Source organism: Geoanaerobacter pelophilus, assembly GCF_018476885.1.
Taxonomy (GTDB): Bacteria; Desulfobacterota; Desulfuromonadia; order Geobacterales; family DSM-12255; genus Geoanaerobacter; species Geoanaerobacter pelophilus.
Genome location: NZ_JAHCVJ010000011.1, coordinates 1 through 53,572 on the forward strand (window position 1 = coordinate 1; position 53,572 = coordinate 53,572).

Below are 53,572 nucleotides of genomic sequence, written 5' to 3' on the forward strand. Positions count from 1 at the left end.
CCAATAGCCATGGAAGCGTTTTCCATACTATTGGCAATGCTCTGCAGCTGTTCATACGACAGGCCGTCACGAGTTGAAGTTGTGGGGGCCCCAATAGATCCACCAACCGAACCACCAGCACCGGCAGAACCACCAGAGAAAGATCCGGCTGATACGCCACCGACTGACCCGCCACTGCCATAACTGGTAGAAGCAATCTTGGCAACCTGCATGGCACCGATCAATCCAACTGCCACTGCCCTGCCCCATGCGGCCGGAGTCCAGCCATCCGGCCCGGCAGTCTGAGCCATGATTGACGAAGCGGTGTTCATGATGGTGGCGCCAATGGCAAACGCTTTATTGGCCTCAAAACCTTGGCGGGACGACTGGTCGATCATGTCGCCCATTTGGCTAAGAACGCCGCCATAAAATCCGAGGCTTTGTTGCCACATGCCCCATTTGGCCTGTTCTGTCTCGCTGGTCTCTGCCTCTTCCAGTGCCCGGAGCCGTTTTATTGATTCACTCAAGAGCTTGAAGCGATCTTTTTCGCTCTGGCCGTTCATACCAAGCTGAGCTTTCAGATGATCGGATAGCTCTTTGCGTTGGTCGGCGTAGTGTTTCTTGATCCCGGCCAGCTGCTGCTCATACGGGTCTTGAATAGTAGTGATGCGTATATCAGCAGTGGCCGACACCATGTCGTCCAGCGATTTGCGGAGGTTTTCAGCGCGTTCGGCATCGAGCTGCCCAAGTGCCACGATCTTGGCATGCGCCAGGGCGATAATCTTCTCGTTATTGGCGGCATACTGGTCGAGTTCATCCTGGCTGGCTTCAGCGCCTAGCATGGCGATCTCGACATTGGCCCGCCGAGCCATTTCGATCCGGTCTTCATACGACTGGCGCAGTTTGGCTTTTTCGGTATCACCGCCGGATGATTCCAGGTTGAGCATGGAAGTCTCTTTCTGAATATCAGAGGTTTTCCATACGTCCTGGTAATGCTTTTTCATGGCTTCCAGGCCGGCGGCCCGACGGCGATCCGCTTCGGCGGCATCTTCCTGTGCGCGTCTGCCAAGCTCGAGGGCTTCTTTGTATTGCTGCTGAATTGTTATATTTTCGACGATCTGACCACGCAAACCGTTCAGTTCCCTGGCATGGGCCGGGTACTTGCGGATTACGTCATCAAAGCGATTATTTACCTTGTTGATCTCCTGGCTGAACTTATCAATGAACGGGGTTGAGTTATCGACTTCCGTCTGGAGATCTGCCAGGGTCTTACGCCATTCATTAATCTTTTTCTGTGCTTCATCTTTACCCGGGTTGGGATCGTATGCCGGAGGTTTACCAGGGGTATTCCCCTGCTCTTGTGCAATCCAGACCGCCTTGGCAGTTTCATAGTATTTCTGCTCATAGCGCTTGTTCCATTCCTTCATTTTTTCAGTGCCGGCAGCCAGAGAATCACCAAATTGACCTATAGTTAGAAACCGGGTCGTAATCTCTCCAACTTGCAGTGCTACGGCACCCAGAGCAGTCATAGTGCCGCCAAGCTTGTCAATATCCATGCTAACCAGACGTATTTCGCGAACAATGACCGCCATTATGTCGCGGAATGTTTCTATCCCTGCAAGGAACTCAGGGTTCCATTTGATTGTTTTGGTTTTTTCATCGATAGAGACCAATTGACCGGTGATCTGTACCAGCTCATATTTCACCGCTTCAAATATGGGCTGGAACGCCATCCCTCCAGCCTGGCCAACTATATCCGAGGTATTACTCCAGAGCCCTGCCCAGGTTTTCTGTGATTCCAGACCTGCTACTTTGTAGGCATCAAGTTTCTGCATCAGGAAATCAAACAGCGCCTGGGCATTCCCTTCATATTGGGCAATATCTTCATTGCGGAGTCCAAGGACCGTGGCGATCCTGGAGTTGCGTGGGTTAATATTACCGGTCAAGATGGAGCGCGTTTCCTCACCCATTTGCTCAAACGGTAATCCGATAGCGCCGGCGGCTTGCACCATCGCTAAGGTAAAATCCATGACCTGCTGTTTATTGAATCCTTTTGCCATTGCTACCGGCAAGGTTTCCTGGTAAGCCCGAACCAACTGATCAAGGGTTGCAATGGTCTGCATGTTTGCAACTTTCAGTTGTTCAATAATCTGCGCTGAATCAGCTTGTGCCGCCTTTAACGCAGATTGCCCCTGCAGCGCCTTGCCGGTTGTTTCATCAATATATTTACCGCCAGTCATGAAAGAAGTAGCGATCCCCAGGGTTGCAGTCTCCAGTTGCCCCAGATACTTCATCGATGCGCCGCCGGTAAAAGCAAACGCAGCAACAAGAACCCCGATCGCCATGGCTATATTCATAATTCGCATCTGAATATCCCACAGCCCTTTCTCGAAACCGGACATGCCACCCTGGGCACGTTTGCTGGCTTCGGCCATGCGGGACATGTTGTTTTCATGGGAGGCGGCCATCCGGCCCGACGCCATGGTTATGTCGCCAATGACAACCGAGACGTTGCCCATGCCGGAGGTCATACGGCCAGTGGCGGCAGCCATGCGACCGGAAGCCCCTTCCATCTCCTGGGCCATCCTGCCGGTGGCTGCCCCCATCTTATTGGTGGTCTGGGCGGTGCGATCGACGGCAGCATCAACTTGCTGGAGACCGTTGACGACAACCCGCTCGCCATCGATCTCCATAATCAGTTTTAATTTTGCCGATTCATTGCCCATTAAAAGTGCTCTTCTTCAGGGAGATCTATATCTACATCCCCTTCAAGTTCCACTGATACGTCAATTAACTCTAATTTAACGGTTGCAAGCTTGTCGTTGGCTTGGAGTTCCCAAGAAGCAGCTATGACGTTTTTCATTGGATTACCGGATTCATCCAGTATCCTTGTGCCCATCGGGGTGCCGTCGCTGATGATCTTGATTTTCATGGAGTTCCCGTTTCCTTCTCGGCCTTCTCGGCCTGCCAGGCAAAATACTCTGCATCGAGCATCTTGATTTGGGTTACTTCCCAGGGAGTCGGCCGGTTGCCGGTGAGGCGGGACCATGCCTCTATTTCCTGGTATGTGATCGGGGCGGGGCCGAAGCCGCCGCCCCTGGTTGCACTCAGCTCCTGGAACCATGTCCAGATGTGCTCAACTATAAATGGCAGCTCTGGTTTATCAGGGAGCAGCCGCTTACCGCGACTGCGCTTCTCCAGCGCCTCCAGTTCTTCAGCCGCCGTTACTCCGTTTTTTCCTGGAGTTTCGTATCTGAATTTATACGCGGCGAACTCTCTGAGGATTTCCGCGCAGGCGGCAAAAAATTGGTCACATTATCCATGCCCTGCTGCACCTGCTGCCGCAGCCAGAAAAAGCCACGGTTTGAGATGATCTTCTTGAAGTTATTTTTAGTAGCTTCCAGTTCCTCCCCTTTCTTCAGCTCAATGGTTGGCTTAAAAGCCGGATCCTGACCATCTTTGCCAGGCACCACCTCTTTCCATGAAACAAAACAGGCCGCCATTTTCTCTACCAGGGCAGCTTGACTCTGGTCATAATCCATCCCGGCCGTAAAGTCTCGGGTCCGCTTGGCCTTTTCTTTCTGGCGGTTGGTGATTTTACGTTCCGCCTCGATATATTCTTCTGAATCGGATCCAAGCATCCGGATGAAAATGCCAAGAGATTCGCCAGAACCGGGGTGGAAGATTTCGATATCGATACCCTGATCTGCAGTTTCTGCTGTACACAAGTCATCTAAAGCCATTTCAAGTCTCCTTAAAGTGTGGTTAGCCGATAAAATCGGCGGCAAGGGGGCTGGCCAGGCCCCCGGCCTCCAACAGGAGCGAACCGGAGGCCCCGCCATGCAAATCAGATTACGTTGCCGGGTAGCTGGGTACATTTGACGATGATCTTGAAGGCAGTCGCATCGGCGTTGTCGGTATAATCGCCGACAAAGTCGTAAGTGGCGGTTACGCCGCCCGGACCGGGTACGCCCGGCGCTTTCGGGGTGAAGATCAATTCAGGGGTAACGACCTGGATTGCTTCGTTGCCGGCAGTGCCATCGCCGGAACCTTTTTTAAAGGCGGCATCCAGTGAGGATTCAGTGGAGTTCTTGGCCTTCTCGTAAAGGGTCGTGTCGGTGAATATGGTGGTAACGCTGCCGGTGATCTGGTAGACGCCGGGATTGATCCCGCCACGGACTCCGCCGCCACCAACAACAAAGGTGTCGCCGTCCAGGGCGTTATCGAGATTGAAAGAGAGGTTCTTGATCAGGGCAATGGCGTCGCCCCCCTCTTTCATATCAGCGGCAGCCAGCATGGAACCGTCGAACGAGATCTTGGTGTTGTCGATCGGAGAGCCGGTATCAAAACTGGCAGCGCCGACTGTTTCCGTTGCCCCCATCCAGTCCGACGAGACCGCAACCACACCGGTCGGGTTGATGGTCATGCCGAACTTGGAGTTGGTCAGGCCGGTGTATTTGAAGTATTTGCCGATATCGGGGTAGCCGACCTCGGTAATATATGAGGGGAGTTTGCCGCCGGCCTTGTAGGTGTAGGTAAATACTCCGGCCGTGCATTTTTTGATGGTCGTGACGGTAATGGTGCTGGAACCGCCCATGGGCACCTTGATCTTGAATGCGGTGGTCGATGTGACATCAATGACCGGATAATAGAAGGTGCCGTTACAGACCGTTGGGGCTGTAGCCACCATCTCGATCGTATCGCCAATCACCAGGGAATGGGCAGCGCCACAGGTAACGGTGACGATCTGGTTGACCCAGTCATAGGCAAATGTGGGCGTGGTCAATGCGGCGCCGACGGTGGGAGCTGATGCGGTTATGCTGACGCTCCCCAGGGCCGCATAAAGCAGGGACATGGTTGCCTGCAGCTCGGTCGGGATGCTGCCGCCGACATCGGTAGTGCCGGCAGTGCCGCGGGTCGGATGCCTGGACGCCCCCCGGATGATCTTGGACTGCTCCAGGCCGCGGCTGTATGCCAGCGAGGCGGTTTCAAAATAGACCTTCTTTGATTTGCCGGCAAAAGCGCCGGTCGGGGCCGTATTGAATGCCGGCTCCATCAACATGAGTAACTGGGCCAAGGACCCTTGTGCTTGTGGTGACATCGTGGATCTCCTCTATTAAGGGTTATATTCCTGGGTGAGATACATACCGTAGCTGGCGACGCCATTCTGCACGCCGACCAGTTGGGCTTCGTCGGGCTGGATGTAGCCGTATCCGGTATTGAGCCGGAACAGCTTGATAGCGGTGGCCTCGATCAACGCCAGGCTTTCGACTGCCCCGTCTGATTTCGACCGCAGGTTTTTACTCATAATGATTAATGACCAGATAATTCCGGCCGGGGCGGTAGTGCAGCCGATTACATTCGGCTCACTGAAACCGCATTTGCTCAGGATCAGGTGCGCCGAAGGCAGCGTCTGCGGTTTATTGATCAACGATTCAACGTCGCCTTCCCAGATGTCGACAGTCTTGTACTCCGGCATTTCTTTAAGGGCAGTGATTAAGGTTGTCAGGCTTTCGGAGAGCATTTAATGTCCTTTTAATACCGGCTTAAATCTTCTTCAGTGAACAATCTGGTCGGGGCATTCATGAGCATGCCATCGTTTGCGGTTGCAGTTTCAGGAGACTGCACACCAGCAGCACCTAGCTTGATTTCACCCTTCTGGATGGAACCAAGAATTTTTAGGGCAACTGCGTGTTTGTCGTTGACTGTCTTAGGGGTTTCAAACTCCGACCTGCGGCCATAGAGGTTATAAGCCGAGATATCAACCGACAGAGTTTTGATCATGCCAGGCACAGTCGCCAGGGGGAGTTCATACCTCCCCCTGAGATAGCCGTCGATCACCTCGTCGGCATCGGCAATAATCCCGTCGACCACAGCGGTATCGATCTGTTCCAGAGCCTGGTCATCGGTTAACATGATCAGGGTCTGCTCGGGGATCCGCTTGCTCTTGATGTCGTCGACCGTGCAGTAAGGCATGGTTTATTGCCGCCTGGTGCAACTGGTCAGAGAGCGGCTAGCAGCGGAATATACCTTTTGCTTGGCCTTACCATAGGTGCTGCCCTGCGGGTTTGTGAATTCAAAGTCCGGCCCGCTGGCAACCTGGGTGCCATCCAGTTCCCATTTGACCGGTTCTGCTACGCCTGCAGCGGTGACCACCTCTGCACTGTAACCGAGATACCCATTGACTGAGCTGTGTTGCCCCTGGATATACCCCTTAGTTATCGCCTGCGTATTACATCCGGATGCAGCCTTGGCAGGTGCAAGGGCTTTCAGGTTCTGAATCGGGACGGCGGGCTTGCTCTGGTTGTCATAGAGGATCTTCTGGGTGGCAAAGGCAGAGACTGACGTCACGACCAGGAAGAGCAGTGTAAGTGAAAGCAATTTTTTCATGATTTCCTCCTGAAGATGTTGGTTTCCCGGTAGGAGCGGTTCGCGAACCGCCCCTACGGTTATTATTCTGGCGGAGTCAGTTCGGCGCGACGCTGTTCGATGGCTGCGATAACTGCCGAGCGCTTTTCATTGATGAGACATTTTTCAAGCGTTTCCAGATCCGGGATCCCAGCCGCAAGAATCACCGCAGTTTCTTCATCGATCTGGCTTTCGCGTTTTGCAATGGCATCAAGTACGCCTTTGCGCTCTTCCCCGTTCTTAAACTGCTGCAGCTCAGTAAGAGAACCGGCAGCCATGACCAGCTTGACGGTTTCAGCTACGTTAAGCTGAGGAGATGAAGGCGCTCCATTGTCAGTTAAAGATGTTTTCCCGGTAGCGGCTTTAACTACTTGCAGCCCGATCAGCCTGTTTGCCTCTTTGTCGTCCAGGTCAAACTGTTCCCCTGGAAAGAACGGTTCTTTACGGAGCTTGGTATCTACGTGGTAGCCTGGGTTGACTTCAACTCTCATAGATCAAGTTCCCCCTTAACAAACTGTCGCGTAGATGACGCACTCAGGCTGGAATAAAACTGGGAGCGGCCGGGATTCAACCTTGATCCACTTGCCGGAAGGATCTTTTTCATCCCAAGCTTTAGAGAAGAAGATGTTTGGCTCTTTACCGGAACCGACACCGGCCTCATCATCGAGATCAACTACCGGGGCGTAAAGTTCGGCAGCAGTATCGGCACCAATACCAACCAGGATGAAAGCATTGGCAGGGACCATTTCCTGGATATTGCCATCGGCATCTCGATATGTGCCGAAGTACTCGTCGATCTGAGTGCCGGCCAGGAAGGCAATGCGGCCTTCTTCGGCGATCTGTTTGCCTGCTGCCCACTTGAGCTTATCTCCCACCGCCTCGTTGCCGATCAAAGCGTCCATGGCGTCGGAGCCGCAGATAGCGACAAACTTGTCAACAGCAACTCTTTGGCTGATGTACTTTTTCCAGGCCCTGATATTGACGATGGGGTCGGTGCCACCTTCAGACCATTTCGAGCCGGCGGCAAGAACTGGCTTCTGAGCGGCCGGGAAGTTGTAGTCAACAATGACGGTGCCACTTTCATCAACTACCTGTCCGGAGAGACACTTTACCGCCATGAACTCGCGGGTACGGTCAACGTCACCACGCATATCAAACTGTTCATCTGCGACTTTTTCCTTCATCAGCTCCACGCCCTGTTCACCGGCTTTACGGGCGGCATCAAGTTTATCGGCGCCAATAAAGCGTTTTTCGGAAAAGCGCGGTGCTTCACAAGTGACGGTTTTGCGCTTAACGCCGTTGGTGACCTGAGCAGCATCAGTGACGCGGAGGTTTTTCAGTACCCGCTCGTTGGATGCCTTGATATCCCAGGCAAACATGCTGGAGAGCTGCCCCTTTTTGCGGCCAAAGACCAGGTCCAGAGCGCGGGTGGTAAATGGCCGCATCTTGTTGATGGCTATAACCAGGACGCGGGTTTTGAATATCTGGTCCATGGAAACGATGCCGGCGAAAAGAAGCGGCGCACCGGTTACTGTGTCCGGAACCCCGGCCATAGATGCGACCGGACAGACGATAATTGCCAGGAGCACAAGTCCCAGCCAGGTGAACATCGTGGAAAATCTCGGCATAATAATTACCTCCAGTAAAATTGTTGAATGGTGATTAAAGGAAATAGATTCCTTTTGCTTCCAGAGCGTCTTCTGCGGTTTCAGTCAGGCCGGTCATGTTGGCTTTGACATAAGCGCCGCCGCCAAGGCCGATTACTGCCTGAACATCAGCACTGCCTGCCGCAGCATCTTCAAGCAGCACAGCAACCGGAGTGCGGGAACCATCATCGGCATCAGCGGCCAAGGACCGCTTGAATTTGCGCCCCACGGTTATCCGGCCCATAATAGTGCCAGCGACGAGATCATTGCCGGCCGCGACGGTAACTGTTTTACGGACCACACCTTCCTTGGCAATAATGCCTTTTTGTAAAAGTTCGTATTCGGTCATCTTTTCTCCCCTTCTTGTTCGTAGTTGTTAACTATTGGCTACTTCTGCGGAGTCACATAAGAGGCCATCTCACTGGCCAGTTTCTCATCCTCGGCAAAATCGGCGCTTTTCTTCTCCTCCTCTTTTTCCGGTTTAACCATCTCCTTAAAGAGCGGATGCTCGCTGAAATCGGAGATGAACCCTTTAAACCAGTCAAGCGGGCTTTGCTTCTTCCCCTCGCAGAACTCATACTCTCCGGACTGTTCCTCCAGAGCGGTCATGAAATCGACAAGGCCCTTTTCCTTCCACGCCGGCAGAATCTTGCCATCTTTGATCCCAGCATCGACAAGACTGGTGATCTCTACCCGGCGCGATTTCTTCTGCTCCTCAGCAAAGTCCGCAATACTCTTGTCAGCCTGGGCCTTGAAGTCGTTGGACTGTTTTTGGAGCATTTCGTTTTGCTTCTTAGCCTCATCCAGTTCCTTCTGCAGCTGCTCTACTGTCTTCATGTGATCCTCCTGGGTTTCTTCGTTAAAGTCGTAATCTGAAAATTCTTCACCTTCACTGAACTCAATATCCTTCAACCCCTTGATGGCTGGGGGCATTGCTCCGAGAAAACCGATATGCGCCAGAGACCCGTCAGGGTTTACCCGGATTGAACGCTTCTTGAAAAGTCCGCTCTTTACCGCTTCCGCAAACTCGGGCACAACCTGACCCGGCAGCGCGAGCAGTTTGTCTCCAACTCGTTTGAGTTGCTGCGCCCAGCCAAATGCAGGATCATTGGTCTTTGGATGGCCGATAACCATCGGAGCCTCATGATCAGACGGGTTATACATGCTAACCATCTTGTCCAGATCAGCAGTAGTCCAGGTCCGTTCACGACCGCGGCTGTCACGGTGAGTGCCGGTTTTGAAAATTTCTATCCAGTCAGTCATAGTTCCCCCCTGTTGTCCGGTGCAGTGGCACCGTACAACAGGGGACCGGTCGATGTACGTTGAACCTCTTCAAAAACTCAGTTCAACCTCAAGATGGAACCGCGTTAAAACATTCTTTAAATTTTATTGAGCTGGCTTAAAAAGATTTTTACAGGGGGTAGTCAGGGGGCGGGGTGAGTTCGGCGCTTAAAATCAAAATTTGGCGTTTTCATGGTCCGACGACAAACTGCGCGGCAGCCGACTTGATGTTTTCCATGCCGGCAGGGCTGATTTTAAAGTATTCGCGCTGGGGCATATTGATTGTATAGCCGTTGTTGAAGCGGAACCGGGTGACGGTTCGTTTGTGGCTGGCCTTGGCAAACACTGCCAGGTTAGCTTTCAACCCTTCCGTGCCCTGGCGCAGCAGATTGCCTCTGGCATCGGTCCGCAGCCGGACGGTAGAGTAATGCGGGCCGCGCTTGATCTCGCCGCCGAAATTGTGAATGGCGGCGTATTCCTTGTTGGTGGAGAGCCCGGCAGCGTTGGCCGTGACAAACTGCTGGATAGAGTTGACCAGCTGCGCCGACTTGATCAGGGTCTGGCCGCCGCTCTTCTTGACCCGTTTCGATTCCGGCCACTTGGGATCCCGGCCGCCGGCCTCAAAATTCTGCTGGACCTCATCGTCCATAATCCCGGCGATCTGTCGCAGCAACGGCTGCGGATTTGCGCCGCGGGTAATCATGGCGTGCAGCCGTTGCCGCAGGGCTGCATCGCCCTGGAGTTGGACCTTGCTTATCGCGGCCATAGCGCCCTCACGTCGGCATCGTACCTGGTCAGATCCGGCTGCCACTTGGCCATGCCTGGGTTACTGCTCCAGCCGAGATCCGGGGAGATGGCAAACGACCGGCCAAGGGCATCGGCCCCGCGATATACCGCAACGGTGCCCATTTCGCCGCCGCTGTGCGAGATCTCTATTTGCTTGCTGCCCAGGCCATCCTCGGCAACCCATACCCCCTGCCCGTCTTTGACCATGGCCGTTGCCTGCTCCTGGGTAAGCGACCGGACCCGACAGCGGCAGCGCCAGCCGTTGGGCGGGTAGAAGTAGCGCCAGAACGGAGAATCGATCGGGGCAATGGTGCCGTGCAACGCCCGGTGCGCCGGACGGGTGCGGCTGTCCAGGACTGCGACATACATGAGGTATGGCCGGTCGGCCCGGTTCTCCCACTGGCTTTGCCAGCGGCCTGCCTGGTAGGCGCTCTGCAAATTGGCCTCGTAGATGGTGCGGAGGCGGTACGGGCTACCAAGCTGGGCAACCCGCAATTCGCCGGTCGCAGGATTGAGGATCTCTTCCTTGCCCCACCACCCCAGCGCCTGCAGTTTCGGCGTGAGCTGCTGCTGGAAAGTGCGGAAGCTCTCTCCTTTCTCCAGGGCCTGCACCAGGGCGGACTTGATGCTCTGCAGTACATCGAGATCCATGGCCTTGGCTACAGTGAATGCCTGGGCATGAGCGCTGTCGAGCAGCTCGTGCCAGTCAAAGGTGATTTTAAAGCCTTTGGTCTGCAGATACTCGATCGCCTTCTGCGGCGGCAGGGTGAACAGGTATGAGATGTCTATGGAGTCCATCTACTCCTCGTTATCGGCAGACAGCCGGCCGATCATGTCGGACAGGAACATCAGGTTGGCTAGATATCGCTCCAACTCTGTGCTTTTCATATCAGGGAAAGAGGCTATCAACCGTTGCATGGCTTCATCAGGGTTACCGGATTCCAGCAGCCCCTTAATCACCGGCGCCAGCACAGGCTGCATTTGACCCTGCATCCCTTCCGGAGTGGTCATATGGGTCATGGCATCAATTGCCGCCTGATCGGGAAAGGGGCTTGTCCCATGCTCTGAAAACTCCTTAACCCCTTTATCTACTGCCGGGTTGGAAGAAGCTCCCTCCAGCTCGAAATCATCTTCCTGGAAGCCATATTGCCGGACATAATAGCTCTTTTTAAACTTGACCCCGGTTTCCTTCAGAGTCTTATCCCGTTCAGCAGTCTCTTTCTTTGGGTCATCTTCTTCGTACCAAACAAACTTCGGGGTAGGAACTCCAGGAGCATTAACCAGGCCGTACAGCCAGGCAATCTCTTCCATGGTCTTTTTGACCAGGGTTTGATCTCCGTGACGGACATCCTCCAGGATGTCTTCATGCACCTGGCCCTGGGCACGGCTGCCGCCCTTGTCGCTAACCTCTGCTGTCAAGGTCTGGCACATGATAACTTTCGACATCTCGGAGTTCATTTCGTGCACCAGCCCCTGGTGAATATTGCCGTCACTCCCCCCCTTGCCGGTCTCCAGGATCTCTACAGCGCCACCCTGGGCAATAACAGCCACGGCATCGCGGACCATATTGGTCAGATTTGACAGCATTTCCTGTTTTTCGGCCAGAGTCGCACCGGGCCGATGCTTGCCGATCAGGAAAGGGATCCCGTATTTCTCTGCTAAAATTGACCAGAACTTAATGCCGCCCTTCTTGAACGCTACCGGCCAGAAGCAGCGAGACCCGAGCCGCAGACCGAAGGGATTGTCATAAGTAGGGAAATGGCGGCAGAATACAAACTTGCCGAATGGCAGCTCCAAGCCGTCCCACGAGTTTTGAATGGAGACAAAACGAGGCTCGTTATACTCGTTGAAAGAAAACCACCGGGTGGGCTTTACTTCCAGATCCTTGATTGCCAGCCGGTTATTGTCCGGAGCCGGCCGCCATTTGATTTCGACCGGAGTATTGCCATAAAACGGTGCGTCCAATAGACCGGAAACAAGATTGTAAAGATCGACGTTTTCTAAGTCTGAGTTTAAGCCGTCACTCAGTTGGGTAGCCCGGCGGGATGCCTTTGTTTCTCCCGGAGCCAATCCAGCCTCAAAGCGGTATTCTTTCTTAAGGGTGCCGAGCTTACGCTGCTGGATGACGGAAATCAGATGGCCGTCGGCAGTGAGGCTTTCCAGGATCTCGGAACCGTCGCCAAGTTTTCGGAGGATGGGATCCGGATCCGGAAGCAGCCCCATGAACCCTGACCAGTCCCACGCGGCCTGCCGGGTAGCAATATCTGTCATCAACTGCGATTCATCGGGAGTCTCGGAGAACTCGACGTATTCACTTGGCGATACCCACATTCCAGCCATTTCAGTACCCCTGTGCTGTTTTGTAACTCTCTCGGGGAGATCCGGAGAGGATTGATGTATCTTCTATCGGCGCTGATCGAGCATGAACTGCCAGCGCTTTAGCCCAAAAATGGTCAGCATGGCCAGTTGCTTCTTCCCGATCGGCGTCAAACCGGAAATTGCCGGTAGACGTTGCGACCTTTTTCACCGTGTGGAGGCTGTTACGAATCTGGGTATCAGCCGGGATCCGATCTTTACGGTCTTCTAAACTTTTACGGATGCCGGTTGCCAGCGCTTCCTTGTTTTTGGGCGTGAATGTAACCGCCTCGACCAGATTCTCGCCGAAAATCTCAACTGCCTTCTCGGCGAGGTCCATGCCGATCCCTGTTTCATCAATGCAGCATCGGCGCATCTGTGGCAGCCGCAGTAACGCGAAGAGAACCAGGCGCTGCACTCCGAACGGCTGCTTCTTGAGGTCGATGACAGCGCGGGATCGCGCCAGGTCTCCGATAAGTTCGTCAAGCCATATGATGGATAGGTCTCTTCTTCGGGCGACGTCAAAGCCGGCATACAGATCGCCAGGGAACAGGACTGAAGAAAGGATCTCCCGGCCCGCCGTGAATTCTGGAGGATTCTCATAGGACTTGAACTGCTCATGATGATCAATAGCCGCATTAACAAGCTCCTCAGCCCATAGTGGCATTGGGTCAAGCTGGATATCCTCTACTCCCTCAATAAGATCGTAGGGGAGCCAGGCTGTGGTTTCGTCGAGAAATTCGCACAGGTATTCCTGGTGCCAGGCTTCATCATCCGCCAAAGCCAGCCGAAGGTCTTCAGGCTCGATCTCTTCGCCGTTCTCGTCGACCAGCTTGAGCCCCATGGCCACGGCATCGTATATATCAACCTTGTGTTTGGACCAGCCGCCGCGCTCGCCTTTGAACTCATGCTCCAGACCGTCGAACATCTGCACGGTCTTGGCTGTCCAGAGTTCATAAAACTTGTTTTTCTTCCCCATCGGGGTGGAGATGATCCGGATCTTGTAGCCGCGGGTGACTGTGGGGAAGAGGGCTTTCCAGATGGCCCGGCTGTCCTTATGGAAGGCAAACTCGTCGAGCAGGATGTGTGCGGAATGACCACGGGCAGTTGCCGGGTTCGCAGGCAGGCCTATGATACGGGAGCCGTTGGGAAAGATGATCTCAAGCTGCTTGTACTCGGAGTCGCCTTCCTTGAAGGTTCCTTCAAGCTCGATTACTGCAAGGCCTATGGCTCGGGCATGCATGGCCGCAGTGGCCATCAATTCCTTGGATTGCCGCTCGCCTGCGGAAAGGAATACCCACTTGGTTTTATGCTCGAAACAATCGATAACTGCTTCAAGAGAGGTACTGAACGACTTGCCCCCTTGCCTGCTGACCATGCCGATCTTGAATCGGCTCTTGTCCTGGACCCAGCGGGATTGGTACAGGGTGAGAGGAATGATCGGGTCAAGGCCGGGCATTGTGGCGCATCTAGAATCTTCAGGGGTCGGGACATGTACCGGCACGGCATTCTGCTTTTCGGCGGCAAGCAGGTAATCCGGCTTAATAGCCCCCAGGGCAAAGAAAAAGACGATCGCAAACAGCGCCAAGCGCAGCGGGTTAAGATGCAAGGCCATAGATCACCTGTTTGATATAAGCGAGGGTTTCAGGCTTGATCTGCAGGGTATTTGCAGATTTCTCCACTTCGGCTGCGGCATCGGCCAGCGCAGTTTTACGGATATCGTTCTCCCTCTTGATATTGATCGTCGCCGACTGCTCCAGACGCTGGACAGCCAGGGCCAGAGCCTTGACCTGGTCAATGGTGGCGGACATATTCTCCGGATCTTCCAGGTCGACAGCCTGTAGCTTTAAAGAGAGTTCAAACGCCATTGATCGCAGCATCTCGTTGATCAGGAGGCCGGTTTGACCCTGGGGAGCTGCGCCGACGTGAGCGATATACATCTGCGCCACTTCCCGGCTTTGCCGGAGTTTTTCCCCAACCTCCTCCATCCGCTGGGCATAACGATTGACGCTGCTTTTCGTTACCCGATCGGGATAGCCTTCCTCCTCGAGAACCTTGTTGATTTTTGCCGTTGCATCCAGTTGAGTGCAACGGGGATCCTGGAGCAGCTGCTGCAACTGAGCCTTGATATCCGCCGGTAATCTGTCGATGCTCGATACCTGTGGCATGGTTATCCCCTTGGGTGCGGACGCTTGACGCCGGGCACGGTAGCGGAGCCATCGGCGATATCGACACCGCGGCCGGTAATGGTGGCCACATAGATATCGACCACAGTTTCCAGCGTAACCAGCCCCTGCTCTTCCAGCCAGGCCAGTTGGTTCTTAACTTGGTCGCGGCTGACTTTGTGGCCGAACTTGGCAAGAATCGCGTGGATGATCGACTCGTTGCAGCTGTAGCCGTTGGTTTCAGCAAGGGTGCGAAGGATGACCAGACGGATGTCCTGGGTTACAAGGTCACTGAAGCTCATCAGCTTTTCTCCTTTATGTGGTGTTCTTGTAGTAGATCCAATGTGTGGGACATCCCCTTGATTTCACCCTCGACACCGCTTACCAGCTTCACCAAGCCATCCAGCCTTTCATGAAGCCGCTCTATGCTCTTTTGATTCGGAAGGTTGCCGATGTTGATGCTCAACCCGGAATACATGTCCTTGAGCTTGTCGGTTTCAATCTTGTGCTGGCGGCAGCTTTCATCGCGGGCAACCTTGGCCGCTTTGAGATCATCCTTGGAAAGCCTTTCATTTACGGCATTCTCCAGGGTGGTAAACCGATCATTGGTGACCTTTTGTTTATTGCTCAGATAGACATAGATCCCGACGACCAGGTTGCCGCCCACCGACACCCAGAACTGCATTGCATTGTAATCAATTGCCATTAAAGGCCTCCCTTATCCTTGTTTAACTGCGGGTTTAATGCGTAGTAAAGCCCAGTTGGACTGAGCGTATGCGGCTTGATGTTTTGCGGCAGTATCCCGGCAACCTGGAGGGCAGCGGCGCAGATTTCAGAGCAGAACCATTTCTTGGGGCTCTCTTTAAAGCCAGGGAGGGCAAAGCGGATTACCCCGAACCAGTCGTAAGGGGAGCAGACTTCCTGGCAGAGAAAATCAATGACGGCATCGGGTTCGCAGTCGATGTAAATGACATCCCACTCAGCCGGATCCGGCTCGCCGTTGTGATCGCAATGGACCCCGATAGCGGCTATCGATGACGCCCACAGCAACGGGTCCGGGCCAAAAACCAGCTCACAATGGGAGTATGGTCCGGCAGAGACGGTACGGATAACCCGGTCCCAGAATCCGCGCCAGCCAGACCGCTTGCCTTTGTAGAATGCCACTCTGATCATGTGCTTTCTCCTTATAAGCCGCAGAACTGCTGAAATTGTGCAGGGGCTGCCATGATTTCCGGTATCGACTGAGATAGCGGGATAACGGCATAAGCCAGCCGAGTGTATTCGCCTTCAATGTCATAGAGCGGCGGCCCTACCCGGCGGTTCTCTTTGATGATGTAATCCGCAAATTGCGGCGCAGTCATGTTGAGGTTGGCAGCTAGACCGGTTAAATGGACCTCGGCGGTCATGCCGGCCTTGGTCAAGGATTCAGGCCGGCCAGCCTGGTATTCGACCGCTGCAAAGTAGTTCTCGGCGTAGATAGCCGAGACGCCGGGGCTCCGGGTAGCTTTGTCCAGGGCTACGGCCCGCAGCTGCTTGATCTTGTCGATAATCGCCACTTTCAGCGCCGGGCACTCAGCCAGCGCCGCTGCATCATTCAAAAGGCCTTGCGGGTCTTCCCACAGTTCGAGCCGCTTGGCCGGGTCGGCCTCGTAGATACCGGAGAGATCGCTCCAGATCAACGTGGCACCAGGCGACGGTGGAGGAATTATCGGCACGGGATTGAGCCGCTCGACTATCTTCCCTGGGCCGGGACGTTGCGTATATTTCGGGACTACTTGCTCACGGATGCGGATGGTGTAAGCCATTACGGTAACTCCTCCTGCCAGTACCAGGGCATACTTGACACCGAGTAAAAGGACTTGCTGGCACCTGGTGCGATAGTGAGTGATGACACGTTGTTGCCATTGATATCGCGGATCCAGGAGTTCGGCGCAATGTCGACAGCCACCGTTGCTGTTCCTGTTGCGCGATTGGTAATGCGGTAATTAAGGGTCGGCATATTCCAGCGCTGGGTCGGTAGCAGTACGTTACTGGTTGTGCCTGTCACATATATCTGGTGGGCGTCATAAGGTAACAGTCCGCCGGCTGTTGAATACGTCCGGTTAATTTCACCCGTCAGCGACAGCCGGATATTGCCGTCAGTAGTCGCAAATTGCGCCGGATCTATTACCGGTGCACCGGAGCCTTTATAGGCATAATTGCCGCTGGTGAAGATGCTGAGGAAATTTGTGTAATTTAGGTCGGAGACACAAACCAGCTTCCCCCAATCGCTGCCCATGCCATACGCCGCAAACTGATTACCGATCAAGTTGAGGATGTATTCGGAGTTGTTGCTAGGGGTATATTTGACAAGGCAGCCGGTATTATGCCCTGTGGTTGTACCATCTATGCGGAGCGACCCAGAGCCGCCTATGATATTGAAAATCGCCGGTGCAGCAGCAGAGGTCAGGTATTGGTAGAACAGATTACCGGAGAACTTGTTGCCCCAGCCGAACTGGATGTTGGTGAGTTTTACGACACCATCGGCGTCATGGTAGTTGTTGGTGCGGTTTCGCGACACATCCCAGAAGTTGACCTCTTCGCTGGCAACACCGGTGTGATAGAGCCAGCCGGCATGGTTTTCAGCCTCATTGTCTGTCAACTTCAGTCCGTTAATACTGAACCCGCCGGATGATGTAATGACAGGGCCTGAACCGCTGGACGGCTTATAGTGCATCATGAATTGATTGCTGTTTATCGTAGTCCCTTGGTGGGCCTTGTTTGTCGACTCTGCGATAGCGTCAAAGTACACGGGCCGCAGGGTGTCCCACGTTTTGTTGTTACTGAAAATCACGTCATTCGATGCATTCACTAGCCGGATACATGTCCCCATAAAATTGCAGAGGTTGTTTGTTAACGCTGCTGTAGACCAGCTGTTTATTTTGATTGCCGTGTAGATACCAAGTGATCCGGCTCCTCCGCCGCCAGGGTCCGCATAGTTCACACCCCGGCTCGGTTCCTCGAAAATCACGCCGTTAACCACCGGCCGGGTTAATGCCCGGTAGCCGCTATTGGTGACCTCTATCAATCCGGCTGTTGTTGAGAACGAGCCGTCCCGCGGCGTCAGTCGGCTGCTGCTGCGGTTGCCGCTAAAGGTGAATCGTAAAGATGAGATCGAGACAGGCCGCTCCAGATTATGATTAAGCCCGGACAGGAAAAATTCATAGCTGCCAAGGGCAACTGCTTTGTTGACGCCGTGCTGGATCGCGCTCCAGTCTATGCCGTAGTTGTCCAGGTCAACACTGGTCTGAATCAGATGCGTGCCGGCTAAAGTCCCGTCTGTAGTGAGATACGGCCAGCGCACCTGGGCACCCGGAACGGTATATCCTTGAGATGCCAGGCTATGCCAAGTGCCGTCGCCATAAGCGCCTTCGCGTTTCGATGTTATGGGCGCAATGGCCAGGTAATTGTCGATGGCGGCTTTATCTGCGGCGCTTTGAAAACCGGCTGTGCTGCTGGTGGCAGCGGCATGGCTGTGAACGGCCGGGGCCAATACGCCCTGGAGCCGTCCCTGAATATAGTCGCTCCACTGGCTCGGCTCGGTATAAAACTGACCAGGGGTATCGTAGAGGTCGATCGGGATGCAGACATTATCGTTAATCGCCGGCAGCGGTGTACCGCCACAGGCTCGCGTACCGATATACGGTTTTTGCGGTGGATCTTCGGCCCGCGCTACGCCTGCCAGGGCAACTATGATCAGCGCACAATTAAGCCAAAATCGCATGGTGTTGCTCCTATTACCAGCGGCTCGGTGACTACATACGGGCCGGTTACTCGTTTATAACCGCAGGCGATGGTGATGCCGCCTCCGGTGATGGTTAAGCTGCCTGTGGTTACAGTGATCGTTTCCGCTATGGTACTGGTCTGGTCGGTCGGTTGACTGTTCGGCGTGAAATCCGGCCAGCCGCCGCTGATGACCAGCGGGGTATCAATATTGCCTACAGTAAGGATCCCATTGGCGGTGCAGTCGATAGGATTTGAGGCGACTGCCGCCTTGACCGCGTTGTAGGCGGTCGGTAGATCGGCGAAATACAGATAATCGAGGCTGCCGCCCGGTGCGCGGCAGACGCCATCCTGGTAGTAACCGAGGGCCGCGATTACCGGATACGACCCGCGGTAGCGCCTGGCTGCGATATCGTCGAGCGTTACGGTGCATGGCCGTTGATTCTCGAATTGTGCGCACAACCCGCCCCAGCCGAGCAGATCGGCGTTGCTGGAGTCGCGAATGATATCGAAGGTGAGCACCTGCCCGGCTGCCGCCTCGAAAGTGCAGCGGGGCGCAGTGCTGCTGCAGGTAGTGCTGCCGGTAATGATGGCTGTGCCGGTACCGCGCTTCTCGACTGTGACTGTGATAGCGTGGGCAGAAGCTGCCAGCAGCAGCATGGTGATTGCGATAAGCCATTGATGCCCTCTGTTGCGCAAATCATTCTCCGAACGTAACCGGATTGCCGTTGCCGTGGGCCAAGGCGGTAGTGGCATTACCAAAAGCCCAGAGACCCCAGTCGCCATGACATGTTGAGCAGGTCGGGTTTACCCGGGTAATCGCCGTGAGCGGCAAATAGTTCATTACGGTCCCCTCCGGAGGCAGGTCCGGGCCTGTATAGCTGCTGCACGGCGTATAGCTTGGGTTACTCGGATTCCAGATCGGCTGATAAATGGAACCGTTATAATAGTTCCAAGTTGGCCCGGTAGAAGCGTTCAAGTAATTCCAGATTACGCCCTGGCGTGGTTTGGTTGATCGATCGCAACTGAATGCCAGTACTAGCCACCCCACAAAAAGACAAACAATTGGTATCGATATTCTCCACACTAAGAACCTCCTTGAACTTGCCAGGAATCAAGGGTACCGGGCAAACCCTCAACACCCACCGGTTAACCGATCCTTTACGCTAAATTGAGAAGAGTCCCGGCATTACGAACCGTCCCGGCAAGTTCATTGTATTTCCAGCCCGCCAATTACTATGGTTCTCACCCCAGCGGGCGGTGCGATCATGCTTGATACAATTGCGCTATAACCGCTTTCCAACCCGCTGCTATTAATTGCGGTAATGGCAATATAAGTGGGGTTTGACATCCCTTTAAGTACAGCAGTAGTGACATTGCCAACGCTGCTGTGATTAGCAAACGGTGGCACCGGCTGTTTATCCCAATGAATTTTATAGCCAGCCAGATCCGGCTCGCTGTTAGGCATCCATTTGACTCTGAAGTCAGCGCTACAGGCAATGCGGGCAAAAAGCGCCATAACTGCCAGCCACAGGATTACCAGCGCTATCAAGGTCTTTTTCATCATTTGATCACCATGGGACCGGTCAAGGTCAGAGTATTGGTAACAGGATCGAACATCAGGTTACTTTTGGCAGCCAGATAACCGTCACTGCCGCGGTACTGGACATAATTGAGGCTACCGGCAGCTGTGGCGACTACTCCGGTGGCGCAGTTCTCGAAAAAATAGGTGTTATTGATGCGCTTCTTTAAGCAAAGACCATCAACGGCAACTGCGCCTGGATCAACGATTGGCACCGCAGTGTTACTTAATGACCAGGCTGTGGTGCCATTGGAATTGTATGAGGTGATGGAGCCGTCATTCTTCATCCGGAGGCGCATCATATTGTTGTAGAGCAGCGCGATCAGTCCGTCGGTCTGGATGCGGGCAATAGGAAAGCCGTTGGCAGCCATAAAATTGAGATAACCAAGGCTATCAACCCAGGCGACGGTATTGCCGCTATAGTTCTGGAAATCAAGTAATGTCTGCAGCCCTGGCGTGGCCGGCCGCACAGTTACCGGGTTGTTGCTAGGTTGGGCAATCTTGGCAACGATTTCATCTCTGGTTAGCTGGGTGATATCGCCAGGGTCACCCTTTTGGCCGATAGGTCCGCGCTGGGTGAAGGCAAAGGTGTAGCTGGCCGAACAGTTGCGCTTGTAGGGATATCTGGAGCTGGTGATCCAGGCGAAGCCTTTGACCTTGTTATTGGTGCGCTGGCTTGAATACCTGGGCAGTATCGACAGCTCCAGGACCTGGCGTTTTTGCTGCTGGCCGTCCAGCTCCAGCGGCGGCGGGACTAACTGGGTATCGACAGCAGGTATGGTCCAGGATGCGCCGGTGATCTGCTTAAGCGTGCTGTGTTCATAGGCCCAGATCGACAGTGGCCCAATGGTTTGCGGAGTTGGATTGCCGCCGGTTTCATCGTAGCTGGCCCCGTCGTTGCCTTCGTTAAAGATGATGCACTCCAGAGGCGACGGTGCATCGCGGCCGTCATAACCGCGACGACCAAGCGGCACGGAGCGGCGAAAGTTGGCTGTCCAGGAATCAAACTCGGCTTTGGTTTTTGCCTGGGACAGTAGGTTGTCTAGTCCGGTAATCGCAGAGGTCGGATGCTGGTTGGGTAGATCCCGATTTGATAAAGCCGGATGCGAGGTAACGCCACCGCCGCCAGTGCCTGGACGGCGCTGCCAGAAATGGCCGTTAGTTGAATATGCCTCGAACCATTCGTTAAGCTCATGAACATGCACCTGCATCCATCGGGTTTTCCGTGATTCAGGGATGTTCCGAAGGTCCGACGAATAGCGGACAAAGATCGGTCCGCCTTTAACTTCGCTTGAATCTACAACCGGAAAATTACCTCCCGGCCTGACAATATTGGGCACAACTACCCCAGCGGCATAGGCCCATACGGCGCAGAGTGGCAGGAAAACAGCCAAGAAGATCAACTCGCGCCAGGCTTTCATGACACCACCACAGAAAACGTTCCGGTCAGGCGGTTAGCCGAACGGTAAATGCGGAACTCGGCTGAGTAACCGGAGGAGTTGATAAACTGCCGTTGTACCAGTTGCCAGGAGTCATCCAAGAAACCGTTGACCGTAAAGGCAGCATCGCCGCCGGTGGTAAGATAGGCGACGTAGATATACTGGTCGACCGGCGTAAAGGTTCGAGTCTGGCCGCGGGACGTACTGAATTCCTTGGCGAGCGCAATGATACCGGCATCGTCGATTGCCGCGGAAGAGCTTACGCCCCAGTAGCGCTGGTGCGTGAATGTCACCGTGCGGCTGCTGGTAGCCGTGGTCTGGCCGTCGCCAACCTGGAGCGCATAGGTCTGGTTGGTTGAAACCGTTGCATTGACGCTGTAAGGGCTGGTGCGCGGCGTGCCGTTTATGGTCTGACTGGTGGCGGTTTTGTTGGTACTCCAGGCCAGAGTCCCGACCGTGTACGAGCTGCCGATCTCGCGGGTAATGTTGCCGCCGCTGTCCAGAGTGAAAGAGTTGATGCCGATCGGCACATAGAGCAGCTGATCAAGGGCATCCTTCACCGTGCCGGCATTGTAGGCGATCTGTTCGGCACCGCTGGGGATAGTCGGCTTATTGCTCAGGTCGCCATAGCTGTTACTGACGGCAACCGTAGCCAGGCCGGTGATGGTGCTTGCCGCCTGGGTATGGGCGGACGGCGCAAAGGTGCTTGGTTTGCTCTGAACATCAGCCCATTGCACCGGGCCACCGCTTGACCCGCTGCCGGGGATCCCCTGGGGACCAGGTACGGCAATGGTGAGAATTTCGGTGCCGGTAACATTGACCTGGGCATTGACCGTGACTGTTTCGGGCGTGATGACCGTGCTTTTTTTCTCGACAGTCAACTGCTGGCTGGGGCCGGTGATGGTAATGCCGATTCGTTCGGCAGCGCACAGCGCCGGGAGGCACAGCAGTAGTATGGCGGTGAGAAAATGAATCATCTGGTTACGGTCTCCAGGAATTTGATGGCCCCGCGCATGCGATAGGTTACGGTGCCGTCTGGCGCAGTCTGCATCAGGTCATAAATACCGGCAGCGTTGGAGTTTGCTGCTGTTGCCCGACGACTGAGCCAATGGCTGGTTTGTCCGGCAGTCGCATCGGTAACGGCGCTGGAGAAATTGACCAGGACCGCTGCGCCTGGCCCTTTTTTGGCCTGAGCCTGCAGCTTGAATGAATATCCGGTGAGATTGACCGGCACCCCGTTGGCGGTGTGGGTAAGGTTGAGACGGTAATCCTCATTGGCATAGACCGTGATGTCGAACTGGCCGGGATCGAGCGCCTGAGCCGGAATAGCGATCATAAGCAGGATGGCAATGACGATTAATCTCATTTTGAACGCCCTTTAAAGCTGTTTTCAAAACCGGTTTGACATGCCACGCAGCGGCAACAACCTGGCACATAGATTTGCCGTTTTGCTGGAATTGGCTCACCGCAGTCATCGCAGTTGGTGAGGCTAACGCCGGTTATTCTGCGGCGATAATGATCTTCGAGAGCATCGTCAATCAGCTCCTGATTGATCTGCTGGCAGAGGTCCATACATCAGGCACGGATCACCACCGGTACTCTGCGCCAAGCTGCAGATGAGCATCACCACCTGTAGTGACATCAACATTGCCAGACAGATAAACGTCTTTGACCCGGAGAAAATCCCACCGACCATAGACTGAGCCGCTGTTTTCCAGCCGCTGGTTAAGCCCATACCGGATCCCGGCAGCAGCATCGTTGCGGAATTGGAACCAGGGGGCCGCTTTCTCTTTGGCAACGATCTGGCTCTCACCGGTCTGCAGATCTATGAGAGAGACAATCTCAACACCATTGTCGCTTTGGGGGATATCAGCGGTAGCCGTGACCTGCGTATTGGGTTGGGTGCCCGCCGGTGCGGGGGAGATCCCCTCCTCCCGGTCCTGTTTTTGCCAGGCAGTAATGTCGCCGCCGCTTAATCCGAGCAATGGCATTTTCTTGGCAACCGCTGCTTTGTCCAGGACGACAATGCCGCTCTCCGGACATGGCACATTGACCCGTTTAACGGATTCAACACGGTGGATTTGCGGCACGGCCCGGAATTCGATTGAGGTGATCGTCCGGATCTCTGGCATAGCCCACTGCCAAAGCGCCGCAAAAACTGCAAGAATTAATGCGACCAGGAGCGCAGTGCGCCCCCAGTCGATCTGCTGCCGTTCGGTGGTAAGCCTGTTACGCAGTTTTGTCAGAAGTCCCATCGGTTACTCCTTTGACAGCCTTATAGGCTGCAATCCCTTTGTCTGCCACGATAGAACCTGTTAGCGTGCCGACAATGAAATAGACCAGGTTAAGGATCGAGTCCGGTACTGCTGGCAGAGCCGTGGGTTTGCTCATGATGGTGACGGCGGAAATCAGGAGCATAATCGTGCCGAGGAACAGAAACAGGCATAGCCGCTTGGTGCTGCCTTGCTGGTCATTTGGGTCGCTGAACACTCCGCCCAGCCAACTGAAAAAAGCTTTAATCATATTTGTAGACCTCCCTTAGTTATGGCTTACGCCTGAAAAACTTTTACTGCATGTTCATACAGTGCTGTGCGATCTTCCAAACCATTGGTGCCGCCATTGATCCGCTTGGTAAGAGCAATGAATTTCTCTGCATCAGCCAAAGCGTTGCAGCCGTTGTTCACCCAGTACCAGCAGAACGACTCGATTGCCCCTTCTTTAGTTTCAAGATAGGCAAATATTTCATCGTAGGATTTCCCCGCAGCCTTGGCGAATTCGCGGTATTTATCCTTGCCGGTCAACTGCCCTAAGCCTCGACCACGATGCTTCCAACCATCGCCGGATGATTCGGGGCCATTGCCCATGCGATCAGCATAAGCACGATTTGCAATCCGTTCGGGCTGATGCGCGTACTGTCCAGCTATTTCTGCCGGAAAGCGTTTTGGCCAGGTACGGGTTAACGCCTCGGCGCTATAGTTGAGGTTTTCAACCAGCCGGGTGAATGCTTGGCTTTCGTGACCTGCCTGGGCCAAAAACGCCATAATGCGTGGGCGAGTATTAATGCCATACTTGGGGAGAATGGCATTGAGAGCATCGGTCCAGGCTTGAGATTGTTTGTTTTGCGGGAATAGTGTCTTGAATTGGTCGACAGATATCATGGTCCCCCCTTAGTTGTCCGGTGCAGTGGCACCGTACAACTAAGGAAGGCATTTTGTCTGTTGAGGGGGTTCAATTAGTACAGGGGGGATTACTCAAACAAGGCAGGCTGGCGGCGCTTGAACTCTTCGGCCCGGATGGCCTTGATGCGGTCATAGACGTTGCGGGTGGTCATGCCGAACTCCAGCGCCAGCTCCTCATGATTGCTACCGTTGAACTTTTCATACATCTCGCGGTCGCGGTTGGTAAGCTCGAAGGCCATCCCTTTGGAGAGATAGGGCTGGGTGCCGGCCCAGTCGCGGCGCATGATCTCTGTTACCTGGAATGCTGCCAGCCGAGCGGTTTCGTTATCTACTCCCAGAGCGGCAGCAATCGGCTCTTCGGCTTTATCGATGAGATCGAGGAATATGTCGGGATAGTTGGTGAGATCAGGCGTCATGGCTTGCCTCCTTTAAACATCTCTTGCATCTTTGCCAGCTCTTCCTTGGCAACCGCTTCGTCGGCTTCGGTGGGCTGGCGTTTCGCCTGGATATCGCCGGGAGTACTGGCATTGATCCGCTTCGGCATTTCCTGGATCAGGTCGGCCGGCTGCGGCCACTCTTTGATTTTGCGGTAGAGATACCGGAAACCGGTTTCAATCCGCTCCCGGTCTTGCTTTTCGTTTACCCGCATGTCCAGGAGTACTTCAACCCACATTTCAGCGGTGATGGGCAGCATCTCAGCTGCAGGGTGACCAGGGAGCGCCATGGCCATGAGCCGTTGGAAGCCGGTGGCAACGACCTGGTACAACCAGGCGTTTTCCCCCTGTTGTTGATGTTTCCAGACAGCCAGGATCTGAATGCCCTGGACACGACGGGGAACCGGTGGAGCGGTGGTAGTGGCCTGCCCGTCGGTGCGGCGGGCAAGGTAAAAGGGGTCAGTGCGGGTCATTTATGCTCCAAAATGGTTATGGTATAGTGCTACCCGGCATCCGCACAGGGACAACCTGGCCTTTTAAAATTCGTACCGTCGAGTAACTTACAGGAACCAAAACCAACCAATCCCCCAAATCACTACGTTCTCCGCACTTTTTACACTTGAGAATTGAAAGCATATTATCTGGGTACCAGACTTCTTTTTGACTGAATCCCTGCTTGTTACATTTCGGGCAAATCATTGTCATCATCCTCCGCATCTACCAGATAAAAAACATGATTACAGGCAGAGCAACGGTCTCTCTGATAATCTGAGCATTGCGGGCCACTGTGATAGTAAGTTACTTTGCATCCACATTTTGGACAGGCCATAGATCCTCCGTTCCTGTTCTTATCTCAGCCCACATACAAAACCATCAAAGCCGCAACCCCCAGCCAGTAAAACGCTTCCGGGTACTGCTTCTTGTCGAGGTTCTTGGTCGATATGGTCATTACGATTATTAAGAGTAGACCGTGCAATGCAGTCTGAAATGACAGGCCCATGCCGTTACCTCTCTAACCATTTCTTCAATGCCTCGATCAGTACGATCTTTTGGGCAGTGGTACACCAGCGGATGCTGTCCCGGCTGGTCATGCGCTTGACATAGGCTGCCAGGGCGGTTTCGGTATTGGCCTCGACCTTGCCGGCCTTGTGCAGCTCTGCCCAGAGTGCCCGGATCTTCATAGTCATGGCATCGGCGCCGTTTTTGGGATTAAAGTCTTTACGCTTTGACTTCCACACCCCGGCGGCCTGGGCCTTGGTCTCCAGATCCTGGATGAGCTGCAGAGTTTTACGCGGCGTCAGATCCTTGGACGAGGCGACGCCATAGGTGGCCAGCACGTCGCGATAGGTGTCTTCATCAAGGTTTAAAGCACCTTTTAAAGTGTGGATTATCTTTATTTGGACTGGGGTTGGCATGGCTGCTCCGATTCAACAGTAGTCGGCTTTACAGGGTTATCCATGGCCCACTTTTCCAGTTGCTCCCAGAATTCCCTGGCATTGATACGCGGATAGACTTTGATTCCGGTGATCTTGATATTTTCTGCCCGGTGCATGGCCCAGAAATAGCCGATGCCGATGCCAATTATGAGGATGGTTATTTCGTTCATGTTATCTCCCGAATATTTCGAGCTGCTCTTTCATTGACTCCAGCACCAACCGCCATGCCTCGTTTTCCGCTTCTCTGCGGGGCATGCCGCCGCAGTACTCCATGATGGCGGCCCGCTCCTCGTACTCTTCCCGTTTATCAGGTGGCAAAATCATGTATAACTCACGCAGCAGCGGATAAACCGCTGTGCTTGGCTGTTATAAATCTCTCCGCGTGTCAGACGAAACACACTCCGCTGTTGCAATAATTCCCGCTGTCGAACAGTGTCGGCTCCGCTTCAAAATCTACCTGGGTCAGCGGAGTACAAGATTTGTGCAGCCAAGCATGTGGGTCAACCGTTTGTAACTCAGCCTCAAACTGTACAGCCTTTGCAAATTCGTCCTGAGATAATCCGCGCCATTCGTCATCCGCTTGGTTGGGACACATCCAACATCGGGACCGGGGAGGCGTAGGCCACCCCATTCGCTCGACTTCCCTTATTGCCTCATGACGCTTCAATGGCACATCTACAATCAACGGAAACCGAATCTGCCCTTTTTGGTATTCGTCACCCATCATCATGCGTTGAGCGCGTCGCCACTCATCAAGAGAAAACCCGATCCATTTCCGGTACTTGCTGCGAGTGATTCCAAACGTACGCGACAAATATCGGTTCACAACCTCAATCTTCCATGCGGTACTACAAAATCCACTGAGCTTGCCCGAATCTCCGTTTTGGGACGTGAATACCGGAATCAATAGCGTGTTCTCGTTGTGTGTCTGGTAGTTTCTTCCATGTGCTGGCATACTTTGCCATTCGGGGCCGATTCGATGCACGTCAACGCCAATATCCGCCATTGCAGGCCGCACTACTGCGTCCATATATTGCCAAGTGGTGTCGCATTCCCGGCCAGTATCAGCAATCACCATAAAATCAGGCTTAGGTAACTTCCCTTGCACTATCAGCGCGGAGATGCAGGCGCTTTGCGTCCCGCCACCAGATGAAAAAACCTCGTACATTGCAGCTCCTTTGCTTCGTAGAACCAACGATTTATAACTAGACGCTCGAAGCCGACTGCGCTTCGCTTGCGGTTCATCTGAAGCCGTTATGAGCTTCTTGGTCTGCCCATTTTTGCATATTGGAATTTTCGTTCTTTCAAGGTTTGCAAAAGTATTGCAGCGAGATCTTCTCGGATTTCTTTGCCTTGTCGGGCGCCCGATATTACATGGTCACTGACCCCTGATTGTGCAGCTAATGCAATGTTTGTGGCTTCCGCGTCCCGCATCAGTTTGGACAATTCGGGGACTTTAACTGTTTTTTGCCATCGTCCCATCAGGCCTCCAGAATCATCCTCGATACGTTGCCTGGAACTATGCCTTGCATCTGGCACTCGCACACTCCGTCGCCCCATGCCTGGCGGGCGGCACAGTGGGCCGTATGGCCCTGTTCACATAGCGCCATTTCAACCTGAAACTTTTCATTATCCTCTTCAATCTCTGCAGCGCTGAGATGTTCATCTATTGCCCGTTGCTGATCGCGGATAACCTTCTCTTCCAATGCAGCCCGGAAATAGTCGGAGATCGACAAGCAGTCGCGCTGATTGTGAATCTCTGCCAGGAGCTGGTCGCAGATCCTGGTACTGACGATATTGTACTGTGGGTGCTCTTTCATTTTGCCCATGGTTATGCCGCCTTACCTGCCAGCAATGAGCTGGACAACTGACGAGCTGCAGCCGGATCCGGGAGCCAATAAGATGCCGGCCGTTTTTGATCGCAACGGATATTGAAGCCATTGACGCGCAGCTCGGCAGCAGCAGAGTTGACGGCGCAGATATCAGCTTTCAGGATGATATCCAGGGTGGTGTGCTTTTTGCCGTCCAGGAGGAGTTCCAGCATTCGCTGCAACCGCAGGCTTTTTTCGTATTTCGCATAGTGGGTTGACATGAGGGCTCCTTATTTAATGATCCCGTCCGGGAACTGCTCCAACAATCGGGCATCGATCCGATCGGGCAGAGTGGCAAAGAATTCGCGGTCGCGGCGATGGGCTTCTCTGGCTGCAGTTGCCACGGCCTCGGGAATACCGCGCTTGCCGGCTTCATAGTCCTGGTAGGTACGCCGCGGCAGGCCGAGCAGGCGGTACATATCGCAGGTGCCAATGCCTATTTCACGGCGCAAGCGCTTCAATTCTGCGCCGGTCATGTGCGTGCAGTTTTGGCGCTTTTTTGTTTTTTTAACTGGTTTTTGCACGCGGGTTATTCTCCAGTAAGATGCGACAACCCAAGATCAGGTATCCACGATCAACTCTTTCGAGTCGGAAATACCCTCCGCAGTTAACGCATCTGAGGTAGCGATCCTTCCGGAGGCGGTCGTACGCATAGGATATGACCAGTAATCCGTGGCATCTGCCGCAGCGGTTATTTCGCATGGTTACACCATCGCAGGAATATTTCACCGTTGCGTTTTTCGCGAATGACCGGCAATACCGAAACTGCGGAATTGACCAGCCTGAGCGTCTGCCTGTACGAGATTGAGTAGATCTCGCAGAGTTTGTTCAACGACAAACGCTGTCCGGCCTGGAGCCTTATTATCAAGTCGAGCGCACGCTCGAAATTGCTGTGTTCGCACCTACCCATAACCCCTCCCAGCCTCCCCTTATCAAAGGGGAGGAGTTGGCTGCATCATCAGGCCCGGAGCGCCACCTCCGGGCGACGACCATATCGAGGATATGCACGATATGGTCGTTTCGCAGTTATTCTTTAAGCTGGTAGCCGTTGCACTTGAGCAGTGCCGTGCCGCTAGCCATGTGACCATCAGAGCCGACATCGACAGAGGTGAGAATCGGGCCGATAGTGTGAGCCATTTTGCCAATGTTGCAGAATGACGTGTGCTGGCAGCTCTGGCAGGCATTGTAATCAGAGTATGCGCTGCCTTCTCTGGTTGTTGGGTTAGTTCCATCGGGTCGGGTTACTTGTGCGCTCCAGGTCATTTCACTTCCTCCTTCTTGGGTTTGAGTATTTCGCCACACTTGTGGCAGATCAGCTTACCGTCCTCCCAGATCCTCTCCCAGGGTGGGTAGTGGTCGCAGCCGAATAGATCAAGGTTCTGACTCATGCCGCACTCCTTTTGCTTAAATTTCTGTTTCGTGCCAGCGTCACAAGCGTGTTTGCAGCATGCCTTCTGGCCTCCCGATCAGCGGATGTGTTTTTAAAAGTACGCATCGATGGATGATCTGAGAACTCAGCCTCGCAAGCGGCGCAAAGCATAGTGTTTGGTTCTTTTTTCCCACCGCAGGGGCAGGAAGTGTTTTCGTAACTCACGCGGCCTCCTTGATCCCATAAAGCCGGTTCTGATCGCGAACGGCGTCGGCCAGCGTCTTGACTCCGCCTATGGTGGCCAGGGTTTCGCCGCACTGGGCGCAAACCTTGTGGATCAGGCCGGGAACGGTGCAGTCGTCTTCTATTTTGGTGCCTTTACACGTTGGGCATTCCATGGTTTCCCCCCTATGCCGCGACGTTCAGCGGCAGCGGATTGTATCTGCCGTCTGCGTCGCGCTCGTAGATGCGGATGTAGGCCTTCGAGTCAACGACCTGGAGCGATTCGCCAATGGCCTTCATGGCGTTCTGCCAGCGCTCGTCGGTGATCTCCAGCCGCCGCAGCGACAGGATACTGTTGATATTGAGCCGACCGGCCTTGTCGACCTGGAAGGCTCTATTGATCAAGGTGCGGATCTCGGAGCGGCTACCAGCCGACCACTCGGTAATACACTCGTCGATAAGCGCCTTGGCAGCCTGCAGCCGCTCGTCGAATACCTGATACTCGTCGATGCTCCGCACAACCTTGTAGCGGCCGTTGAAGCTGGTGAGAGTGACATTGCCGACCTTGCCGCCAAGCTTTGCGCCATACTTTTCAGCCGAAAGCGCAACAAACGCCTCGATATCGCCCATGGTCGAGTGCTTGAAATCGGCTATGGTTTTGGACAACTCTCTGGCCTTGTCGACGATCTCTGCGACCAGGCAATCGCGCTCGATGTCGATCGGCTTGATCCGGTCGATCGGGATGAGCGCTCCCTGGGCGTTTTTCTTGTATCCGGCTGGTATTTCGGTTGATACTTGTGACATTAATGATCTCCTTTATATCTGGCGCAGGACGCCATTGGTGTAGAGCAGTCCGACCAAGCAGCGGCAGCGTGCGCGGTCACGAAGAAAACGCTTGGTGCGGTTCCATTTACGGCGGTTATCGAGGTGCTTTAAGATGCGTTTAAGCATGGTTACGCCTCCTTTGATCGTTTGGTTGTTGCGCCCTTGGCGCCAGTGAGCCCGTTCTGATCGATTACCGTCGGGCGGCGAATGATGAAGTCTCGGAATTTGCGATCGCCACAGTTAAGGCAGCCAATGGACTGGGTTTGACCGTAGATGTCGCGCTCCGGGAACAAGACTCCGGTTTTGCATCGTGGGCATTTCATTTGCCACCTCCATTGTTTCTAAGCTCTGAGGGGTCGCACTCTTTGCAGGCCCTCCAGATCTTGACGCGCAAGGGGTTGGTGGCAATGAGCGGACGGTTGCGGTTGTCGCTGCATTTCTTTAGCGGTATCTCTCCGAGCAGCGGGCAGTGGACAGTGGTTTGGCCGAAGGCCTCTTCTACTAGATCGAGGATGGCATCCGGGCTGGCCTTGTAATCGCCGGAGAGGATCTGGCAGATTGCTGCTGCGCTCTTGCCGATCCGGCGGGCGACATTGGCCTGGCCGTGCTGGGCAACCATGCGCTTGAGTAAGTCCATGCGATCAGGCCGCGTCATTGGTTACCTCCTCGGTGAGCCTATCTTTCAGCTCTTGCGGCAGTACGTGCCACCCTTCATACGGGTAGTCTGCAGCCGGTTTGGTCCCTGATTCCGCAACAGTTTCAACCTGTGGCAGTTTCTCTCTCTTTGTCTGCTTCTCCTTTTTTGTCTCTTTGTCTTTTTCGCAGACCTTCAAAGAAAACGATTTCCCGCAGTGGTGGCAGGTGGCCGGCAAGAGCGGCGTGTCGTCTGTCCTGGCATAGACGGTGGTCTCCCCTGCCCTGCCTGGCCGTTTGCCGATGTATCCATGTATTTCAAGGGCGCGGACGGCGCGGCGCACTGTGTCGCCCGACACGCCTGGGATGGTGCAGATGAGGCTCGGTATGGTAACGGTGTTCATGATGATTAGGCTGCGCCAGATGCATTTCCGCAAATGCCCGGCTGAGTAGCGTTTGGTCCCTTTGCTCATTATTCCCTCTCTCCTTGGTAGCTCGTAGTTGATGCTTCGGGGTGATTACTTCCTGAGCTTGCCAAAGTTGGGCTGGTCATAGTAAAGAGGCCGGTTTCCCCAGTCGGCGCGGGAGATGGTTGCTGCGCCGTTGCTAAGGGCGAATTTCTCGATCTTGTCGAGGCCGATCTTGAAGCGGCCGATGTTTCTGGAGGTTTCGCGCCAGAGGTAGTCAATAAGATCGGGCTGGACCTGGACTTCGCAAACCTCTGCCGCGACCTGAGTGGCATCTTCGATATCGATGCCGACGAACTCGATCCACTGGGTTATCCGCCGGGCAAAGCGGCCGTTTTCACGGATGGTGCGGGCTATGTTCTCCATGCCGATGAGAATGACCGGGCAGCCGGAGATATCGTAGATGTCGCGCAGGGAATCGAGGATGTCGACCTGCCGAAAGCAGTAATCTGCCTCGTCGACGAAGATCGGCCGTGGCGGCACCGGGTTGTTGGTTACGGCTTCGGTGGTGAGGTGATGGCAGATGTATTCAACCATGTCGGAGCGGCGCAGCAGCCGCTTGCCGCCGAGCATCAGGCAGATGTCGCCCAGGACGCTGGTTACTGAGGAGCAGCCGAGAGCGCGGATATATACGCCGTCATAGAGGTTGGCAAGATGGGCGACTGCGGTGGTTTTGCCGGTGCCGGGCAGGCCCCAGAAGACCCCCATGCGTTCAATGTTTTCGGTGTTGAGCAGGTCGGCAATGGCTTGGTCGGCCTGCTTGACATCTTTTGTCTTTACCATTTGGTGTCTCATCTGATACTCTCCTTTTGTCTTTTTTATTGTCCCTGTTAAGGGGGCTTAAGGCCGCCTGAGTCGCGAGTTCAGGCGGCTTTTCCATTATCCTGCCTTGCTTTCCCTCTCCCTCTCTGGATCTTGCAGACAATACGGGTCTGTTACGAGCAGGCCGATCTTTTCGGCCCGGTGACCCTGTTCTTCCCGCAGCAGCTGCCAGGCGTCAAAATCGTTTTTCCACTGGATCTGATACGCCGTGGCGGTGCCGTTTTTAATCAGGTCGGTAATTAGGAAGTCGAGCTGCTGCGGGTTGGTGGCGTCACGCCATTTCGGGGCCTGCTCTTGTTCCAAGGCCTTTTGCCGGCGCTTTTCTTCCAGCTCGAGGACTTCGGGCGGCAGTACTCTGATGGCTGGCTGTTCTTCGACTTCGATGGTGCCGAGCAGTTCGAGGCGGACGGTTTCAAGCTTGGTCTCCAGCCGCTTGGTGGCCTCTGCAGCCCGTTTTTCTATCATCTGCTGGCTGGCGGATACTGCGACGTAGCGATGCTTGTTGGCCTCGAATTTGGCGTAACAGAGGAGGCGGCCTTCCTGATCGCGGACCCGAACCCGGCGGGGATCATGGATGTCGTAACCGACGCGAACCTGGTCGCCGTGGTATTCGGATAGCTCGGCGTTGTAATAGGTATTGCCGAAGAGGCGCACCAAGCCGCGATGGACTTTGCAGAGCCGTTCTGGCAGGAACAGGTCGGCCAGTTCGGTTTCGGTAAGGGTCACTGGCTGCCAGCCTTCGGCAACTGCTTTGGCCCAGGCCTCGTTAGGGCTCATATGGCGAATGCGGCCGGTTATCGGGCAGCGGAACTTGGGCAGGCTGGAGTGGGGCCGGTTGTTGTACTGTTCGACCAGGTCGGCAACCCAGTCGAGGAATTCAGCCCAGGGCATGACGTACTCGCTAATGCCGCGCTCTTTGATGTCTTTTTTGATTACCTTGTAGACTTTCATGGCGGTCTGGCGGTCCATGTCCCGGCCTTTGTAGGCTGGCAGGGTCTTTGCGGCCTTGTGCCAGAGGTTTTTCCGTAGCGATTCGATGATGCCGCGGGACTGGCTCTGCAGGGCGACTGAGGTCATATTGGTGATGCCGCAGCGGGTAAGGATCCCGGTGCAATCATCGGTGAGCAGGCGGTTTTCGTAGCCGGGGCCGTTATCGTGATACCAGCCGGCGGGGATCCCGCAGTTTTCTATGCTGTGGCGCAGGGCAGCAGCCATGACGTGGCCTGATTCGGCGAGGCCGACCGACCAGCCAACCAGGCGGCGCGTGGCGACATCAACCACGTCGCAGATTTCCGGGGAGAACGGCCGGCGATGAATGGGATGGGCAACGCCCCAGGATTTGAAGTTAAGGCCGTCAGAGATATAGACCTCGGTGGGCCACATGCCGGTGGTGTCTCTGATTATGTAAGGCTTGATAGAGCGGAGTTCCTGGCCGGTGCGGCGGCCTTTTTCCTTTTCGACGCCACCGACTTTTTTGAGGAACCGCTGCACTTGTGAATATGAGGGCAATTCGGCTGCTGGCATGGTTTTGGCCAGTTCTTCCAGTGCTCCGGCTACTGTCGGTTTTTGCGGCTGTTGATAGCATGCGAGGAAGGCAGCGCCCCAGGGTGGCAAGGTGAATTTTTCGACGCTTTTCGGAGCGAGGGCAGCAGGATCCTTGCCGGCCTTTATCCAGGTTGACCACCATTTCATCATGCCGTCATAAGAGAGGGTTCTCCCCTCCCCTTTGCGGGCGTTGGCCAGTTCGATCATACTGGTGGCATCAATAGGCAGGGTGCCGTCAACGGCCTGGGTTACAATGGTGCGGATGGCTTTATTGACGCCGATGGCCGGGGCTGCGCGTTCGATAAGGCGGATAAAATACAGGCGGGCGTCCATGACCTGGCGCTGCCAATCTTTAAGTGCGGTTACTGCCGGGAGCTGCGCTTCTTGCCTGATGGCAACTGCTTTGGTTGCCGGCTGAACCGGCAGGGTTTCCGTGGTTGGATTATGTGCCAGCAACCAGCTGGATCTGGCTGATTCGGGGATGGCCGGGTCGGTGATGTGGACCTGCCAAATTTGACCGCCGCGACCCCTGCCATTGCCGTCAATTTGTCGGGTTTTTGTGAACTTTTTCCCGCGCTGAATAGCAAGTTGAATAGCCCTTTCAGTGCAGTTTAATATGTTCGTTAGTACCTTCACGTCAACCCACCCGTCACTCTTGACTTGCATACGCTAACCACCTATTTTGTAGATATTTTTAGCGTTGTTCGTTAGTAAATAGCCTTGTTCGTTACGTTGTTCGTTAGTCCGGCGTTAGTAACGAACAATCAAGCCGCCTCTTTCACCAGCTTTTCCAAGTACTCCTCGATTCGCTTGCTCCTCGAGTTGCCATTAATGACGCCGTTTACTGCCGGCAACGTCACTTGAAGCTCTCGAGCTATGTCTGCTTGACTCTTTTTCAGCACCAGGAGGACCATTTTATACTTGGTTGCTTCATCCCCAACCCGCAATAACTCACGCTGTAGCTGCTTGCGGGTGTTTTTTCTTGCCGATGGGTTGTTCATTTGTTAATCTCCGTTAAATTTAAGTATGTAGTTGTAAAAACTGCTTTCTTAATGAGTTATGTTTCTTTTTCTCTTTCTTTGTTGCTGTATGAGTAAAGTTTATAAACTGAGTTTACCCTCATGTCAAACGAAAATTTAACTGAGTTTAAAGATAGGATGAAAGCTGCTCGCGAGTGCAGGGGTTTAAGCAAAACTGCGCTTGCTAAAAAGTTAAATGTTTCGGACGCTTACATTGGACAACTTGAGGCAGGTAAAAAAGATAATCCAAGCGATATTTTTATCAGATCCCTGGCCACCGAACTTAAGGTAAACTCAGTTTGGCTAAAAACTGGACTGGGTAGAATGGAATTAGAAGAACCGCTGGTCGTAGAGGAGGAACATGCAGGCTGGGTGAAAATGAGCCCATTGATCCGGCAGGTGGTTGAGATCATGTCTTGTATGAGCGAGGAACATCAGCAAGAAGTACTGCACCAGGTGGTGAGAGAATATAAGATATACCAGGCTGAACAGAAGTTGCCTATTGAAGAGAAGTTGCTGCGATCCGCGGAAGAGGCGCAAAGGCAAAAGGAAAAAGCCTTAAAGGATTTAGCCAACGGAGAGCTGCCCGCCGAAGAGCCAAAGGAGCAGCTGCCTGTGGACGGGTCGCTACCGATGAAAAAGCCCACCACATTATTAGAGAAGGATTTGAAATAATTGTATCAAGGATGTGGATGTTTTTCGGAGCCCATATTATTGATTTATAGGAGTGAATATGAAATTCTTATTAATTATTTTAATTGTTTTAATGCCTATTTCAGCTCTTGCTGGTGTTAATAAAGAATTTGTTAAATATACTGAAAATGCGTTAGATGCGCTTGATGATGTTGAAGTGGCTTTTGATTCAGATATTGCTACCAATACTTCAGTTAATAATGCACTAAATAAGCTTGATTCCGCGTTAAAAAAATACAGCCGGCTAAATTTGAAAGAAAAATCTATTGAAAAAGAAATTTCCTGGAAAATTACAATATCAAGGCTTACATATGATCTTGTTTTTTATCAAGGGATTGGTAGTGAAAAGCACATGGAAGCAAAGCGTTACGGTGATGAGGCAAGAGAGCTTTTTAAAAAATATAAGATGGGTTCAAGCCGAGTTAAAAAATAATCTTGAATACACTGCCAAATCACGCGAAAATTTTCTCAGGATTGTGGCTGATTACTGTAAAAGTGCGCGTGATTTTTTTTGACGAAATTTTTTCAGACCTTCTCCTCCTTTCTGGATATTCTCCAATTATTTCCCACCATTTCCCACATGATCCCATAATATCCCGGCCATATCTGATCACTGCCTAGTCATTCGTCTGTTTATAGTTACAGAACGTCGGGTTTGGGTTGGCTAAATCAGATTACTCCATATAAGCGCAGTACAGATAACCCTTTGCGGGGTTGGCTTCCAAATTTGCCCTACAATCGGTTTTTCTTATTTGTCTAAGGGGTAAGTATGACCTTATTCCGGAGAGGTGTTCATCATATCGATGTCCAACAAATGAAAGCATACTATTCTTTAAACACACCTATTTCGTGAACGAGTTCTACCAGTTTGCAAACAACTCGTTCCTCTAAAGCCTTCCCTTTTTCTGGAGTAGCTTTTGTCGGATCTCCCCAAACTCCATTTTGCCAGTACTTTCTTTTATTTCTGACTAGAATACCTGATGCCGGAAATGAGGGAAACTCCTTTTGTGATGATCCTTTAACAAGTTGGGGATGCGTATGCATTATTCTAGAAGTTTCAATCTCACCAGCGTGAGAATCACCGATCGTTTCTATTAGGTAAACGCCCTCACTACTAGCAAGGTGGTATTCAGACACTATTGCAATTTTTATATCATCATATCTGTCTATAAGAGCTTCACCAGCGTCTTGTAACGCCATGCAATGAGCTCCTCCAGCATGGCCTGAAAGTATTATAAAATTACGAAGCCCTTGAGAGCGAAATGAAGAGACAAGGTCTGTCATTATTGCTTTCAATGTTTCAGTAGATATTGATATTGTGCCAGGATGAGTTTTTGATGAACGACAGTTCCCGTAGTTGATAGATGGGGCGACGAATAACGGTACTCTCGCGGCAGTCTTTTTCCCTACTTCAATTGCCTGGATTGTGTCGGTAGAAAGTGGGAGATGTGGGCCATGTTCCTCAACAGACCCAAAAGGAATTAAAACAGTTTGGGTCTGTTTTAAGCCTTCTTCGAATTCAATCATTGTCATTTCATCAATAAGCATTTATAGCGATTCCAAAGTAGTAGACCTATAAGATGTTGAGCATTGTATGTGTCTGAGGTATCACTCTGACATCTTTGAGGAAAACGGTAGCAGTCTGATGCAACAAAAGAAGGTGCGCTCCGATTCCCTGATCATTTATCTGGTTTGTTACCGGCTGAATAATTAGCGGGATACCACCGTCAATCGAGGCAATTAAGCGCGATGCCTCCCCTATCTCATCAGCCCCTGTTTTAGCCCCAACAACCACCTTGACGTAGCATTGCTTTGTAGCTGCAATTTTAAGGAATTCAAGGTGCTTGCCCCATAAATCTGAATGACCTGAAGTTGATGGGAGCTTTATATCCATGCTGACCATATCAACATTGTCAATTATTTTAACAAGTTGTTCTGACAGGATACCATTAGTTTCTAGGAAAATTGGAAAGACAGATCTCAGTACGGGAAGCCATTCACTTAACAGCCCGGAATGAAGCAGGGGTTCTCCCCCAGTAATGCTGAGGGAATGGTGAAGATATGGTGCACTTTTTTTCCAACTTGTCAGAAGATCGAATATTGTTGCCAGGGATACAGGGTTTCTGAATTGACGGAAATCGCGCTCTCCCGGAGTTAACTCTATTGTACAGAATTCAGGTGGATCATGCTTGGTGTCACAATAGTTGCAATCGAGGTTGCACCCAGGAAAACGGAGAAATACCTGACGTCTACCGACAAAGACCCCTTCACCTTGAATAGAAGAAAACAGTTCGATCAAGTTGGCAGATGAATTATTCACAGTAACTTGCGCAGGCAGCATCAGATTCCCAAACGGTGATCATTTCAACTTTCACATTATTATTATTGAGCCGTTCTCCAAGCGCATAATAAAGGTATCGCGAAATATTTTCAGATGATGGTGAGATCTCAAGGAATGGCTTCAATTCATTAAGATATTTATGATCCAATGTTTTCAACAAAAGATTTGTTTCAGATTTGAGAACCTTAAAATCTACACCGAGTCCTGATTTGTCTAGCTCTTTTGCTGAAACAGTTACTTCTACCCGCCAATTGTGGCCATGAAGATTTTCGCATTCACCCTGGTAGTGCGTCAAATTGTGAGCAGCCGCAAAAGAAGTAATTACTTTTAGTTTATACATACAATACTGACCTCATTTTTTTGGTCAATCTTACCATGAATTCTTAGCAAACAAAACGATTTGTGAAAAATAAATGGCCCGAGATAGTTAATCCCGGGCCACTTTGAAACGCAAAGTACGACGTTAACTTATGCAGCTTGACGTTCTTTGGATATTCCACACAAAGTCATCTCACCATCAAGTTTTTCAGGAGATATCCCCAATGCTTTGCATACAGAATCTTTGTTGCTCTTATAACGGTCCATAGCCATCAAAATCAATGCTTTTCTTAATGAAAGTGAAAGCTTATCCAGTATACTGCCTTGGGTCTTTTCGGCCATAACTGAAAACAGAGGGTCGAGATTTTTCTCAAAAAGCTTCGCATTCTCATCGACTTTTTTATTGATCTTATCCATTTTATTCACCCTTATGATATTTGTAATAATATCATCCATGCTTTCCTGCACATATTTCAGAGTCTCTTGATTGTTATCTACAAGCAAGAGATGGTTTGACATTGATTTCCCGTAATTTGAGTTCTTTTTCATCATTACGACTTCCATGACCCTGAACATACAATCACCCTCATAATTTGACAGTTTTTTGCAACTGTGTCCCATGTCAGTGTCCTCCCTGCATTTACGATTGCTTTCTGAGATTAAGCATTACAACAGTTGTACCAACATTGGCATAACTACCTAAGTGCTCAATTTATATAAATAAAATTTTACACTATAAAAAAGAGCTGAAATAATTACGAATAATAATGGTTGAACTCTGCGCATCATTAAAAACTATAACCAGTAATATCAGTGAGTTATGACACAACATAGACAAATGCAAATGTAACATCTTTGAACAACAGTTGTGTTGGGATCAAATAGAACAACCCTTTTCCAAGGCAAATTTGTACAAAAAATTTAAGCTTTATATGACTAATCCGATTAGAGAATAAAGACATAGCAACCATCAAGGAGCGCTCCTATGCAAAATGCCAATACTGCCGTACTGCTTGAAAGCGATACCAATGAACTCGAAATTGTTGAGTTCCGGGTCGATGAATGTGATGGCGAGGGGAGAACGATTCCTTGTTACTATGGCGTCAATGTCGCAAAAGTGCGTGAAATAATCCGCTTGCCACATCTTTGGAAAGTTCTCAATGGTCACCCAGCTGTGCCCGGGATGATTAAACTTAGAGACAAGGTAATTACAGTAGTTGATCTTGCCGTTATGCTTAATAAGAATGTTGGTGATATGCAGGCCGACAGAGTGGTTGTACTGGAATTTAACCGATTGGTTGTGGCGGTAATGGTTCATTCAGTTTCCCGGATATATAGAATTTCCTGGGAACAAGTCGAACCTCCGGTCAAAACTGCAAGCAGCAGTCAGGTGACCGGCCTTGTGAAGATGAATGATCGGATCATATTGGTACTGGACTTTGAAAAAATTATTGGTGAACTGTTCGAAGAGTATGCACTTGGGGCGGATATTCCCCTACTACCAGAAGGCAGCCATGACGCAGATAGGAGTAAGTACACTATTCTTGTAGCAGATGATTCACCGTTCATAAGAAATACCATCACCCTTTCTTTGAGGACTGCTGGTTATCAGGTTATCGAGGCAGATAATGGGGAAGAGGCATTAAACATAATCTTGAATCTTCAGGCTAAAGCGCAAGCAAAAGGTGGAACCATAACTGATTTGGTGTCTCTATTAATATCTGACATTGAAATGCCCAAAATGGATGGGCTGCATCTTACATCACGAATTAAAAAGGATGAAAAACTTGCAGAGCTTCCGATAATAATTTTTTCTTCGTTGGCCAGTGAAGATAATATTCGCAAGTGGGAAGCTTTGGGTGCAGTAGACATCCTGACTAAGCCAGACCTCCCCAAGTTGGTGGAAAAAATAGATCAATTGATTTTGCAGTAACTAATTACTTATTAAACTACAGATGCCATTAATTATTGAGGACAATGATTTGAGTGCTAACCTGTTGATAGTTGATGATGAACAGATGATAAGAGATCTTCTTTGCATTACTCTGACTCGGGAAAATTATACTTGTTTCCCGTGTAGTAATGCAGACGAAGGTTTGGAAATGATAAAGGACCTTGAAATTGACTTGGCTTTGCTCGATGTCATGATGCCCGGTTCATCAGGGCTTGAACTGTTGAAGGAACTCAAAAAAATCAGCCCCGATACCGCTGTATTAATGATTACAGCTTTAAGTGATATGGAAACAGCTTTATCCTCGATCCATCTGGGTGCTGATGACTACATTACCAAGCCCTTCAGTGTGGACAACGTTGTAATGAAGGCGAATAACGCTCTTGAAAAGCGTCGACTCATCATTGAAAACAGAAAGTATCAAAACGAACTTGAAGTTAAAGTGCTTGAGCAGACTCGTGTTATCAGGGCTGCGATGGAAGAGATCAACCTGTCATATGAAAGCACGCTATCTGCCCTTGTCAGATCACTAGATGCCCGAGAGAGTGAGGTTGGCTCCCATTCTGAACGGGTCATGAACTATACTCTATTATTGGCACGGCATATGGGCATCTCTGAACCGGATTTATCAATAATTGCCAAAGGAGCTTTGCTGCACGACATCGGTAAGATTGGGGTTTCTGACAACATTCTGCTCAAACCAGGCAAGTTGACAGATGATGAGTGGATAGAGATGAAGAAGCATCCGCAAATCGGACATGACATCCTGAGCGATATCAAGTTTCTTAAAGGCGCCTCGGAATTCATCCTGGCCCATCATGAACGCTTCGATGGTAAAGGCTACCCTAATGGTTTAAAAGGTACGGATATTCCACTGTCTGCGCGGATATTCGCACTTGTGGACACATTGGATGCGATGACCTCAGACCGTCCTTACAGAAAAGCGCTACCATATGCAACTATGGTGGAAGAAATTAAGAGATGCAGAGGCAGCCAATTTGACCCGGCCATAGTTGATGAGTTTATAGCAATTAAGCGTGAACAATGGGAAGAGGTTGCCGGTCACCTATTTATTTAGAGGCTTATTCTATATTGTCCTATTGTCGATTACTCTTGCGGCTTTACCCTCATAACGAGGGATACTGTTTGGTTCTACAAGACGTACAGTAACCCCAACTCCTATTACTGACTCTATACGCCTCTCTATTTTTTCCAAGAAAGCACGCTGCAACTTCATCTCATCAAAAAAGATGTTCTCGGTCACCTCTATTTGGATCTCCAAGGTATCGAGAGTCCCCTTTCTTTCAACAATTAATTGATAATGGGGCTGACAACCTTCGATTGCGATAAGAACCTCTTCAATTTGGGACGGATAAATATTAACGCCTTTGATAATAAGCATGTCGTCACTTCGTCCCATGGTTTTTTTCATTCTTACCATGGTGCGTCCGCATTCACACTTATCATATGTTAACGAGGTAATATCCCTGGTTCGATAACGGATCATGGGAAAAGCCTCTTTAGTGAGGGTCGTTAATACCAGTTCGCCTGTGCTGCCTGGAGGTAGTACCTCACCGGTTTCCGGATCAATAATCTCTGGGATAAAAGCATCTTCAAAAATGTGCATGCCACATTTATGAGAACATTCACCCGCAACACCAGGGCCGATTATCTCAGAAAGCCCGTAATTATCGGTAGCACTGAGGCAAAGGCGATTTTCGATTTCCGTGCGCATCGCTTCAGACCAGGGTTCACCACCAAACAGCCCTACTTTTAGCGAGAGTCCTTTAGGGTCAATACCGAGCTTTTCCAGGCGATCGGCAAGGGTGATCGCATAACTTGGAGTGCAGACCAATACTGAAGATCTGTAGTCCTGCATAATCATTATCTGCTTCTCTGTGTTTCCACCGCCCATGGGAATTACCGAGGCGCCGATTGCCTCTGCACCGTAATGAAGCCCGAATGCCCCGGTAAACATCCCGTAACCAAAGGCAACCTGCACAACGTCATCATGTGTTACTCCTGCAGCTGTCATGAAGCGAGCCACCAAGTTCGACCAAGTTTTGATGTCGTTTTTGGTGTATCCGACAACAGTAGGCTTGCCGGTTGTCCCGGAAGAAGAATGTATCCTGACCACCTCCCGGAGAGGCACTGCGAACATCCCATATGGATAGTTGAGACGAAGGTCTTCCTTTGTTGTAAAAGGTAGTCGGGAGAGATCGGAAAGCCTCTGGACATCATCAGGGTCTATCTTCGAGTCGTTAAATTTATTTTTGTAACAGGTAACATTCTTGTAAGCTCGATGAAGCACGGCCTGCAGTCGTTCGAGCTGCAGTTGCTCAATCTCTTCGCGTGGCATACATTCATGTTCCGGATCCCATATTCCCATAGCTTACCTCATCGCTCCCATATCTCTTTTTTTTCTTTACCGAGATACGCACGTTGAACATCCTTGTTTTCAAGAAGTTCTGCAGCAGCTCCTTCAAGTATTACCCGACCGGTTTCCAAAACATATGCCCGATCAGCCATTTTAAGTGCAACTTTGGCATTTTGTTCAACAAGCAATACCGTTGTCCCCTCATCAGTCCTAAGACGCTCAATAACTGCAAAAATCTCCTGAACGACCAGAGGAGCAAGCCCCATAGAAGGCTCATCCAACAGGAGAAGTTTCGGCTTTGCCATCAGTGCCCTGCCAATAGCCAACATCTGCTGCTCACCGCCGGACAGTGTCCCAGCCATCTGTTTGCGGCGTTCTTCAAGTCGCGGGAAAAGATCGTAGATATGGCCAATATCCTGCTTGATAACGTCTTTCGATTCTCTATTACGGAAGCGGAGATAGGCCCCTAGCTGCAGATTGTCTTCCACCGACAATCCTTTGAAAACCTGACGGCCTTCTGGTACTTGAGAGATACCGATCTTGACGATTCGATCAGGTGCAATACCGGTCAACTGTTGCCCCATAAACTGTAACGTGCCGCTCTCGGGGGGAGTAACACCTGAGAGGGTATTCAGTATGGTGGTTTTGCCTGCGCCATTTGCACCAATAAGGGCAATGATTTCACCTCTGTTTAAATGAAGTGAAACATTTTTCAGGGCATGGACCTTACCATAATAAGTATTTATATTAACAACCTTAAGCACACTCCCCTACCCTTCTCCAAGATAGGCTGCAACAACTTCAGGGTTTTCCTGGATCTCTCTCGCAGTTCCTTCAGCCAGTTTTCTTCCAAGATTCAGCACAACAATTCGGTCGCAGATATCCATAACCAAATCCATGTCGTGTTCTACCAGCACGATTGACACGCCTTTTTCGCGAATTCTTCTAATCAGGCCTGCCAGTTCGTAGGTTTCGCGATTGTTCAATCCTGCCGCCGGTTCATCCATCAGCATAATTCTCGGCTCAATGGCCATAGCTCGAGCGATTTCCAGAAGACGCCCTTTACCGAACGGCAGACTGCCGGCAACATGGTCGGCCAGATCGGCGATACCGCAGAAATCCAGCCAGTCTTTTGCTTTCGCCCGAATGCGCTTTTCCTCTGCCAGATGCCATGGCGCTTTGCACATTGAGGCGATAATGCCGCTCTTACTCTGGGTGTGAAGTCCGACCATGACATTTTCCAAAACTGTCATCGAGTTGAAGAGTTCGATATTCTGGAAAGTCCTGACAAGGCCTCTGCTTGCCAGGCCTTCAGCCGGAATGCGTGAAATATCAATACCATTAAGAAAAATCTGTCCACTGGTCTGAGAATAAATCCCAGTTACTATATTGAACAGCGTGGTTTTCCCTGCCCCGTTTGGGCCAATAACGCCGGTGATATTACCTTCCGAGACAGTGAAAGAAATGTCATCCAGGGCCGTTATGCCACCAAATTTCTGAGTGATGTTAAGAACTTCAAGCATTGGGAGCAGACCCCATCCTGAGCTTGTTGAGCTTTACCTTGAGAGCAGTAAACAACGTTACCCCTCCTTTTACCAGCCCTCCAGGCATATACATGGTCATTACAATCAGCAGAAATCCATATACAATAATATCGTAGTCCTGAAATGCTCGAAGCATCTCCGGAAGAACCGTCAATAGTGCAGCCCCCAAGAGCGAGCCGTAAACACTGGCAAGTCCACCGATGATAACCATAGTGACCAGTTCAACGGAGAAATTGAAACCAAAGGAAGCTGGTGCGATGAAAGTCATGGTGTGCGCGTACAAGCTACCGGCAATTGCTGAAAGCCCTGCCGACAAGGCAAAAATCTGCACCTTAAGGAGCCGGGCATTGACACCCATAACCCGGGCAGCTACTTCTGAATCATGAATAGAACGCAAGGCACGTCCGATGCGGGAATGAACAAGATTAAGCGAAAGGCCCATGCAGATTAAAGTAATAACCCAGATCAGATAATAATTCTTGAGATCGCTATCAAATTTGATGCTGCCAAGGGACAGGTTGGGGATACCGGACAGGCCTGAGGGGCCTCCAGTTATTTCAACCGCCTCATTGAATATAATGTATATTATGATCCCCAGCCCAAGAGTAGCCATTGCGAGATAATGCCCTTTGAGCTTTAAAATTGGGAATCCTACAATAAAAGCGATTAAGGTAACAGTAGTTGCCGCAATGGCAATAGCAAGCCAGGGATTCAAGCCGTGTGTTGCAGTCAGTATCCCGGATAGATATGCACCTAATCCAAAAAAACCTGCTTGCCCCAAAGATATCTGCCCTGCATACCCCAACAACAAATTAAGCGCCACCGCCAACATGGTATGGATTCCGACAAAAACCAGGACGTTCAGCAGGTAACCTTCTTGAATTGTTACTGGCAACAACAGGATAATGGTTGTCAAAATGAGAAATTTGATGACCTCTAGGTTCATTCAATCAATCCTTACACCCGATCTGTTTGGGCTTTTCCGAAAAGCCCTTGGGGCCGTATAAACAGTATGAGCAGGAGGATGATAAAGGCTATAGCATCTTTATACCCGGATGAGATTAAGCCCGCCCCTAGAGATTCGAGCATACCGAGCAGCAATCCGCCGAGTACGGTACCGATTCCACCGGAAAGCCCTCCGATAATAGCAGCGCAAAACCCTTTCAAACCTAACATGATACCAACGTCATATGATGTCATCGTAAGAGGAGCAACGATGATGCCGGCAAGTGAGCCGAGGATCGCACTAATGGCAAACGAGAACAGCACCATCCTTTTCACATCAATACCGACAAGACCTGCGGCCCGTCTATTAGCGGCACAAGCTCTCATCGCCTTGCCGGTGATGGTGTACTGGAAAAAAAGCTTATTGGCAATAATAGCAATAGCGGTAAGACCAAAAATCCAGAGGTGTTGAGGAAGGATGGTTGCAGCACCTATGGAAAGTGGCTCACTTCCGGAAAATGCCGGCAGGGAATGAGTGTCTTTACCCCAAACTGTCATGGCAATCCCTCTGATAAGGATGCTGCCCCCGATGGTGATAATAATCAGGCTGATTTGTGACGGTGACTTAAGTGGCCTGATGGTCAGCCTTTCAAAAAGGATTCCGGAAACGGTTGTAGCTGCTACTGCCAGCAAAATGGCAATCGGAAGCGGGAGACGAGTCACATTGAGAAAAAACAGTGTGAACATGCCACCCAGCATCACAAGCTCACCCTGGGCAAAGTTAATAATCTCGGTAGAGTTGTAGATAATCGCGAAACCTATCCCAATGAGGGCATATATAGCCCCTGTTGAAAGGCCGGAGACCAGATATTGAGCAATTTGATCAGATAGTTGCATAAAGCATTGTTCCAGACATGACAAGCGCCCCTCCGGATGCCCGGTGAGGCGCTTGTCATAGTATCAGGTTGAATTCACTTGACCAGAGACCAGTCTTTTTTCTTAATTTCAACCAAGACAAAGGCATCCTTGGTCAAGCCGGCGTGATCTGAAGCAGAGTAGGTAAAAATGCCACCGATCCCTGCAAAGTTTTGCGTTTTTTCAAGCTGATCGCGAATGGCTGAAGGGGTATCGCCACCGCGCTCGATAGCACCTTTGAGGAGCATAACAGCATCCCAGGCGTGGCCGCCAAAGTGGTCACCCTCGGCCTTATAGTGATTCTGGTAGTCCTTTACAAAGGCGAGCAAGCTTTTTTTCTGTTTGTCGCTGGCAGGCAGGACATCGGAAACGATCACCCTACCGGAAGGAAGGATAATCCCCTCAGAAGCATCACCTGCAAGCTCTATGAATTTCTTCGATGAAACACCGTGACTCATAAAGAGAGGGAGCTTAACCCCCAATTGCTTGACATTTTTAGCAATTACCGCAGGCCCGGGGTTTGTGCCCCAGCAGATAATGGCCTGGGCTTTGCTCCCGCGTATTTTTGTCAGTTGTGCCGTCATGTCAGTGTCTTTAGGCCCGTAGGTATCATCCACTACTACCTGTACTCCAAATTTAGCCGCATTAGCTTTGAGCTGTTCGCGACCGGAAGAGCCAAAACCGTCGGATACGGTAAGTATTGCTATTTTATTGATCCCCTTCTTTTTCAGGTGCTCATAAATTTTGGTTACTGCCAGTCCATCATTCTGGGCAGTCTTGAAAACCCATTTCTTAACTGGATCAGTAATCTTGCTTCCAGCAGCGCAAGATATGAGAGGAATCGCCTCTTTTTCGGCAACGGGAATAATTGCCATAGACTCACCCGTGGTACTCGGGCCAATAATGGCAACCACCTTATCTTCCTTGATCAGTCGGTTAGCAGCCTGCACCGCTTTTGTAGCATCTCCCTGGGTGTCATAAACGACCAGCTCAAGTTTACGCCCCTTGATGCCACCTTTGGCATTGATTTCATCAACAACCATCTTGGCCGAATTGCGTTCTGGTTCACCAAGGAATGATGGCGGACCGGTTACAGAAAACAGCGCGCCGATCTTTATCGGACCTGAAGAAGCAAAACAGTGCGCTGACCAGAGTGAAGATATAATGAGCACGGTTGCAGCAAACAGAAAACGTTTCATTTCCTCCCCCTTTATTTGGCTATTTCCCAATCGCCATTAACAATTTTAACCATTTCAAAAGCGCTAAGATCAAGGCCATTGTGTTCTTTTGGAGTCATGTTGAAAATACCTGACACGGAAACCAGCTTCTTGATGCCTTCCAAACCATCACGAATCTGGTCAGAGGTCTTTGCCCCTTTTTTGAGAGCATCGCTAATCATCAAAAATGCATCGTAAGCGTAGCCACCGAAGGTTGAAGCTTCAATATTATATGCCTTTTTGTAGGTAGTGTCGTAATCCTTCAGCAGCTTCACCTGCGGGTCGTTTTTGGCAAGCTTGTCAAAGATGGCGAGCTTGCCGGCCGGCAAGATGACCCCTTCAGCATTAACTGGCCCGGCTAGTTCGATATATTTTTTGGAGGCGACGCCATGGCTCTGATACAGTGGAATCTTGATGCCAAGCTGCTTCACATTGCGAGTAACAATGGCCGGGCCAGGGTTCGTGCCCCAGCATATTATGGCGTCTGCCTTGCTTCCCTTGATCTTGGTGAGCTGGGCAGTCATGTCAGTATCTTTAGGGCCATAGGTCTCGTCAGCAGCAATGGTAATCCCTTTTTTCTTGGCCATATCCTTCAACTGCTCACGCCCGGAAGAGCCAAAGCCATCCGTTACCGTCAGCAGTGCGACGCTTTTTTGTTTTTTCGCTGCCATGTAGTTAAATATTTTTTCTGCAGCTAAATGATCGTTTGCTGGGGTTTTAAAGACGTATTTCTTAACCGGATCCGTTATCTTGATCCCAGCAGCGCAAGAAATCAGCGGTACTTTTTCTTTTTCAGCAACCGGGATAACAGCCATGGTCTCGCCGGTGGTGCTCGGTCCGACGATGACTGAAACCTTGTCATTTTTGATCAGCTTAGTGGCAAGTTGAACGGCCTTGGTTGCATCTCCTTGGGTGTCATAAACCACAAGTTCAAGCTTGTGCCCCTTGATGCCACCTTTTGCGTTGGCATCCTTGACCAGCATCTCCAGGGTATTTCGTTCCGGTTCGCCAAGGAAGGATGCCGGACCAGTAACGGAAAAAAGAGCGCCGATCCTGATCGGCTCACTTGCCCACGCCGGGAAAGCCGACAAGACACCGACAAGCAACATTAAAACGAGTCCAAGCTTTTTTTGCATTTTATCCCCCTTTGCCTGTTTAACTAGATTACATGCCGTAAAGCCGCTCCCCTTCAAGCATATTGAAACCTTTCGACGCTAAGGTGCTGATGGCCTTTTCCGTTTCATCAAAGCGGAAAATGATCACAGCGTTGTCGCCGCACCGCTCTACAAAGGCATACATGTATTCAACATTAATGGAGCCGCTGTCCAGAACCTGCAGAATACTGGCAAGTCCGCCCGGTTGGTCAGGAACCTCAACCGCGACTACTTCGGTCTTGCTTACGGTAAACCCCTTCCCTTTAAGGACTGATATTGCTTGTTCACGATCATTGACAATCAAGCGGAGAATGCCGAAATCTGAGGTGTCAGCCAGGGATAACGCTCGAATGTTCACGCCGGCTTCGCCGAGAATTCGGCTCACTTCAGCCAACCGGCCAGACTTGTTCTCTATAAAGATTGAGATCTGTTCGACTTTCATAGTTCCTCCATAGGGACCAGGATAAAATGACGAGATAACCGCCCTACAGCTTCCTGTTGTCTACCACCCTTTTTGCCTTGCCTTCACTGCGCTGAATGGTTTTAGGTTCAACCAGCTTAACTGTGCAGGTAACACCGAGCATATCCTTGATCTCTTTTTCGATGCGGCGGGAAAGAACCTGAAGCACCTTAACTTCATCCGAGAACAATCGCTCATCGACCTCGACCTGAACCTGGAGGGTATCGAGGTTGTCCTTGCGGTCAACTATCAGCAGATAGTGCGGCTCAACCCCTTCTATGCCGACAAGGATCGATTCAATCTGCGATGGGAAAACATTGACCCCGCGGATAATCAGCATGTCGTCGGAGCGTCCACTCATCCGGGCGATGCGGGCGTGGGTCCGTCCACATTTGCAGGTATCATAGGTCAGGCTGGTTATGTCCCTAGTTCGATACCTGATTAACGGGATACCCTGTTTGGTAATGGTCGTGATAACCAGTTCACCCTTTTCTCCAGGCGCGAGACGTTTACCTGTTTCAGGGTTGATTATTTCCGGGATGAAATGATCTTCCCAGATATGCAATCCCTGCTTGGCTTCGATGCATTCGATGGCAACACCTGGCCCCATAATTTCCGACAAACCGTAAATATCGATGGCATCAAGATTAAGCTTCTCTTCTATCTCACGGCGCATTTCTTCAGACCACGGCTCAGCGCCAAAAATACCGACCCGCAGTTTCAGTTTTTTGAAATCAACACCCTCGACTCCTGCTTCTTCAGCCATGAACAAGGAGTAGGAAGGGGTGCAGGTCAGGACAGTAGACCCAAAATCTTGCATGATCATAATCTGTCGCTTGGTGTTACCACCGGAGATCGGTATGACCGAAGCGCCAAGTCTTTCTGCGCCGTAATGGGCACCGAGGCCGCCGGTAAAGAGTCCATAACCGTAAGCGTTATGGATAATATCACCCTTATGGACACCGGCCGCAACAAACGAACGAGCCATCAGGTCGGTCCAGGTTTCAATGTCCTTGAGTGTGTAGCCGACGACAGTCGGCTTACCGGTGGTGCCGCTTGAAGCATGTATTCTGACGATCTCTTCCATCGGCGCCGCAAACAGGGCATATGGATAAGAATCGCGCATGTCCTGTTTCGTGGTAAATGGAAGACACTGCAGATCATCAAGAGACGTTATATTAGCAGGACTGACCCCATTCTTATTGAATGAATCCCTATAAAACGGCACATTTGAATATACTCTTTCAATAACTGATTGAAGCCGTTTCAACTGAAGAGCTTCAAGCGCTTGCCTTGGGAGGGTTTCAAATTCTTCATTGTAGTAAGTCGGCATCGGTTTCTCCTACAGTGATCGCCCGATTCGGAACGCTTTCAGGTTCACATCAAGCGCCTTCTTCGGCACCATTTTCTCAATTGCACTCTGCCAGATTGCTTCCTTTATATCCAGCTTGCCAGAAACCGCTCCAAGCAGGACCGTGTTGGCCGCTCTCGGATTTCCCGCTTCATTGGCGAGTTTCAAGCCATCGACAAGCAGCAGATCCGGCACGATTGTCCGCATTTTTTCGACCAAGCCGTCAGGATAGGTCTGTTGGCCAAGCAGTACCGCAGGCGGATAGATCCGAAAATCATTAGCGATTACCTTGGCATCGGCCTTCATCAAGGGCAGATAGCGATAGGTCTCAAGCAGTTCGAATCCAAAGAGGATGTCTCCTTCACCTTCAGGCACAACCGGGGAAAATACCTTTTCCCCGAAACGCACGTGAGATACCACACTGCCGCCGCGCTGCGACATACCGTGAATTTCGCTTTTCTTGACATCAAATCCGGCGAGCATGAAAGCCTCGGCCAGAATTTCCGAAGCGAGGAGAATCCCCTGTCCACCAACGCCGACCAGCAAAATATTGGTGATACTCATTTTAACCTCCCGATTGCATCGAACTTGCAAAGCTGCTGACAGACAGTGCAGCCGGTGCACAGGAGCGGGTCGATATAAGCTTTACCTTTTTTCCCGTCTGGAGCGGGTTGCCACTCAATGGCGGGACACCCTATACGGAGGCATGCCCGGCAACCGGTACAGGAGTCTTGATCGACAAACAACACATCATCTGCCTTGAAACGACCATCTCCTTTAATCAAGCAACAGGGTCTGTTGGTAATTACTACTGATGGCTCGCTCCTGTCCATCTCTTGCTTGAGAACCTTAAAGGTCGCGTCAAGATCATATGGATCAACTATCTGTACGTGACGAATACCCAGGGCCTTGCAGAGGTCTGGGATCTTGACTTCCGGTGCCACTTCACCAGACAGGGTAAATCCTGAGGCTGGGTTCTCCTGTCTGCCGGTCATGGCTGTAATCCGGTTGTCGAGGATTACTACCGTAGCCGGAGACTGGTTCCAGGCCATCTCCATTAGCGAGTTCAAGCCGGTATGAAGGAAGGTGGAATCGCCAATAACAGCAACGACCCGGCGCTGTTCCTCTGGAGGAAGAGCACGCACAATGCCGGACGCATTGCTGATTGAAGCTCCCATGCAGACACAGGTGTCCATTGCGTTGAGCGGCGGCATGAACCCCAGGGTGTAGCAACCGATATCGCCGGTAACATAGGCACCCAATCGGCTCAGTTCATAGAAAAGCCCGCGGTGAGGACAACCTGGGCACATGTTTGGCGGCCGCATAGGTATGGCTTCAGTCTGTAGCGGGTTGTTTTCAGGAATACATATTATCCCGGCATCGCTAAAAGCCTTGCGGATTCGCCCTGGTGAGAGCTCGCCGCAAAGAGAAATGATCTCTTTACCGGTAACGGCAATCCCCATGGCTTTGACCTGCTCCTCGATAAACGGGTCCAGTTCTTCAACCACAAAAAGTCTTTTAACTTTAGCGGCAAATTCTTGAATTTTTCCTTTCGGTAATGGATAAACCATCCCCAGCTTCAAGGTAGAAGCCTCTGGCAGCGCCTCGCGAACATACTGATAAGTCACGCCGGCGCAGATGATGCCTATATCAGCGGAACGATACTCTTCCCGGTTGATCTCCCAGGAATCGCCATGCCGGCCAAGATTGACCACCCGCTCCTCAACCAATGGGTGACGGACACGGGCATTGCCTGGCAGCATTACAAGTTTGGCAGGATTCTTGACCAGTTTCGGTTCCGGGAGCCCGGTTACCGGTTCGCCCAACTCGACAATTGACTTGCCATGGGAGATCCTGGTGCAGCTTCTCAGCATTACAGGGGTATCGAACTGCTCAGAGAGCTCAAATGCTAGACGAGTAAACTCCTTGCACTCAAAGGAGTCTGCAGGTTCAAGCATCGGAACCTTGACGAATTTGGCATAATTGCGGCTGTCCTGCTCATCTTGGGAGGAATGCATCTCCGGGTCATCGGCGACTACCAGAAGCAAACCACCGCCGACGCCGGTATAGGAAAGCGTAAAAAGCGGGTCTGCAGCTACGTTGACTCCGACATGCTTCATGCAGGCAACAGCCCTGGCTCCTCCAAATGAAGCGCCAATAACCACTTCCAGGGCGACCTTCTCGTTGGGAGCCCATGAAGAGTTAATGCTGCGATAATGTATTATGTTTTCGAGAATTTCAGTCGATGGTGTTCCGGGGTAGGCACTGGCAACCTTTACGCCAGCCTCAAATGCACCTCGAGCAATGGCCTCGTTGCCTGACAGGATTTCTTTCTTCAATGAACAACCCTCAATGGCTTATTTAGGGAAACGATCCCTTTGCGAATGGGCAAATATAATCGATCCGCGGAGATTCTGTCAACTGCAATCAGAACGCCATGTTGCATTGGCGAGAGATAAAGATGGATTGACTTGAGGCGGGAATCAGCTACGATTTTCTAAATACAAAGTGGAGGGACAACATGAAAACTACTTTTGCAGTAATAATCGCCTTCAGCATGCTCAACAATGCTACTATCGGCACTGCAGCTGACACCGTTTCCATTGAACGCGGCAAAGTGCTGTTTGAAAGCACTAAGCTGGGAAAGTCGGGGAAAAGCTGCGCTACTTGTCATCCTGGTGGCAAGAAGTTGGAATGGGCCGGGACATTCGATGATGAAAAACTGGAAGAAATAACAAACCGCTGCATTCAGAAAGCGCTGCAGGGTCAACCCCTTAAAGAGGGATCAGACGATCTTAAATCGCTAACCATGTATCTCAAGACATTTGCCGGGCCAAACTAACTAAGTTCTTTAGCCCGCATAACCACATACAGAGAGAAGCGCTCCTTCGAGCAGACCGAAATCACTGACCTTGAGCATGGTTGAACCGAAGCAAGCCAAGGTCTTTATGGTGAGAAGCGTTCCGGCGATAATCAGATCCTCGCGCCCCTTCTCCATGCCGGTCACCATGAGACGTTCCGCGGGAGTCATCGGCAACAGCTTGGCAAAAATCGACTCAATTTCTTTGAGGCTCAGGCAAT

Annotated in this window: 76 protein-coding genes and 1 other RNA gene (1 of these 77 cut by a window edge); 5 read left to right on the forward strand and 72 right to left on the reverse strand. The window is 51.5% G+C overall.

The genetic code is table 11. The annotated features are described in order from the left end of the window. From KI809_RS18600 to KI809_RS18860, 56 genes are all read right to left on the reverse strand, one after another. Positions 1-2,705, reverse strand: a 2,705-nt coding sequence (locus KI809_RS18600; protein ID WP_214173106.1) for a hypothetical protein, incomplete at its 3' end; no start/stop codon positions are given. Beyond that, complete coding sequence (locus tag KI809_RS18605) at positions 2,705-2,911, reverse strand: hypothetical protein (RefSeq protein WP_214173107.1); 207 nt, start codon at positions 2,909-2,911, stop codon at positions 2,705-2,707. The genes KI809_RS18600 and KI809_RS18605, both read right to left, overlap by 1 nt. Continuing rightward, entirely contained in the window at positions 2,908-3,264 is a 357-nt protein-coding gene (locus KI809_RS21050; RefSeq protein WP_435052264.1) for a phage tail assembly chaperone, read from the reverse strand. Before KI809_RS21050 ends, KI809_RS18605 begins: the two co-directional genes overlap by 4 nt. Further along, on the reverse strand, positions 3,204-3,722 hold the full coding sequence (locus tag KI809_RS18610; RefSeq protein ID WP_214173108.1) for a hypothetical protein: 519 nt from the start codon (positions 3,720-3,722) through the stop codon (positions 3,204-3,206). Before KI809_RS18610 ends, KI809_RS21050 begins: the two co-directional genes overlap by 61 nt. Positions 3,723-3,826: 104 nt before the next feature. Then, positions 3,827-5,080, reverse strand: coding sequence for a phage tail tube protein (locus KI809_RS18615; RefSeq protein ID WP_214173109.1), 1,254 nt, complete (start codon positions 5,078-5,080; stop codon positions 3,827-3,829). A gap of 15 nt (positions 5,081-5,095) precedes the next feature. Beyond that, on the reverse strand, positions 5,096-5,503 hold the full coding sequence (locus tag KI809_RS18620; protein WP_214173110.1) for a hypothetical protein: 408 nt from the start codon (positions 5,501-5,503) through the stop codon (positions 5,096-5,098). An 11-nt stretch (positions 5,504-5,514) separates the two neighbouring features. Beyond that, the gene (locus KI809_RS18625; protein ID WP_214173111.1) at positions 5,515-5,955 is read right to left on the reverse strand and encodes a gp436 family protein; all 441 of its coding nucleotides are present in this window, start codon (positions 5,953-5,955) and stop codon (positions 5,515-5,517) included. Between the two features lie 3 nt (positions 5,956-5,958). Then, entirely contained in the window at positions 5,959-6,369 is a 411-nt protein-coding gene (locus KI809_RS18630; RefSeq protein WP_214173112.1) for a hypothetical protein, read from the reverse strand. A gap of 62 nt (positions 6,370-6,431) precedes the next feature. Then, a complete protein-coding gene (locus KI809_RS18635) occupies positions 6,432-6,878 on the reverse strand; it encodes a hypothetical protein (RefSeq protein ID WP_214173113.1) in 447 nt (148 codons plus the stop codon). A 15-nt stretch (positions 6,879-6,893) separates the two neighbouring features. Beyond that, on the reverse strand, positions 6,894-8,015 hold the full coding sequence (locus KI809_RS18640; RefSeq protein WP_214173114.1) for a major capsid protein: 1,122 nt from the start codon (positions 8,013-8,015) through the stop codon (positions 6,894-6,896). A gap of 34 nt (positions 8,016-8,049) precedes the next feature. Then, positions 8,050-8,382, reverse strand: a complete 333-nt coding sequence (locus KI809_RS18645; RefSeq protein ID WP_214173115.1) for a head decoration protein — start codon at positions 8,380-8,382, stop codon at positions 8,050-8,052. A 38-nt stretch (positions 8,383-8,420) separates the two neighbouring features. Next, positions 8,421-9,296 carry a hypothetical protein gene (locus tag KI809_RS18650; RefSeq protein ID WP_214173116.1) on the reverse strand — a complete coding sequence of 292 codons (876 nt, stop codon included), beginning with the start codon at positions 9,294-9,296 and terminating at the stop codon, positions 8,421-8,423. Positions 9,297-9,504: 208 nt separating this feature from the next. Then, positions 9,505-10,080, reverse strand: coding sequence for a phage virion morphogenesis protein (locus tag KI809_RS18655; protein WP_214173117.1), 576 nt, complete (start codon positions 10,078-10,080; stop codon positions 9,505-9,507). Then, positions 10,068-10,898 (reverse strand): phage head morphogenesis protein, encoded by an 831-nt coding sequence (locus KI809_RS18660; RefSeq protein ID WP_214173118.1) that lies wholly within the window; start codon positions 10,896-10,898, stop codon positions 10,068-10,070. The genes KI809_RS18655 and KI809_RS18660 overlap by 13 nt, the downstream gene beginning before the upstream one ends. Then, a complete protein-coding gene (locus KI809_RS18665) occupies positions 10,899-12,440 on the reverse strand; it encodes a DUF935 domain-containing protein (protein ID WP_214173119.1) in 1,542 nt (513 codons plus the stop codon). Between the two features lies 1 nt (position 12,441). Continuing rightward, positions 12,442-14,070 carry a terminase large subunit domain-containing protein gene (locus tag KI809_RS18670; RefSeq protein ID WP_214173120.1) on the reverse strand — a complete coding sequence of 543 codons (1,629 nt, stop codon included), beginning with the start codon at positions 14,068-14,070 and terminating at the stop codon, positions 12,442-12,444. Further along, positions 14,054-14,623: a DUF3486 family protein gene (locus KI809_RS18675; protein WP_214173121.1), complete on the reverse strand. Its 570-nt coding sequence runs from the start codon at positions 14,621-14,623 to the stop codon at positions 14,054-14,056. Before KI809_RS18675 ends, KI809_RS18670 begins: the two co-directional genes overlap by 17 nt. A gap of 2 nt (positions 14,624-14,625) precedes the next feature. Further along, the gene (locus KI809_RS18680; protein WP_214173122.1) at positions 14,626-14,922 is read right to left on the reverse strand and encodes a VpaChn25_0724 family phage protein; all 297 of its coding nucleotides are present in this window, start codon (positions 14,920-14,922) and stop codon (positions 14,626-14,628) included. Beyond that, a complete protein-coding gene (locus tag KI809_RS18685) occupies positions 14,922-15,326 on the reverse strand; it encodes a hypothetical protein (protein ID WP_214173123.1) in 405 nt (134 codons plus the stop codon). The genes KI809_RS18680 and KI809_RS18685 overlap by 1 nt, the downstream gene beginning before the upstream one ends. Beyond that, positions 15,326-15,793, reverse strand: coding sequence for a hypothetical protein (locus KI809_RS18690; RefSeq protein WP_214173124.1), 468 nt, complete (start codon positions 15,791-15,793; stop codon positions 15,326-15,328). The genes KI809_RS18685 and KI809_RS18690 overlap by 1 nt, the downstream gene beginning before the upstream one ends. Before the next feature lie 11 nt (positions 15,794-15,804). After that, positions 15,805-16,425, reverse strand: a complete 621-nt coding sequence (locus tag KI809_RS18695) for a hypothetical protein (protein WP_214173125.1) — start codon at positions 16,423-16,425, stop codon at positions 15,805-15,807. Continuing rightward, complete coding sequence (locus tag KI809_RS18700; protein ID WP_214173126.1) at positions 16,425-18,383, reverse strand: hypothetical protein; 1,959 nt, start codon at positions 18,381-18,383, stop codon at positions 16,425-16,427. Before KI809_RS18700 ends, KI809_RS18695 begins: the two co-directional genes overlap by 1 nt. Further along, entirely contained in the window at positions 18,356-19,081 is a 726-nt protein-coding gene (locus KI809_RS18705) for a hypothetical protein (RefSeq protein ID WP_214173127.1), read from the reverse strand. The genes KI809_RS18700 and KI809_RS18705 overlap by 28 nt, the downstream gene beginning before the upstream one ends. Position 19,082: 1 nt before the next feature. Further along, positions 19,083-19,226, reverse strand: a complete 144-nt coding sequence (locus KI809_RS18710) for a hypothetical protein (RefSeq protein ID WP_214172510.1) — start codon at positions 19,224-19,226, stop codon at positions 19,083-19,085. A gap of 366 nt (positions 19,227-19,592) precedes the next feature. Then, positions 19,593-19,949, reverse strand: coding sequence for a hypothetical protein (locus KI809_RS18715; protein ID WP_214173128.1), 357 nt, complete (start codon positions 19,947-19,949; stop codon positions 19,593-19,595). Further along, on the reverse strand, positions 19,946-21,385 hold the full coding sequence (locus KI809_RS18720) for a hypothetical protein (RefSeq protein WP_214173129.1): 1,440 nt from the start codon (positions 21,383-21,385) through the stop codon (positions 19,946-19,948). Before KI809_RS18720 ends, KI809_RS18715 begins: the two co-directional genes overlap by 4 nt. Beyond that, a complete protein-coding gene (locus tag KI809_RS18725) occupies positions 21,382-22,380 on the reverse strand; it encodes a hypothetical protein (RefSeq protein WP_214173130.1) in 999 nt (332 codons plus the stop codon). The genes KI809_RS18720 and KI809_RS18725 overlap by 4 nt, the downstream gene beginning before the upstream one ends. Beyond that, positions 22,377-22,769 carry a hypothetical protein gene (locus KI809_RS18730; protein WP_214173131.1) on the reverse strand — a complete coding sequence of 131 codons (393 nt, stop codon included), beginning with the start codon at positions 22,767-22,769 and terminating at the stop codon, positions 22,377-22,379. The genes KI809_RS18725 and KI809_RS18730 overlap by 4 nt, the downstream gene beginning before the upstream one ends. Next, positions 22,766-22,975 (reverse strand): TraR/DksA family transcriptional regulator, encoded by a 210-nt coding sequence (locus KI809_RS20990; RefSeq protein WP_214173132.1) that lies wholly within the window; start codon positions 22,973-22,975, stop codon positions 22,766-22,768. The genes KI809_RS18730 and KI809_RS20990 overlap by 4 nt, the downstream gene beginning before the upstream one ends. Positions 22,976-22,989: 14 nt before the next feature. After that, positions 22,990-23,658: a hypothetical protein gene (locus KI809_RS18740; RefSeq protein ID WP_214173133.1), complete on the reverse strand. Its 669-nt coding sequence runs from the start codon at positions 23,656-23,658 to the stop codon at positions 22,990-22,992. Then, positions 23,633-23,926 (reverse strand): hypothetical protein, encoded by a 294-nt coding sequence (locus tag KI809_RS18745; protein WP_214173134.1) that lies wholly within the window; start codon positions 23,924-23,926, stop codon positions 23,633-23,635. The genes KI809_RS18740 and KI809_RS18745 overlap by 26 nt, the downstream gene beginning before the upstream one ends. A 26-nt stretch (positions 23,927-23,952) precedes the next feature. Then, positions 23,953-24,561 (reverse strand): glycoside hydrolase family 19 protein, encoded by a 609-nt coding sequence (locus KI809_RS18750; RefSeq protein WP_214173135.1) that lies wholly within the window; start codon positions 24,559-24,561, stop codon positions 23,953-23,955. Positions 24,562-24,650: 89 nt separating this feature from the next. Continuing rightward, entirely contained in the window at positions 24,651-24,998 is a 348-nt protein-coding gene (locus KI809_RS18755) for a Mor transcription activator family protein (protein WP_214173136.1), read from the reverse strand. Then, positions 24,995-25,489 carry a hypothetical protein gene (locus KI809_RS18760; RefSeq protein WP_214173137.1) on the reverse strand — a complete coding sequence of 165 codons (495 nt, stop codon included), beginning with the start codon at positions 25,487-25,489 and terminating at the stop codon, positions 24,995-24,997. Before KI809_RS18760 ends, KI809_RS18755 begins: the two co-directional genes overlap by 4 nt. 380 nt (positions 25,490-25,869) lie before the next feature. After that, positions 25,870-26,016, reverse strand: coding sequence for a hypothetical protein (locus KI809_RS18765; RefSeq protein ID WP_214173138.1), 147 nt, complete (start codon positions 26,014-26,016; stop codon positions 25,870-25,872). 4 nt (positions 26,017-26,020) lie between these two features. Further along, entirely contained in the window at positions 26,021-26,431 is a 411-nt protein-coding gene (locus KI809_RS18770; protein WP_214173139.1) for a regulatory protein GemA, read from the reverse strand. Continuing rightward, entirely contained in the window at positions 26,410-26,622 is a 213-nt protein-coding gene (locus tag KI809_RS18775; protein ID WP_214173140.1) for a hypothetical protein, read from the reverse strand. Before KI809_RS18775 ends, KI809_RS18770 begins: the two co-directional genes overlap by 22 nt. Before the next feature lies 1 nt (position 26,623). Then, positions 26,624-26,776: a hypothetical protein gene (locus KI809_RS18780; protein WP_214173141.1), complete on the reverse strand. Its 153-nt coding sequence runs from the start codon at positions 26,774-26,776 to the stop codon at positions 26,624-26,626. 61 nt (positions 26,777-26,837) lie between these two features. After that, positions 26,838-27,620 carry a hypothetical protein gene (locus tag KI809_RS18785; RefSeq protein WP_214173142.1) on the reverse strand — a complete coding sequence of 261 codons (783 nt, stop codon included), beginning with the start codon at positions 27,618-27,620 and terminating at the stop codon, positions 26,838-26,840. Positions 27,621-27,706: 86 nt separating this feature from the next. Beyond that, positions 27,707-27,934, reverse strand: a complete 228-nt coding sequence (locus tag KI809_RS18790; RefSeq protein WP_214173143.1) for a hypothetical protein — start codon at positions 27,932-27,934, stop codon at positions 27,707-27,709. Then, positions 27,934-28,281 carry a hypothetical protein gene (locus KI809_RS18795; protein ID WP_214173144.1) on the reverse strand — a complete coding sequence of 116 codons (348 nt, stop codon included), beginning with the start codon at positions 28,279-28,281 and terminating at the stop codon, positions 27,934-27,936. Before KI809_RS18795 ends, KI809_RS18790 begins: the two co-directional genes overlap by 1 nt. Before the next feature lie 2 nt (positions 28,282-28,283). Beyond that, positions 28,284-28,544: a hypothetical protein gene (locus KI809_RS18800; protein WP_214173145.1), complete on the reverse strand. Its 261-nt coding sequence runs from the start codon at positions 28,542-28,544 to the stop codon at positions 28,284-28,286. 9 nt (positions 28,545-28,553) lie between these two features. Next, complete coding sequence (locus KI809_RS18805; RefSeq protein ID WP_214173146.1) at positions 28,554-28,847, reverse strand: hypothetical protein; 294 nt, start codon at positions 28,845-28,847, stop codon at positions 28,554-28,556. Positions 28,848-29,014: 167 nt separating this feature from the next. Next, the gene (locus KI809_RS18810) at positions 29,015-29,233 is read right to left on the reverse strand and encodes a helix-turn-helix domain-containing protein (RefSeq protein WP_214173147.1); all 219 of its coding nucleotides are present in this window, start codon (positions 29,231-29,233) and stop codon (positions 29,015-29,017) included. A 34-nt stretch (positions 29,234-29,267) separates the two neighbouring features. After that, an RNA gene (locus KI809_RS18815) (hammerhead ribozyme type II) lies at positions 29,268-29,349 on the reverse strand. Beyond that, positions 29,350-29,586, reverse strand: coding sequence for a hypothetical protein (locus KI809_RS18820; protein ID WP_214173148.1), 237 nt, complete (start codon positions 29,584-29,586; stop codon positions 29,350-29,352). It abuts the RNA gene before it with no gap. Then, positions 29,583-29,711 carry a hypothetical protein gene (locus tag KI809_RS20805; RefSeq protein WP_281416937.1) on the reverse strand — a complete coding sequence of 43 codons (129 nt, stop codon included), beginning with the start codon at positions 29,709-29,711 and terminating at the stop codon, positions 29,583-29,585. The genes KI809_RS18820 and KI809_RS20805 overlap by 4 nt, the downstream gene beginning before the upstream one ends. 202 nt (positions 29,712-29,913) lie before the next feature. After that, positions 29,914-30,090: a hypothetical protein gene (locus tag KI809_RS18825; RefSeq protein WP_214173149.1), complete on the reverse strand. Its 177-nt coding sequence runs from the start codon at positions 30,088-30,090 to the stop codon at positions 29,914-29,916. Positions 30,091-30,100: 10 nt separating this feature from the next. After that, positions 30,101-30,718, reverse strand: a complete 618-nt coding sequence (locus KI809_RS18830; protein WP_214173150.1) for a DUF3164 family protein — start codon at positions 30,716-30,718, stop codon at positions 30,101-30,103. A gap of 12 nt (positions 30,719-30,730) precedes the next feature. After that, positions 30,731-30,865 carry a hypothetical protein gene (locus KI809_RS20810; RefSeq protein ID WP_281416938.1) on the reverse strand — a complete coding sequence of 45 codons (135 nt, stop codon included), beginning with the start codon at positions 30,863-30,865 and terminating at the stop codon, positions 30,731-30,733. Between the two features lie 2 nt (positions 30,866-30,867). After that, complete coding sequence (locus KI809_RS18835) at positions 30,868-31,062, reverse strand: hypothetical protein (protein WP_214173151.1); 195 nt, start codon at positions 31,060-31,062, stop codon at positions 30,868-30,870. Beyond that, positions 31,059-31,394: a helix-turn-helix domain-containing protein gene (locus KI809_RS18840; RefSeq protein ID WP_214173152.1), complete on the reverse strand. Its 336-nt coding sequence runs from the start codon at positions 31,392-31,394 to the stop codon at positions 31,059-31,061. Before KI809_RS18840 ends, KI809_RS18835 begins: the two co-directional genes overlap by 4 nt. Then, complete coding sequence (locus KI809_RS18845; RefSeq protein WP_214173153.1) at positions 31,381-31,845, reverse strand: helix-turn-helix domain-containing protein; 465 nt, start codon at positions 31,843-31,845, stop codon at positions 31,381-31,383. The genes KI809_RS18840 and KI809_RS18845 overlap by 14 nt, the downstream gene beginning before the upstream one ends. A 45-nt stretch (positions 31,846-31,890) precedes the next feature. Then, positions 31,891-32,634 carry an AAA family ATPase gene (locus tag KI809_RS18850; protein WP_214173154.1) on the reverse strand — a complete coding sequence of 248 codons (744 nt, stop codon included), beginning with the start codon at positions 32,632-32,634 and terminating at the stop codon, positions 31,891-31,893. Between the two features lie 84 nt (positions 32,635-32,718). Beyond that, positions 32,719-34,872 (reverse strand): Mu transposase C-terminal domain-containing protein, encoded by a 2,154-nt coding sequence (locus KI809_RS18855; protein ID WP_214173155.1) that lies wholly within the window; start codon positions 34,870-34,872, stop codon positions 32,719-32,721. Between the two features lie 98 nt (positions 34,873-34,970). After that, complete coding sequence (locus KI809_RS18860) at positions 34,971-35,207, reverse strand: hypothetical protein (protein WP_214173156.1); 237 nt, start codon at positions 35,205-35,207, stop codon at positions 34,971-34,973. Between the two features lie 120 nt (positions 35,208-35,327). Here KI809_RS18860 and KI809_RS18865 point away from each other — a divergent pair, with 120 nt between their 5' ends. Both KI809_RS18865 and KI809_RS18870 read left to right on the forward strand, forming a co-directional pair. After that, complete coding sequence (locus KI809_RS18865) at positions 35,328-35,900, forward strand: helix-turn-helix domain-containing protein (RefSeq protein WP_214173157.1); 573 nt, start codon at positions 35,328-35,330, stop codon at positions 35,898-35,900. Between the two features lie 58 nt (positions 35,901-35,958). Beyond that, on the forward strand, positions 35,959-36,351 hold the full coding sequence (locus tag KI809_RS18870; RefSeq protein ID WP_214173158.1) for a hypothetical protein: 393 nt from the start codon (positions 35,959-35,961) through the stop codon (positions 36,349-36,351). Between the two features lie 392 nt (positions 36,352-36,743). On the opposite strand, the gene KI809_RS18875 is transcribed toward KI809_RS18870, so the two are convergent. The 4 genes from KI809_RS18875 to KI809_RS18890 form a co-directional block, all read right to left on the reverse strand. Next, complete coding sequence (locus KI809_RS18875; RefSeq protein ID WP_214173159.1) at positions 36,744-37,466, reverse strand: creatininase family protein; 723 nt, start codon at positions 37,464-37,466, stop codon at positions 36,744-36,746. 25 nt (positions 37,467-37,491) lie between these two features. Next, a complete protein-coding gene (locus tag KI809_RS18880; RefSeq protein WP_214173196.1) occupies positions 37,492-38,238 on the reverse strand; it encodes a 7-carboxy-7-deazaguanine synthase QueE in 747 nt (248 codons plus the stop codon). Beyond that, entirely contained in the window at positions 38,231-38,599 is a 369-nt protein-coding gene (queD, locus tag KI809_RS18885; protein ID WP_214173160.1) for a 6-carboxytetrahydropterin synthase QueD, read from the reverse strand. Before queD ends, KI809_RS18880 begins: the two co-directional genes overlap by 8 nt. A gap of 128 nt (positions 38,600-38,727) precedes the next feature. Continuing rightward, positions 38,728-39,129 carry a hypothetical protein gene (locus tag KI809_RS18890; protein ID WP_246559513.1) on the reverse strand — a complete coding sequence of 134 codons (402 nt, stop codon included), beginning with the start codon at positions 39,127-39,129 and terminating at the stop codon, positions 38,728-38,730. Positions 39,130-39,562: 433 nt separating this feature from the next. Between KI809_RS18890 and KI809_RS18895 the strand changes: the two genes are divergently transcribed. Together KI809_RS18895 and KI809_RS18900 are read left to right on the forward strand one after the other, a co-directional pair. Further along, positions 39,563-40,510, forward strand: coding sequence for a chemotaxis protein CheV (locus tag KI809_RS18895; protein WP_214173162.1), 948 nt, complete (start codon positions 39,563-39,565; stop codon positions 40,508-40,510). A 22-nt stretch (positions 40,511-40,532) separates the two neighbouring features. After that, entirely contained in the window at positions 40,533-41,606 is a 1,074-nt protein-coding gene (locus tag KI809_RS18900) for an HD domain-containing phosphohydrolase (protein ID WP_337833338.1), read from the forward strand. A 9-nt stretch (positions 41,607-41,615) separates the two neighbouring features. On the opposite strand, the gene KI809_RS18905 is transcribed toward KI809_RS18900, so the two are convergent. From KI809_RS18905 to iorA, 11 genes are all read right to left on the reverse strand, one after another. Then, positions 41,616-42,917, reverse strand: coding sequence for a phenylacetate--CoA ligase family protein (locus tag KI809_RS18905; RefSeq protein WP_214173164.1), 1,302 nt, complete (start codon positions 42,915-42,917; stop codon positions 41,616-41,618). An 8-nt stretch (positions 42,918-42,925) separates the two neighbouring features. Continuing rightward, the gene (locus KI809_RS18910) at positions 42,926-43,669 is read right to left on the reverse strand and encodes an ABC transporter ATP-binding protein (protein WP_214173165.1); all 744 of its coding nucleotides are present in this window, start codon (positions 43,667-43,669) and stop codon (positions 42,926-42,928) included. A gap of 6 nt (positions 43,670-43,675) precedes the next feature. Further along, a complete protein-coding gene (locus KI809_RS18915) occupies positions 43,676-44,428 on the reverse strand; it encodes an ABC transporter ATP-binding protein (protein ID WP_214173166.1) in 753 nt (250 codons plus the stop codon). Beyond that, positions 44,421-45,395 (reverse strand): branched-chain amino acid ABC transporter permease, encoded by a 975-nt coding sequence (locus KI809_RS18920; RefSeq protein ID WP_214173167.1) that lies wholly within the window; start codon positions 45,393-45,395, stop codon positions 44,421-44,423. Before KI809_RS18920 ends, KI809_RS18915 begins: the two co-directional genes overlap by 8 nt. Before the next feature lie 11 nt (positions 45,396-45,406). Beyond that, positions 45,407-46,291, reverse strand: a complete 885-nt coding sequence (locus KI809_RS18925) for a branched-chain amino acid ABC transporter permease (protein WP_214173168.1) — start codon at positions 46,289-46,291, stop codon at positions 45,407-45,409. Between the two features lie 74 nt (positions 46,292-46,365). Beyond that, on the reverse strand, positions 46,366-47,508 hold the full coding sequence (locus tag KI809_RS18930; protein WP_214173169.1) for an ABC transporter substrate-binding protein: 1,143 nt from the start codon (positions 47,506-47,508) through the stop codon (positions 46,366-46,368). A gap of 11 nt (positions 47,509-47,519) precedes the next feature. Continuing rightward, the gene (locus KI809_RS18935; protein WP_214173170.1) at positions 47,520-48,662 is read right to left on the reverse strand and encodes an ABC transporter substrate-binding protein; all 1,143 of its coding nucleotides are present in this window, start codon (positions 48,660-48,662) and stop codon (positions 47,520-47,522) included. A 28-nt stretch (positions 48,663-48,690) separates the two neighbouring features. Continuing rightward, positions 48,691-49,122 (reverse strand): ACT domain-containing protein, encoded by a 432-nt coding sequence (locus KI809_RS18940; protein WP_214173171.1) that lies wholly within the window; start codon positions 49,120-49,122, stop codon positions 48,691-48,693. A gap of 43 nt (positions 49,123-49,165) precedes the next feature. After that, on the reverse strand, positions 49,166-50,473 hold the full coding sequence (locus KI809_RS18945; protein WP_214173172.1) for a phenylacetate--CoA ligase family protein: 1,308 nt from the start codon (positions 50,471-50,473) through the stop codon (positions 49,166-49,168). Positions 50,474-50,482: 9 nt separating this feature from the next. Then, positions 50,483-51,055, reverse strand: a complete 573-nt coding sequence (locus KI809_RS18950) for an indolepyruvate oxidoreductase subunit beta (protein WP_214173173.1) — start codon at positions 51,053-51,055, stop codon at positions 50,483-50,485. Further along, a complete protein-coding gene (gene iorA / locus KI809_RS18955; RefSeq protein WP_214173174.1) occupies positions 51,052-52,830 on the reverse strand; it encodes an indolepyruvate ferredoxin oxidoreductase subunit alpha in 1,779 nt (592 codons plus the stop codon). Before iorA ends, KI809_RS18950 begins: the two co-directional genes overlap by 4 nt. Positions 52,831-53,012: 182 nt before the next feature. On the opposite strand from iorA, the gene KI809_RS18960 reads away from it, so the two are divergent. Beyond that, positions 53,013-53,333: a cytochrome-c peroxidase gene (locus tag KI809_RS18960; RefSeq protein WP_246559514.1), complete on the forward strand. Its 321-nt coding sequence runs from the start codon at positions 53,013-53,015 to the stop codon at positions 53,331-53,333. A 9-nt stretch (positions 53,334-53,342) separates the two neighbouring features. Here KI809_RS18960 and KI809_RS18965 read toward each other — a convergent pair whose 3' ends face one another. Then, positions 53,343-53,572: the 3' end of a Ppx/GppA phosphatase family protein gene (locus KI809_RS18965; RefSeq protein WP_214173175.1), read on the reverse strand. It continues 694 nt past the right edge of the window; only the last 230 of its 924 coding nucleotides appear in the window; the start codon falls outside the window, past its right edge — the gene reads right to left on this strand; it ends in the stop codon at positions 53,343-53,345.

Coding starts and splice junctions, on each gene's coding strand:
- KI809_RS18690 (WP_214173124.1), bottom strand. CDS start 15,793: ATGATCAGAGTGGCATTCTACAAAGGCAAGCGGTCTGGCTGGCGCGGA.
- KI809_RS18695 (WP_214173125.1), bottom strand. CDS start 16,425: ATGGCTTACACCATCCGCATCCGTGAGCAAGTAGTCCCGAAATATACG.
- KI809_RS18915 (WP_214173166.1), bottom strand. CDS start 44,428: ATGCTTGAAGTTCTTAACATCACTCAGAAATTTGGTGGCATAACGGCC.
- KI809_RS18920 (WP_214173167.1), bottom strand. CDS start 45,395: ATGAACCTAGAGGTCATCAAATTTCTCATTTTGACAACCATTATCCTG.
- queD (WP_214173160.1), bottom strand. CDS start 38,599: ATGTATAAACTAAAAGTAATTACTTCTTTTGCGGCTGCTCACAATTTG.
- KI809_RS18640 (WP_214173114.1), bottom strand. CDS start 8,015: ATGCCGAGATTTTCCACGATGTTCACCTGGCTGGGACTTGTGCTCCTG.
- KI809_RS18770 (WP_214173139.1), bottom strand. CDS start 26,431: ATGCCAACCCCAGTCCAAATAAAGATAATCCACACTTTAAAAGGTGCT.
- KI809_RS18730 (WP_214173131.1), bottom strand. CDS start 22,769: ATGAGATTAATCGTCATTGCCATCCTGCTTATGATCGCTATTCCGGCT.
- KI809_RS18905 (WP_214173164.1), bottom strand. CDS start 42,917: ATGGGAATATGGGATCCGGAACATGAATGTATGCCACGCGAAGAGATT.
- KI809_RS18790 (WP_214173143.1), bottom strand. CDS start 27,934: ATGGGACGATGGCAAAAAACAGTTAAAGTCCCCGAATTGTCCAAACTG.
- KI809_RS18610 (WP_214173108.1), bottom strand. CDS start 3,722: ATGGCTTTAGATGACTTGTGTACAGCAGAAACTGCAGATCAGGGTATC.
- KI809_RS20810 (WP_281416938.1), bottom strand. CDS start 30,865: ATGCTTAAACGCATCTTAAAGCACCTCGATAACCGCCGTAAATGGAAC.
- KI809_RS20990 (WP_214173132.1), bottom strand. CDS start 22,975: ATGGACCTCTGCCAGCAGATCAATCAGGAGCTGATTGACGATGCTCTC.
- KI809_RS18855 (WP_214173155.1), bottom strand. CDS start 34,872: ATGCAAGTCAAGAGTGACGGGTGGGTTGACGTGAAGGTACTAACGAAC.
- KI809_RS18865 (WP_214173157.1), top strand. CDS start 35,328: ATGTCAAACGAAAATTTAACTGAGTTTAAAGATAGGATGAAAGCTGCT.
- KI809_RS18650 (WP_214173116.1), bottom strand. CDS start 9,296: ATGACTGACTGGATAGAAATTTTCAAAACCGGCACTCACCGTGACAGC.
- KI809_RS18765 (WP_214173138.1), bottom strand. CDS start 26,016: ATGGGCCTGTCATTTCAGACTGCATTGCACGGTCTACTCTTAATAATC.
- KI809_RS18750 (WP_214173135.1), bottom strand. CDS start 24,561: ATGATATCTGTCGACCAATTCAAGACACTATTCCCGCAAAACAAACAA.
- KI809_RS18620 (WP_214173110.1), bottom strand. CDS start 5,503: ATGCTCTCCGAAAGCCTGACAACCTTAATCACTGCCCTTAAAGAAATG.
- KI809_RS20805 (WP_281416937.1), bottom strand. CDS start 29,711: ATGAGTCAGAACCTTGATCTATTCGGCTGCGACCACTACCCACCCTGG.
- KI809_RS18685 (WP_214173123.1), bottom strand. CDS start 15,326: ATGGCAATTGATTACAATGCAATGCAGTTCTGGGTGTCGGTGGGCGGC.
- KI809_RS18925 (WP_214173168.1), bottom strand. CDS start 46,291: ATGCAACTATCTGATCAAATTGCTCAATATCTGGTCTCCGGCCTTTCA.
- KI809_RS18940 (WP_214173171.1), bottom strand. CDS start 49,122: ATGAAAGTCGAACAGATCTCAATCTTTATAGAGAACAAGTCTGGCCGG.
- KI809_RS18825 (WP_214173149.1), bottom strand. CDS start 30,090: ATGGAATGCCCAACGTGTAAAGGCACCAAAATAGAAGACGACTGCACC.
- KI809_RS18680 (WP_214173122.1), bottom strand. CDS start 14,922: ATGAGCTTCAGTGACCTTGTAACCCAGGACATCCGTCTGGTCATCCTT.
- KI809_RS18605 (WP_214173107.1), bottom strand. CDS start 2,911: ATGAAAATCAAGATCATCAGCGACGGCACCCCGATGGGCACAAGGATA.
- KI809_RS18725 (WP_214173130.1), bottom strand. CDS start 22,380: ATGATTCATTTTCTCACCGCCATACTACTGCTGTGCCTCCCGGCGCTG.
- KI809_RS18890 (WP_246559513.1), bottom strand. CDS start 39,129: ATGATGAAAAAGAACTCAAATTACGGGAAATCAATGTCAAACCATCTC.
- KI809_RS18775 (WP_214173140.1), bottom strand. CDS start 26,622: ATGAACGAAATAACCATCCTCATAATTGGCATCGGCATCGGCTATTTC.
- KI809_RS18810 (WP_214173147.1), bottom strand. CDS start 29,233: ATGGGTAGGTGCGAACACAGCAATTTCGAGCGTGCGCTCGACTTGATA.
- KI809_RS18895 (WP_214173162.1), top strand. CDS start 39,563: ATGCAAAATGCCAATACTGCCGTACTGCTTGAAAGCGATACCAATGAA.
- KI809_RS18780 (WP_214173141.1), bottom strand. CDS start 26,776: ATGATTTTGCCACCTGATAAACGGGAAGAGTACGAGGAGCGGGCCGCC.
- KI809_RS18840 (WP_214173152.1), bottom strand. CDS start 31,394: ATGACGCGGCCTGATCGCATGGACTTACTCAAGCGCATGGTTGCCCAG.
- KI809_RS18740 (WP_214173133.1), bottom strand. CDS start 23,658: ATGGGACTTCTGACAAAACTGCGTAACAGGCTTACCACCGAACGGCAG.
- KI809_RS18700 (WP_214173126.1), bottom strand. CDS start 18,383: ATGCGATTTTGGCTTAATTGTGCGCTGATCATAGTTGCCCTGGCAGGC.
- KI809_RS18930 (WP_214173169.1), bottom strand. CDS start 47,508: ATGAAACGTTTTCTGTTTGCTGCAACCGTGCTCATTATATCTTCACTC.
- KI809_RS18800 (WP_214173145.1), bottom strand. CDS start 28,544: ATGTCAACCCACTATGCGAAATACGAAAAAAGCCTGCGGTTGCAGCGA.
- KI809_RS18675 (WP_214173121.1), bottom strand. CDS start 14,623: ATGCCACAGGTATCGAGCATCGACAGATTACCGGCGGATATCAAGGCT.
- KI809_RS18950 (WP_214173173.1), bottom strand. CDS start 51,055: ATGAGTATCACCAATATTTTGCTGGTCGGCGTTGGTGGACAGGGGATT.
- KI809_RS18670 (WP_214173120.1), bottom strand. CDS start 14,070: ATGGCCTTGCATCTTAACCCGCTGCGCTTGGCGCTGTTTGCGATCGTC.
- KI809_RS18785 (WP_214173142.1), bottom strand. CDS start 27,620: ATGTACGAGGTTTTTTCATCTGGTGGCGGGACGCAAAGCGCCTGCATC.
- KI809_RS18795 (WP_214173144.1), bottom strand. CDS start 28,281: ATGGGCAAAATGAAAGAGCACCCACAGTACAATATCGTCAGTACCAGG.
- KI809_RS18660 (WP_214173118.1), bottom strand. CDS start 10,898: ATGGACTCCATAGACATCTCATACCTGTTCACCCTGCCGCCGCAGAAG.
- KI809_RS18850 (WP_214173154.1), bottom strand. CDS start 32,634: ATGAGACACCAAATGGTAAAGACAAAAGATGTCAAGCAGGCCGACCAA.
- KI809_RS18645 (WP_214173115.1), bottom strand. CDS start 8,382: ATGACCGAATACGAACTTTTACAAAAAGGCATTATTGCCAAGGAAGGT.
- KI809_RS18665 (WP_214173119.1), bottom strand. CDS start 12,440: ATGGCTGGAATGTGGGTATCGCCAAGTGAATACGTCGAGTTCTCCGAG.
- KI809_RS18720 (WP_214173129.1), bottom strand. CDS start 21,385: ATGAAAGCCTGGCGCGAGTTGATCTTCTTGGCTGTTTTCCTGCCACTC.
- KI809_RS18900 (WP_337833338.1), top strand. CDS start 40,533: ATGCCATTAATTATTGAGGACAATGATTTGAGTGCTAACCTGTTGATA.
- KI809_RS18945 (WP_214173172.1), bottom strand. CDS start 50,473: ATGCCGACTTACTACAATGAAGAATTTGAAACCCTCCCAAGGCAAGCG.
- KI809_RS18845 (WP_214173153.1), bottom strand. CDS start 31,845: ATGAGCAAAGGGACCAAACGCTACTCAGCCGGGCATTTGCGGAAATGC.
- KI809_RS18755 (WP_214173136.1), bottom strand. CDS start 24,998: ATGACGCCTGATCTCACCAACTATCCCGACATATTCCTCGATCTCATC.
- KI809_RS18835 (WP_214173151.1), bottom strand. CDS start 31,062: ATGAAATGCCCACGATGCAAAACCGGAGTCTTGTTCCCGGAGCGCGAC.
- KI809_RS18870 (WP_214173158.1), top strand. CDS start 35,959: ATGAAATTCTTATTAATTATTTTAATTGTTTTAATGCCTATTTCAGCT.
- KI809_RS18960 (WP_246559514.1), top strand. CDS start 53,013: ATGAAAACTACTTTTGCAGTAATAATCGCCTTCAGCATGCTCAACAAT.
- KI809_RS18625 (WP_214173111.1), bottom strand. CDS start 5,955: ATGCCTTACTGCACGGTCGACGACATCAAGAGCAAGCGGATCCCCGAG.
- KI809_RS18615 (WP_214173109.1), bottom strand. CDS start 5,080: ATGTCACCACAAGCACAAGGGTCCTTGGCCCAGTTACTCATGTTGATG.
- KI809_RS18635 (WP_214173113.1), bottom strand. CDS start 6,878: ATGAGAGTTGAAGTCAACCCAGGCTACCACGTAGATACCAAGCTCCGT.
- KI809_RS18860 (WP_214173156.1), bottom strand. CDS start 35,207: ATGAACAACCCATCGGCAAGAAAAAACACCCGCAAGCAGCTACAGCGT.
- KI809_RS18830 (WP_214173150.1), bottom strand. CDS start 30,718: ATGTCACAAGTATCAACCGAAATACCAGCCGGATACAAGAAAAACGCC.
- KI809_RS18745 (WP_214173134.1), bottom strand. CDS start 23,926: ATGATTAAAGCTTTTTTCAGTTGGCTGGGCGGAGTGTTCAGCGACCCA.
- KI809_RS18655 (WP_214173117.1), bottom strand. CDS start 10,080: ATGGCCGCGATAAGCAAGGTCCAACTCCAGGGCGATGCAGCCCTGCGG.
- KI809_RS18875 (WP_214173159.1), bottom strand. CDS start 37,466: ATGCTTATTGATGAAATGACAATGATTGAATTCGAAGAAGGCTTAAAA.
- KI809_RS18710 (WP_214172510.1), bottom strand. CDS start 19,226: ATGAACTATTTGCCGCTCACGGCGATTACCCGGGTAAACCCGACCTGC.
- KI809_RS18715 (WP_214173128.1), bottom strand. CDS start 19,949: ATGATGAAAAAGACCTTGATAGCGCTGGTAATCCTGTGGCTGGCAGTT.
- KI809_RS18935 (WP_214173170.1), bottom strand. CDS start 48,662: ATGCAAAAAAAGCTTGGACTCGTTTTAATGTTGCTTGTCGGTGTCTTG.
- KI809_RS18820 (WP_214173148.1), bottom strand. CDS start 29,586: ATGACCTGGAGCGCACAAGTAACCCGACCCGATGGAACTAACCCAACA.
- KI809_RS18760 (WP_214173137.1), bottom strand. CDS start 25,489: ATGACCCGCACTGACCCCTTTTACCTTGCCCGCCGCACCGACGGGCAG.
- KI809_RS18630 (WP_214173112.1), bottom strand. CDS start 6,369: ATGAAAAAATTGCTTTCACTTACACTGCTCTTCCTGGTCGTGACGTCA.